55 protein-coding genes and 3 pseudogenes (1 of these 58 running past the window's edge) are annotated in these 57,671 nt (G+C 46.3%); 22 read left to right on the forward strand and 36 right to left on the reverse strand.

The genetic code is table 11. The annotated features are described in order from the left end of the window. Positions 1-1,997: pseudogene (gene carB / locus HUF13_RS04850) on the reverse strand (carbamoyl-phosphate synthase large subunit); the annotation flags it as partial. Further along, positions 1,990-3,120, reverse strand: coding sequence for a glutamine-hydrolyzing carbamoyl-phosphate synthase small subunit (gene carA, locus HUF13_RS04855; protein WP_173474075.1), 1,131 nt, complete (start codon positions 3,118-3,120; stop codon positions 1,990-1,992). The pseudogene carB and the gene carA, both read right to left, overlap by 8 nt. A 653-nt stretch (positions 3,121-3,773) precedes the next feature. Between carA and HUF13_RS04860 the strand changes: the two genes are divergently transcribed. Next, positions 3,774-5,420, forward strand: a complete 1,647-nt coding sequence (locus tag HUF13_RS04860; protein ID WP_173474076.1) for a hypothetical protein — start codon at positions 3,774-3,776, stop codon at positions 5,418-5,420. Beyond that, a complete protein-coding gene (locus HUF13_RS04865) occupies positions 5,417-5,554 on the forward strand; it encodes a hypothetical protein (protein ID WP_173474077.1) in 138 nt (45 codons plus the stop codon). The genes HUF13_RS04860 and HUF13_RS04865 overlap by 4 nt, the downstream gene beginning before the upstream one ends. Before the next feature lie 202 nt (positions 5,555-5,756). Here HUF13_RS04865 and HUF13_RS04870 read toward each other — a convergent pair whose 3' ends face one another. Beyond that, on the reverse strand, positions 5,757-7,373 hold the full coding sequence (locus tag HUF13_RS04870; RefSeq protein ID WP_173474078.1) for a glycosyl hydrolase family 8: 1,617 nt from the start codon (positions 7,371-7,373) through the stop codon (positions 5,757-5,759). Between the two features lie 206 nt (positions 7,374-7,579). Here HUF13_RS04870 and HUF13_RS04875 point away from each other — a divergent pair, with 206 nt between their 5' ends. The 3 genes from HUF13_RS04875 to HUF13_RS04885 all read left to right on the forward strand — a co-directional run bounded on the left by HUF13_RS04875 (position 7,580) and on the right by HUF13_RS04885 (position 11,814). After that, entirely contained in the window at positions 7,580-8,941 is a 1,362-nt protein-coding gene (locus HUF13_RS04875) for a putative DNA modification/repair radical SAM protein (RefSeq protein ID WP_304038826.1), read from the forward strand. A 253-nt stretch (positions 8,942-9,194) separates the two neighbouring features. Next, complete coding sequence (locus tag HUF13_RS04880; RefSeq protein WP_173474079.1) at positions 9,195-10,052, forward strand: TIGR03915 family putative DNA repair protein; 858 nt, start codon at positions 9,195-9,197, stop codon at positions 10,050-10,052. Between the two features lie 124 nt (positions 10,053-10,176). Next, positions 10,177-11,814 carry a cellulase family glycosylhydrolase gene (locus HUF13_RS04885; protein WP_173474080.1) on the forward strand — a complete coding sequence of 546 codons (1,638 nt, stop codon included), beginning with the start codon at positions 10,177-10,179 and terminating at the stop codon, positions 11,812-11,814. A 126-nt stretch (positions 11,815-11,940) separates the two neighbouring features. On the opposite strand, the gene HUF13_RS04890 is transcribed toward HUF13_RS04885, so the two are convergent. From HUF13_RS04890 to HUF13_RS04900, 3 genes are read right to left on the reverse strand one after another with little or no spacing between them, the layout of a single operon-like run. After that, positions 11,941-12,954, reverse strand: a complete 1,014-nt coding sequence (locus tag HUF13_RS04890) for a hypothetical protein (protein WP_173474081.1) — start codon at positions 12,952-12,954, stop codon at positions 11,941-11,943. A 24-nt stretch (positions 12,955-12,978) separates the two neighbouring features. Next, positions 12,979-13,554, reverse strand: coding sequence for a flavin reductase family protein (locus HUF13_RS04895; protein WP_173474082.1), 576 nt, complete (start codon positions 13,552-13,554; stop codon positions 12,979-12,981). A 9-nt stretch (positions 13,555-13,563) separates the two neighbouring features. Next, on the reverse strand, positions 13,564-13,983 hold the full coding sequence (locus HUF13_RS04900) for a hypothetical protein (RefSeq protein WP_173474083.1): 420 nt from the start codon (positions 13,981-13,983) through the stop codon (positions 13,564-13,566). Positions 13,984-14,136: 153 nt separating this feature from the next. Here HUF13_RS04900 and HUF13_RS04905 point away from each other — a divergent pair, with 153 nt between their 5' ends. The 4 genes and pseudogenes from HUF13_RS04905 to HUF13_RS17565 form a co-directional block, all read left to right on the forward strand. Then, positions 14,137-14,757: a hypothetical protein gene (locus tag HUF13_RS04905; RefSeq protein WP_173474084.1), complete on the forward strand. Its 621-nt coding sequence runs from the start codon at positions 14,137-14,139 to the stop codon at positions 14,755-14,757. A 210-nt stretch (positions 14,758-14,967) separates the two neighbouring features. After that, on the forward strand, positions 14,968-15,678 hold the full coding sequence (gene grpE, locus HUF13_RS04910) for a nucleotide exchange factor GrpE (RefSeq protein WP_173474085.1): 711 nt from the start codon (positions 14,968-14,970) through the stop codon (positions 15,676-15,678). A 231-nt stretch (positions 15,679-15,909) separates the two neighbouring features. Further along, a pseudogene (locus HUF13_RS17560) lies at positions 15,910-17,208 on the forward strand (glycoside hydrolase family 43 protein); the annotation flags it as partial. Between the two features lie 207 nt (positions 17,209-17,415). Next, positions 17,416-18,018: pseudogene (locus HUF13_RS17565) on the forward strand (carbohydrate-binding protein); the annotation flags it as partial. A gap of 95 nt (positions 18,019-18,113) precedes the next feature. On the opposite strand, the gene HUF13_RS04920 reads toward HUF13_RS17565, so the two are convergent. Continuing rightward, the gene (locus HUF13_RS04920) at positions 18,114-18,524 is read right to left on the reverse strand and encodes a putative toxin-antitoxin system toxin component, PIN family (protein ID WP_173474087.1); all 411 of its coding nucleotides are present in this window, start codon (positions 18,522-18,524) and stop codon (positions 18,114-18,116) included. After that, positions 18,521-18,853: a type II toxin-antitoxin system RelB/DinJ family antitoxin gene (locus HUF13_RS04925; protein ID WP_173474088.1), complete on the reverse strand. Its 333-nt coding sequence runs from the start codon at positions 18,851-18,853 to the stop codon at positions 18,521-18,523. Before HUF13_RS04925 ends, HUF13_RS04920 begins: the two co-directional genes overlap by 4 nt. 163 nt (positions 18,854-19,016) lie before the next feature. On the opposite strand from HUF13_RS04925, the gene HUF13_RS04930 reads away from it, so the two are divergent. Together HUF13_RS04930 and HUF13_RS04935 are read left to right on the forward strand one after the other, a co-directional pair. Next, positions 19,017-19,262 carry a type II toxin-antitoxin system prevent-host-death family antitoxin gene (locus tag HUF13_RS04930; protein ID WP_173474089.1) on the forward strand — a complete coding sequence of 82 codons (246 nt, stop codon included), beginning with the start codon at positions 19,017-19,019 and terminating at the stop codon, positions 19,260-19,262. After that, complete coding sequence (locus HUF13_RS04935; protein ID WP_173474090.1) at positions 19,263-19,526, forward strand: type II toxin-antitoxin system RelE/ParE family toxin; 264 nt, start codon at positions 19,263-19,265, stop codon at positions 19,524-19,526. Between the two features lie 13 nt (positions 19,527-19,539). Here HUF13_RS04935 and HUF13_RS04940 read toward each other — a convergent pair whose 3' ends face one another. The 6 genes from HUF13_RS04940 to HUF13_RS04965 all read right to left on the reverse strand — a co-directional run bounded on the left by HUF13_RS04940 (position 19,540) and on the right by HUF13_RS04965 (position 22,714). Further along, the gene (locus HUF13_RS04940; protein WP_173474091.1) at positions 19,540-19,935 is read right to left on the reverse strand and encodes a hypothetical protein; all 396 of its coding nucleotides are present in this window, start codon (positions 19,933-19,935) and stop codon (positions 19,540-19,542) included. Continuing rightward, positions 19,932-20,177, reverse strand: a complete 246-nt coding sequence (locus HUF13_RS04945; protein WP_173474092.1) for a hypothetical protein — start codon at positions 20,175-20,177, stop codon at positions 19,932-19,934. The genes HUF13_RS04940 and HUF13_RS04945 overlap by 4 nt, the downstream gene beginning before the upstream one ends. A 6-nt stretch (positions 20,178-20,183) precedes the next feature. Beyond that, entirely contained in the window at positions 20,184-20,882 is a 699-nt protein-coding gene (locus tag HUF13_RS04950) for a hypothetical protein (protein ID WP_173474093.1), read from the reverse strand. Between the two features lie 11 nt (positions 20,883-20,893). Beyond that, on the reverse strand, positions 20,894-21,904 hold the full coding sequence (locus HUF13_RS04955) for a hypothetical protein (protein ID WP_173474094.1): 1,011 nt from the start codon (positions 21,902-21,904) through the stop codon (positions 20,894-20,896). Between the two features lie 208 nt (positions 21,905-22,112). Then, entirely contained in the window at positions 22,113-22,415 is a 303-nt protein-coding gene (locus tag HUF13_RS04960) for a type II toxin-antitoxin system RelE/ParE family toxin (protein ID WP_173474095.1), read from the reverse strand. Then, entirely contained in the window at positions 22,412-22,714 is a 303-nt protein-coding gene (locus HUF13_RS04965) for a type II toxin-antitoxin system RelB/DinJ family antitoxin (RefSeq protein WP_173474096.1), read from the reverse strand. Before HUF13_RS04965 ends, HUF13_RS04960 begins: the two co-directional genes overlap by 4 nt. A 488-nt stretch (positions 22,715-23,202) precedes the next feature. On the opposite strand from HUF13_RS04965, the gene dnaK reads away from it, so the two are divergent. Both dnaK and dnaJ read left to right on the forward strand, forming a co-directional pair. Then, entirely contained in the window at positions 23,203-25,062 is a 1,860-nt protein-coding gene (gene dnaK, locus HUF13_RS04970; RefSeq protein ID WP_173474097.1) for a molecular chaperone DnaK, read from the forward strand. 366 nt (positions 25,063-25,428) lie between these two features. Then, the gene (gene dnaJ, locus HUF13_RS04975) at positions 25,429-26,574 is read left to right on the forward strand and encodes a molecular chaperone DnaJ (protein WP_173474098.1); all 1,146 of its coding nucleotides are present in this window, start codon (positions 25,429-25,431) and stop codon (positions 26,572-26,574) included. A 135-nt stretch (positions 26,575-26,709) separates the two neighbouring features. Here dnaJ and HUF13_RS04980 read toward each other — a convergent pair whose 3' ends face one another. Both HUF13_RS04980 and HUF13_RS04985 read right to left on the reverse strand, forming a co-directional pair. Next, a complete protein-coding gene (locus tag HUF13_RS04980; protein ID WP_173474099.1) occupies positions 26,710-27,189 on the reverse strand; it encodes a hypothetical protein in 480 nt (159 codons plus the stop codon). 116 nt (positions 27,190-27,305) lie between these two features. Beyond that, positions 27,306-28,349: a DUF2156 domain-containing protein gene (locus HUF13_RS04985; RefSeq protein WP_173474100.1), complete on the reverse strand. Its 1,044-nt coding sequence runs from the start codon at positions 28,347-28,349 to the stop codon at positions 27,306-27,308. A 167-nt stretch (positions 28,350-28,516) separates the two neighbouring features. On the opposite strand from HUF13_RS04985, the gene HUF13_RS04990 reads away from it, so the two are divergent. After that, positions 28,517-29,104 (forward strand): flavodoxin family protein, encoded by a 588-nt coding sequence (locus HUF13_RS04990; protein ID WP_173474101.1) that lies wholly within the window; start codon positions 28,517-28,519, stop codon positions 29,102-29,104. Between the two features lie 99 nt (positions 29,105-29,203). Here the strand turns inward: HUF13_RS04990 and HUF13_RS04995 are convergent, their stop codons facing one another. Next, a complete protein-coding gene (locus tag HUF13_RS04995; protein ID WP_304038828.1) occupies positions 29,204-31,183 on the reverse strand; it encodes a glycoside hydrolase in 1,980 nt (659 codons plus the stop codon). Positions 31,184-31,338: 155 nt separating this feature from the next. Here HUF13_RS04995 and HUF13_RS05000 point away from each other — a divergent pair, with 155 nt between their 5' ends. Next, positions 31,339-32,223, forward strand: a complete 885-nt coding sequence (locus HUF13_RS05000) for a TIGR01212 family radical SAM protein (RefSeq protein WP_173474102.1) — start codon at positions 31,339-31,341, stop codon at positions 32,221-32,223. A gap of 41 nt (positions 32,224-32,264) precedes the next feature. Here the strand turns inward: HUF13_RS05000 and HUF13_RS05005 are convergent, their stop codons facing one another. From HUF13_RS05005 to HUF13_RS05060, 12 genes are all read right to left on the reverse strand, one after another. Beyond that, positions 32,265-33,494, reverse strand: a complete 1,230-nt coding sequence (locus HUF13_RS05005; protein ID WP_173474103.1) for a beta-ketoacyl-ACP synthase — start codon at positions 33,492-33,494, stop codon at positions 32,265-32,267. Next, positions 33,491-34,219 (reverse strand): 3-oxoacyl-ACP reductase FabG, encoded by a 729-nt coding sequence (gene fabG, locus HUF13_RS05010; RefSeq protein ID WP_173474104.1) that lies wholly within the window; start codon positions 34,217-34,219, stop codon positions 33,491-33,493. Before fabG ends, HUF13_RS05005 begins: the two co-directional genes overlap by 4 nt. Positions 34,220-34,238: 19 nt before the next feature. After that, entirely contained in the window at positions 34,239-34,688 is a 450-nt protein-coding gene (locus HUF13_RS05015) for a thioester dehydrase (RefSeq protein ID WP_173474105.1), read from the reverse strand. Further along, complete coding sequence (locus HUF13_RS05020; protein ID WP_173474106.1) at positions 34,685-35,902, reverse strand: beta-ketoacyl synthase N-terminal-like domain-containing protein; 1,218 nt, start codon at positions 35,900-35,902, stop codon at positions 34,685-34,687. The genes HUF13_RS05015 and HUF13_RS05020 overlap by 4 nt, the downstream gene beginning before the upstream one ends. Positions 35,903-35,911: 9 nt before the next feature. After that, positions 35,912-38,359 (reverse strand): MMPL family transporter, encoded by a 2,448-nt coding sequence (locus HUF13_RS05025; RefSeq protein ID WP_173474107.1) that lies wholly within the window; start codon positions 38,357-38,359, stop codon positions 35,912-35,914. A 12-nt stretch (positions 38,360-38,371) separates the two neighbouring features. Beyond that, complete coding sequence (locus HUF13_RS05030) at positions 38,372-38,956, reverse strand: outer membrane lipoprotein carrier protein LolA (RefSeq protein ID WP_304038830.1); 585 nt, start codon at positions 38,954-38,956, stop codon at positions 38,372-38,374. A gap of 73 nt (positions 38,957-39,029) precedes the next feature. After that, positions 39,030-39,503 (reverse strand): thioesterase family protein, encoded by a 474-nt coding sequence (locus HUF13_RS05035; protein WP_173474108.1) that lies wholly within the window; start codon positions 39,501-39,503, stop codon positions 39,030-39,032. Between the two features lie 14 nt (positions 39,504-39,517). Continuing rightward, complete coding sequence (locus tag HUF13_RS05040; protein ID WP_173474109.1) at positions 39,518-40,471, reverse strand: lipid A biosynthesis acyltransferase; 954 nt, start codon at positions 40,469-40,471, stop codon at positions 39,518-39,520. Then, positions 40,468-41,217, reverse strand: a complete 750-nt coding sequence (locus HUF13_RS05045; protein ID WP_304038832.1) for a glycosyltransferase family 2 protein — start codon at positions 41,215-41,217, stop codon at positions 40,468-40,470. The genes HUF13_RS05040 and HUF13_RS05045 overlap by 4 nt, the downstream gene beginning before the upstream one ends. Then, a complete protein-coding gene (locus HUF13_RS05050) occupies positions 41,210-43,699 on the reverse strand; it encodes an AMP-binding protein (RefSeq protein WP_304038834.1) in 2,490 nt (829 codons plus the stop codon). The genes HUF13_RS05045 and HUF13_RS05050 overlap by 8 nt, the downstream gene beginning before the upstream one ends. 8 nt (positions 43,700-43,707) lie before the next feature. Next, the gene (locus HUF13_RS05055; RefSeq protein ID WP_173474112.1) at positions 43,708-43,965 is read right to left on the reverse strand and encodes an acyl carrier protein; all 258 of its coding nucleotides are present in this window, start codon (positions 43,963-43,965) and stop codon (positions 43,708-43,710) included. A 3-nt stretch (positions 43,966-43,968) separates the two neighbouring features. Continuing rightward, positions 43,969-44,262, reverse strand: coding sequence for a phosphopantetheine-binding protein (locus HUF13_RS05060; protein WP_369697076.1), 294 nt, complete (start codon positions 44,260-44,262; stop codon positions 43,969-43,971). Positions 44,263-44,363: 101 nt separating this feature from the next. Here HUF13_RS05060 and HUF13_RS05065 point away from each other — a divergent pair, with 101 nt between their 5' ends. The 7 genes from HUF13_RS05065 (at position 44,364) to argH (ending at position 51,226) form a co-directional block, all read left to right on the forward strand. Further along, a complete protein-coding gene (locus tag HUF13_RS05065) occupies positions 44,364-45,467 on the forward strand; it encodes a methyltransferase (protein WP_173474114.1) in 1,104 nt (367 codons plus the stop codon). A gap of 1 nt (position 45,468) precedes the next feature. Further along, entirely contained in the window at positions 45,469-46,146 is a 678-nt protein-coding gene (locus HUF13_RS05070) for a beta-ketoacyl synthase chain length factor (RefSeq protein ID WP_173474115.1), read from the forward strand. A gap of 108 nt (positions 46,147-46,254) precedes the next feature. Next, a complete protein-coding gene (locus tag HUF13_RS05075; protein WP_304038844.1) occupies positions 46,255-46,923 on the forward strand; it encodes a 1-acyl-sn-glycerol-3-phosphate acyltransferase in 669 nt (222 codons plus the stop codon). Positions 46,924-47,138: 215 nt separating this feature from the next. Next, positions 47,139-48,167 (forward strand): hypothetical protein, encoded by a 1,029-nt coding sequence (locus tag HUF13_RS05080; protein ID WP_173474117.1) that lies wholly within the window; start codon positions 47,139-47,141, stop codon positions 48,165-48,167. A gap of 19 nt (positions 48,168-48,186) precedes the next feature. Beyond that, complete coding sequence (locus HUF13_RS05085; RefSeq protein WP_173474118.1) at positions 48,187-48,747, forward strand: hypothetical protein; 561 nt, start codon at positions 48,187-48,189, stop codon at positions 48,745-48,747. A 14-nt stretch (positions 48,748-48,761) separates the two neighbouring features. Then, positions 48,762-49,760, forward strand: a complete 999-nt coding sequence (locus HUF13_RS05090; protein WP_173474119.1) for a hypothetical protein — start codon at positions 48,762-48,764, stop codon at positions 49,758-49,760. 62 nt (positions 49,761-49,822) lie between these two features. Further along, positions 49,823-51,226: an argininosuccinate lyase gene (argH, locus tag HUF13_RS05095; RefSeq protein WP_173474120.1), complete on the forward strand. Its 1,404-nt coding sequence runs from the start codon at positions 49,823-49,825 to the stop codon at positions 51,224-51,226. 182 nt (positions 51,227-51,408) lie between these two features. Here the strand turns inward: argH and HUF13_RS05100 are convergent, their stop codons facing one another. The 7 genes in view from HUF13_RS05100 to HUF13_RS05130 are tightly spaced (at most 37 nt apart) and all read right to left on the reverse strand, a layout consistent with a single transcriptional unit that may run on beyond the window. Then, complete coding sequence (locus HUF13_RS05100) at positions 51,409-52,650, reverse strand: FISUMP domain-containing protein (protein ID WP_173474121.1); 1,242 nt, start codon at positions 52,648-52,650, stop codon at positions 51,409-51,411. 37 nt (positions 52,651-52,687) lie between these two features. Beyond that, positions 52,688-53,356: a hypothetical protein gene (locus HUF13_RS05105; protein WP_173474122.1), complete on the reverse strand. Its 669-nt coding sequence runs from the start codon at positions 53,354-53,356 to the stop codon at positions 52,688-52,690. Next, entirely contained in the window at positions 53,356-54,021 is a 666-nt protein-coding gene (locus HUF13_RS05110) for an OmpA family protein (RefSeq protein ID WP_173387426.1), read from the reverse strand. The genes HUF13_RS05105 and HUF13_RS05110 overlap by 1 nt, the downstream gene beginning before the upstream one ends. A 2-nt stretch (positions 54,022-54,023) precedes the next feature. Beyond that, positions 54,024-55,922 (reverse strand): fimbrial protein, encoded by a 1,899-nt coding sequence (locus HUF13_RS05115; RefSeq protein ID WP_173474123.1) that lies wholly within the window; start codon positions 55,920-55,922, stop codon positions 54,024-54,026. A 7-nt stretch (positions 55,923-55,929) separates the two neighbouring features. Next, positions 55,930-56,847 (reverse strand): hypothetical protein, encoded by a 918-nt coding sequence (locus tag HUF13_RS05120; RefSeq protein WP_173474124.1) that lies wholly within the window; start codon positions 56,845-56,847, stop codon positions 55,930-55,932. Positions 56,848-56,856: 9 nt separating this feature from the next. Beyond that, positions 56,857-57,573: a NosD domain-containing protein gene (locus HUF13_RS05125; RefSeq protein ID WP_290925569.1), complete on the reverse strand. Its 717-nt coding sequence runs from the start codon at positions 57,571-57,573 to the stop codon at positions 56,857-56,859. Next, positions 57,570-57,671, reverse strand: the final stretch of a protein-coding gene (locus HUF13_RS05130) for a hypothetical protein (RefSeq protein ID WP_173474125.1). Its footprint extends 738 nt past the window's final position; only the last 102 of its 840 coding nucleotides appear in the window; its start codon lies beyond the right edge, outside the window — the gene reads right to left on this strand; its stop codon occupies positions 57,570-57,572. The genes HUF13_RS05125 and HUF13_RS05130 overlap by 4 nt, the downstream gene beginning before the upstream one ends.

Raw genomic sequence — 57,671 nt, forward strand, 5'->3', positions numbered from 1 at the left:
GCCGACCTTGTCAACCAGCTGCTTGAAGAAGTCGCGGTCTTCGGCGAGGTCGATGTCTTCGGGGCTTGTGCCGACCACATTTGCACCGGCCTTCTTGAGACGCATGGCGAGGTTCAGCGGAGTCTGACCGCCGAATTGCACGATGACGCCCGCGCACTTTTCGCGTTCGTAAATGCCCATCACGTCTTCGAGCGTGAGCGGTTCAAAGTAGAGTTTGTCGGATGTATCGTAGTCGGTGGAAACCGTTTCGGGGTTGGAGTTCACCATGATGACTTCGTAGCCTTCGCGACGCAGCGTAAAGGCGGCATGGCAGCAGCAGTAGTCGAATTCGATACCCTGACCGATTCTGTTCGGGCCGCCGCCGAGCACCATGATGCGCTTCTTGCTTTCATGACCCGGGATTTCGCGGACCGGTTCGGTATTGTCGGCGTAGCAGCTATAGTAATACGGCGTGATGGCTTCGAATTCGCCGGCGCAAGTATCTACGGAGTAGTAGCTCGGAATGAGACCGATCTGCTTACGCACTGCCATGACTTCTTCGGGTGTCTTGTGGAACAGGTAACCGATCTGGATATCGCTGAAGCCGAATTCCTTGGCCTGGCGGAAGAGCGGCTTGTCCTTGGCGAGGTTTTCGAGAGAACCTGCAGCCGTGATTTCGTCTTCGAAGCAGGCGAGTTCTTCGAGGTGGCGGAGGAAGTAGCGATCAATCCTGGTGACTTCGTAAAGCTTTTCGATGTCCCAACCGCGACGGAAGGCTTCGTACACCACGAAGATGCGTTCTGCACTCGGGCGGGCGACTTCATTGGCGAGCGTTTCGTCGTCGTATTCCTTGAACTTTTCACACTTGGCGCAGGCACCGAATCCGCCGAATCCCGTTTCGAGGGAGCGGAGAGCCTTCTGCATGGCCTGCTTGAAGTTCGTACCGATGGCCATCGCTTCGCCCACAGACTTCATTTGGGTGCCGAGCGTGGAATCTGCCTTCGGGAACTTTTCGAACGTGAAGCGCGGAACCTTCACGACAACGTAGTCGAGAGCAGGTTCAAAGCAGCTCGGAGTCGATTGCGTAATGTCGTTGCGGAGTTCGTCAAGCGTGTAGCCCACGGCGAGGAGCGCCGCAATCTTTGCGATGGGGAAGCCCGTTGCCTTAGAAGCAAGAGCAGAAGAACGGGACACGCGCGGATTCATTTCGATGATGATGCGGCGGCCGGTCTTCGGTTCGATAGCCCACTGCACGTTGGATCCACCGGTTTCCACGCCGATAGCTTCCATGACCTTCAAGGAATCATCACGCATGGCCTGGTAGGCGCGGTCATCAAGGCTCTGGATCGGAGCAACCGTGATGGAGTCACCCGTGTGAACACCCATCGGGTCGAGGTTTTCAATGGAGCAGACGATAACGGCGTTGCCCTTCTTGTCGCGCATGACTTCCATTTCGAATTCTTTCCAGCCGAGGAGAGATCGCCCGTACCGCCGAGGGTAAAGCCCGGACGGATGATCAGCGGCCAGCTGCCGATGGTGTTCGCGATGGCGTTCGCTTCGCTCATGGAGTGTGCGGAACCGGAGCGGGGGAGGTCAAGCCCAATCTTGAGCATGGCTTCCTTGAACAGGTGACGGTCTTCGGCGCGCTGGATGGATTCGGCCTTGGCACCGATGAGTTCCACCTGGTAGCGGTCGAGAATGCCGCGTTCGTTGAGTTCCATCGCGAGGTTCAAGGCGGTCTGGCCACCGAGTGTGGGGAGTAAGGCGTCCGGGCGTTCGCGACGGATGATTTCGTGCAGAATATCGACGCTCAGCGGTTCGATGTAGGTGCGGTCGGCCATTTCCGGGTCGGTCATGATGGTTGCCGGGTTGGAGTTCACGAGCACCACTTCGTAACCTTCGCGGCGGAGCACCTTGCAGGCCTGCACGCCAGAATAGTCGAATTCGCAGCCCTGGCCAATCACAATCGGGCCTGAACCGATGAGCATAATCTTCTTGATGTCGGTACGCTTAGGCATTCTTGCCTCCCTTGAAATCTTCAATCATCTTCTTAAATTCTTCAAACAAGTACATGGAATCGTTCGGACCCGGGGCAGATTCCGGATGGTACTGTACGCTGAATGCCGGGAACTTTTTGTGGCGGATGCCTTCGACCGTGTTGTCGTTCAGGTTGATGTGCGTGACTTCGACATCGGCGGGGAGAGATTTTTCGTCAATGGCGTAGTTGTGGTTCTGCGACGTGATTTCGACAGCGCCCGTCAAGAGGTTCTTGACCGGATGGTTGCAGCCGTGGTGGCCGAACTTGAGCTTGGATACCTTAGCACCGAGAGCGAGGCCGAGGAGCTGGTTACCCAGGCAAATCCCCATGAGAGGAATCTTGCCGAGGAGCTGCTTGACCATGTTGTAAACCTGCGGAAGGCTGTTCGGGTCGGCAGGGCCGTTGGAGAGGAACACGCCATCCGGCTTCTGTTCCATAATCTTTTCGTAGCTCGTACCAATCGGCATGACCGTGATGCGCATGTCCTGGGCGGCGAGGTTTCTCAAAATGTTCGTCTTGATACCGAAATCGAGAGCAACGATGTGGTACTTGCCTTCGTTGTTGAATTCGTAGCCGTTCGGGTCGCTCACCTTGCTCGCGTAGTCCTGACCGTCGAGGCCTTCCCAAGCCTTAGCCTTTGCGATGGCTTCGGCTTCGGTCATTTCCGAGTCTTCGACGTGGAGGTAAGCCTTCTGGGCACCGTGGGTGCGGAGGTGGAGCGTGAGGGCGCGAGTATCAACGCCTGCAATGCCGGCCTTGTGCTGGGCGAGCATGTAATCATGGAGCGAAACTTCGTTGAGTTCCTTGGAAACCCAGTCGAGGGAATTCACGACAATGCCGTTCAAGAAAACCTGGCGGGATTCGGACTTTTCAAAGTTCGTAGCGTAAGCGCCAACTTCGGCCGTGGTGAAAACCACGAACTGACCAGCGTAAGACGGGTCGGTCAAAATCTGCTTGTAGCCAGCCATACCGGTGTTGAACACGGCTTCGCCTACGGTATCTTTCTTTTCGCCAAAGGCGTAACCGTGGAATACGGCTCCGTCAGCCAAGGCTATAAAAGCCTTGCGCTCGCGCTTTGCTTTCCATTGAAATTTTTCGTTCATGATTTACTCGTTGCTAGAATGTAAAAAGCGGTTGTTTCCACGCCATCATCCTGAGTGAAGTGCGTAGCACAAAAACGAAGGATCCAGGGCTGAATATAACTGGATTCTTCGCTTCGCTCAGAAAGACGATGCAGTGTACAATAAAAAAGGCAAAAGCTAAATGCCTTTGCCTTAAAATTAAAACTCTTAAAAAAATGAATAGTCTTGTTGAAAACCGAAACCCAACCGACCTTTTTGTGGGCCGAGACTGCTTGCTTGAAGGCGAGCTCGAAGTCAACAAGTTCCATTCTTTTCATCGGGGTGAAATTATAGTAAAATGACAGGCCCGCGACAATCCATTATTTTTGAAAAATTTCAAGGGATTATACAATTTTTGTAAAACACTTTTGAGGTTTGGAAAAGAAATGTAAAAGACGAAAATCAATCAGTCTAATTCAACTCTATTGACTAGTTTCAAAAAATGATTTAAAAGTCTTTATCGACTTTTCTTATTCAAATTTTTAGCATACGTTCCTTTGATTTGTAATGTTTTTATATAATTTTAGTAATTTTAATAAAAAGAGAGGGGGCGTCTACAATTTTGTTTTTGCGACTCGATTGATTCCAGACGTTTTTCTATAGACGAATTTTCAAATTTAAAGGAAGAAGGGAAAATGAAATTGCAAAGACAAATTGCAAAAGCTCATGTAGCACTGGCTTTGCCTGTTGCACTGTGTATGGCAGCAAACGGGTGGAGTGCAAAGAAGGATACCGACTATATTGATGAAAATGGTGTATCCGCAAAAATGAACTGTACATTGATAGATGCTAGTCTTCTTAGCACAGCAACACTTAATAATAGCGCATCTTGCTTTGTCGTTGAAGATACATTAGAGTACAATGGACACCTTCGCCTTATAAACGACAACGTTACGTTTATTATTGCAGATAAAGCAAAATTCACTATTAATTATAATAGTAGTGATAAAAACACTCATGCCATGGATGTATTGCACAATCTTAAAATTTTCGGACAGAAAAATCAGGCCGGTTCTCTAATTGTGAATGAAACGGGTACTAGTTATAGTAGAGGGTTAAGTGCGGGTGGTACGCTCCAAATTTACGGAGGTCATGTCATAGCCACCTCCAATGCCAGAGACGCTATCTGGGCCAACAATAATATTGATATCTATGGAGGCAGTGTTTCTGCAATTTATAACGGGACCGGCAACTATGACGGTATCGAATCAGAATCTGGAAATATCAACATCAACTGGGTCAATAGCTTGTATGCAAGCTCCTACTCCGGTAACCTGAAGATCGCCGATGGGCTTACACTCAAGGACGAAGGTACCGGCGAATATTCAAACAGCACCACAGGCATTAATGCAGCCATCAAAGGCAAAACACTCACGCCAACAGATTACCTTGTGCAATTTGTTACAAACGCCGATAATTCCAAGCGAGCAATCATCGATGGAGAATCCTCTAGTACACTCAATATACCTTCAGCAACCGATGTCGTTTCCATCGACTTCAACCGAACTTTTACAGCGGGAAAACCATCCACAATCGTATTGCCGTTCAGCCTACCACCAAATACAACAACCAATGCAAAGTTCTTTTATTTAAAAGAAGTCGTTCAAGTGGAAAATACTTGCGCATGGAACGCAACAGTTACAAACATCACTATCGATGACAAAGTCCCCGATATTCCGCAGGCAAATACGCCTTATGTGGTCGTACTGAACGATGGTGGCAAATTGACTTTCGATTTGGGTGGAGAAACAGCAACATTTGCAACAACGACTAATCTAGTAACAAATCCTACAACGACAGTTTCTGACGGGAAATGGAGCTTTATCGGAGTCTATTCTTTCAAGGAATGGAAAGAAAACGATGAAGATCTCGGTTTAGCTTATGCTTTTGCAGGTAGTAACGAAAACAATATTAAGCAAGGTAAATTCGGGAAAATTGCGATTGCCGAAGATGCCGAAACAACAGGTTATCCCTTTGCTAATCCCTTCCGCGCCTACCTTAAAAAAAGAGATAGCAACGTAAAGCTTCAATGCCCACAGGCTGTTTTAGGACGAAATTCAGCTCAGTATAGCATAGGCCACACATCCGAATCAATCGACGTTCTGTTTGAGAACGAAACCGAAAATGGCGAAAAAACAACGTTCATGGCGCGCATGAACACCCGCACAGGTGAATTCACAATGCTACCGAACTACGATGCCAAAGGGCGTAAAATAGCGGCGCCCAAAGTTCGTGGTGCTTATTACGGCAAAAAAGTTTTAAAAAGCAAGGATGTACAATGAGTAAAATCGAACGAAAAAAAGAGTATGCTAAACCGCAGATGTCTGTGCTCGAATTTGAACAAGAAGATCCTTTGTTATGCTGTTCCGGCAATGATGATGAAATAGGAGTCACATTTGAAGACCAAAATCCATAAAGCGTATACAGCTCCAAAAATGAATCTGATTGTTTTAAAGCAACAATCTATATTGCTGTATAGTAGCGACTCAACACCCCAAATTAATCATGGAATAGGAATGCTTCCGGTCGAAAAACCGTATTGCGGATAACCATTCTAAAACAAATAAAAAACAGGGCGAACAATGTTCGTCCTGTTTTTAAATACGCAGTTGTAATTACTACTTCACAACTTTATAGGTCTTGTCGCCAACGATGACGAGGAAGTTGCCTCTGCTGCCAAAGCGGATTTCTTGCATTGCAGAAGTAGTCTTCGAAGCCTTGAGCACGCGGCCGTTGAGGTCGGTGACTGCAAACTTGCTACCCATCGGAGCGTTTTCGATAACGATAGAGCTGTTCGTGGACCAAACTCTTACAGCGTTGTTCAACTGAACCTTCGCAGAAATAGCGTTTGTTTTCGGCTTTGCATTCACCTTGTAGAGCTTGCAAGATTCAAATGCATAGAACGTGGTATCATTGTCGATTTTCACGCCGCAGTATTCGTTTGCTTCAACAGATTTTTCTTCAACATCCGGCTTCGGCTTCCAAATCTTGAACGTTCCACTCAAGTGGAGCATGGCGAGGTAGTGCACCAAGCCATCGTAATAGCGGTACTGACCCGTCATGAGGTTTCCATCCCAAGCCATCTTGAGATTCTTCTTGACGGCGTCATTATACTTTGGATTGTTGATCAAAGCCATAGCAGCAACGGCATTTGCGCCGGTTTCGCCAAGCGTGTACTGTTCCTGCGGATTGGAGCCGTCCCAGTTGAAACGAGCGTGCTTGTAGCCATCCTTTTCAAAGAAATCGATGATGCGGCGGGCCATTTCTTCTTGGCGTGCAGAATCAGCACCAAAAAGGTAGTAGTCCATACCGAAGTTCATAGCGCAACGCATGGCATCGTACATGTACTTTTCGGCATTGCCGTTGTAGCTTACGCCGTGCGGAGTACCGTCGAAGTTGTTGTAATCCGAGAACAAGCCGGACTTCGTGTTGGAGGATTTGTACAAGTGATCGCGCGTTGCCTTTGCAGCCTTGGTCCACTTATCCTGGTTGGTGGTGGACCAGCGAGCGAAAAGATCAACGTAAGCCGGCAAGTCATAAGACGGGTCGGAGAAGTTGTTTTCGTTGCCCTGCGGCTGGAATGTAATCACGTAATGTTGCGGGTTGAAAAGGCTGTGCTGGCCGTTGTCCCACATTTTCTTCAAAATATACTGGGCGTCGTCCATGTACTTGCTGTCGTTCCAGCGGTTCGCTGCAAAGAGGAGCGACATCATAAAATACATTTCGCCATCCGGTGCGCAGTTGTCGTCACCGCCGGAACCGCTTTCATTGCGCTGCCAAGCGAAGTAGCCATCCCAGCCACCGCTCTTGTGCCACATGTGGTTCTTAGCCCAGTTCCAGAGTTTGTCGAATTCCTCTTTGTGGCCGGTCTGCACGGCAATCATCATACCGTAAGACATACCTTCGGAACGGACGTCTCTGTTGTTCACGTCGAGAATGTAAGCTTCGTTGCCCTTGTCGTAATAGACCTTGGAGTTGTTGTCGCCCTTAAAATAGTGGTTCCACAACTTATCCATTTTTTCCTGGATTTCTTCGTCGGTCTTGCCCAAGATGGTCTTGAACGGGCTTTCGTAATTACCGGTATAGTAAGCGCCGGAATAGTTTTTTTCTTTATCGCAGTCCGGGCCGTAATAAGCGCCCTTATCGTCAAAGAAGTTGCCAGTAAAGTCTGCTGCATTGATCACAGATGGACCGAGTAGCAAAGCGAGAGAGAGAGAGAAGATTGTTTTTTTCATATTCATGTTCCAAAATTACCCATTTTACGAGGATTTTTAACACTTTTTGGAAAAATATTAGTGTAATTGATTACAACAAAAACTTTGTAAAATATATTTGCTTTTTTGTGCAGTTATTGTTATATTTAGTGAACAGAAAAGCAAGTAAACAAGTGTATCGTTAAAATAAGGAATCTTTGTTTTCGCGGTTGTGAAAAGGCTAAGATATGGATTTACGGGAAAAGCTGGACATTCTAGGCGATGCCGCCAAGTATGACGTTTCGTGTTCGTCGAGCGGCTCCAAGCGCAACTCGCCCAAAGGCGGAATGGGCTGCGGGCACAGTTCAGGCATTTGCCACACATGGAGCGCCGATGGCCGCTGCATTTCGCTATTGAAAGTGCTTTTCAGCAATGCGTGCAAATACGATTGCGCCTATTGCGTCAACCGGCGGAGTAACGATATCCCGCGAGCGACTTTTACACCCAAGGAACTCATCAATCTCACTTTGGAATTTTACCGACGCAATTACATCGAAGGGCTATTCTTGAGTTCGGCGGTTATCGGTACGCCCGATTACACGATGGAACTTTTGATTAAGGTCGCAAAAGAATTGCGGCTGGTGCACCATTTTGGCGGATACATTCACTTGAAAGCGATTCCCGGAGCAAGTTCCAAGCTTTTGTTCGAGGCAGGGCTTTATGCCGACCGCAGTAGCGTGAACATCGAAATTCCATCCGACAAGCAATTGCAATACCTTGCGCCCGAAAAGAATTTTGCATCCATTTACCGCCCCATGAATTTTTTGGCAGAACGCAAATTGGAATATAAAGCGGATAAATCCAAGTATTCTCCCAAATTTTTGCCAGCAGGGCAAAGCACGCAAATGATTGTCGGAGCATCGGGGGAGACTGATTTCCAGATTCTCACGCTGTCGGCAGGCTTCTACAAGCAACAGCAAATGAAGCGTGTTTATTTTTCGGGCTATGTTCCCATCAACGCCGACAAGCGCTTGCCTGTGATTACAACAAAGCCACCGCTTTTGCGCGAACACAGGCTGTACCAAGCGGATTGGCTTATGCGTTTTTACAAGTTCGAATACAACGAAATCTTGGACGAAAAAAATCCATTCCTGGATCCGGATCTAGACCCGAAAGTGATGTGGGCACTCAGGCATCCGGAATGTTTCCCGGTCGATTTGCAAACCGCCGATTACGAAATGATTTTGCGCGTGCCGGGAATCGGAGTGAGGTCTGCCCAGCTCATTGTAAGCGGCAGGCGTTACAATAAAATCAGGCTGGAACATTTAAAGAAAATGGGAGTGGTTCTCAAGCGCGCGAAGTACTTCATTTACAACAATGAAGTTCCTCGTGAGCTCCATAAGCTTTACCCGGAAATGATTCGTCCGCTGCTCATTGCAGGCAAGCCCAAATCCGATCAACTGGATTTGTTCGATTCTATGCCCGCCGCATTACCATCACCGGCAACCAATCAGCCAATAACTCAACCAACAGCAAACTATCAGCCAATCGCGATGCCACCACCAAGAGCCGCGCAATCACCCCAAACATTGTCAATCGCAAGCAACTAACGCTCACATCGTCATCCTGAACGCGAATGCGTCAAGTCTCGCAACGTTCAAACAAATCCTATCAACCAACAACTAGCAACTAACAACTTCTAAGTTCTAAGCTCTAAGTTCCGCCAACTTCCTACTTCCCACTTCCTACTGCCTAGAAATTACTGGATCCTTCAGCCCTACAGGCTTCAGGATGACGTCCCTAAGTTCCGCCAACTTCCTACCGCCTACTTCCTACTTCCTACTTCCTACTTCCAACACCCCCATGTCCATCGCCATTCATTACGATTCTACTTTCGACGGTTTCCTGAGCGCGGTCTTCGAGATTTACCGCCAGCATCTCGACGTCACGAGCTTTGTAGCCGAGCGCTCTTACGAGGCTGAACACGAGGTTTCGTCTGACCTTTTTGCACAGCCGTTTCATATCGAAACATCCGAAGAATCAGCAAGGCGTCTCAAGCGTGCCATCACAAATGCCGCCAGCAAAGACGTTCTGAACCTGCTCGAAACATGCTTCCGCTCCGAAGACACGGGCATCGAGATGAACATTCTGGCATACTTGCGTAAGCTTTTTGCTGGCCTCGACCCGAATTACGGTCGCAATCCTTCGAGCCTCGAAATGATTCCGCTTATCACAATCGCGCGTTCTGTGCGTCGCGAAATGGACAACATGTACGGGATGGTGCGTTTCAACAAGGCCCCCGATGGAATGTACATCGCCGAGATCGAACCCAAGTACGACATTCTCGAAATGATTATCGGGCATTTCCGGTGCCGTTACCCCAACGGCACATGGGCGATTATCGATGTCAAACGAGGCTTTGGCGTGTACTACGAAAACTACAAAACACATTTTGTAACTGTACCCGATCCAAGTTACATTTCCGCGCATGCGCCTCCAGACGAATTTACACGCATGTGGAAGTCTTACTACGATACGATGGCAATCAAGGAGCGGCTCAACCCGCGCCTCCTTCGACGTTGCTTGCCCGTTCGCTACTGGAAGCATCTTCCGGAGCGTTCACTCCCGAATCCATCGCTTGGAACCATGGGGGAGGCGAGATTACGGCTTCCGTCTGCAGTCGCCAAGTCCAACTCCGTAGCTTCATTGATGCTGAAATAGCTGTTGTGGCATAAAAATTGCTTAATCCACACAGAATCGAGCGCTGAATTTTTTATATATGCGAAAAAAAAATTGGCTCTAAAAAAACATTTAGTTATATATTTATAATGGAATTAATGACTTTATGGAGAAAATAAAAGATATGAACGGCTCTTCTGTTAAACCGGGCTTTTTCGTTCAAGATTCTTTTCTGTATAGCAAGGACAACGAAAAGGTTGTTCTCCGTGGTGTTAACCACATGTTTATTTGGACTGATCGCGAAGGCAAGACAATCCCCGAAATTGCAAAAACTGGTGCAAACTGTGTAAGAATTGTTTGGAACACCCGCGGTCGAATCAGCGACCTCGACAATATCATTTCGCTTTGTATTGCAAACGGCATGATTCCAATTCCAGAAATCCACGACACGACTGGTAACTGGGACCGTTTGAGCGACGCTCTCGAATTTTGGCTCCGCGAAGAGACTCTCCAGATGATTTACAATCATCAGGAATACTTGATTTTGAACATCGGCAACGAACCTGGAGACAAGGCTCAGAGCGCCGATGAATTTTTCAATGCCTACAACATCATCGTGACCAAGCTCCGCGCCTCCGGTGTGCGAGTTCCAATCATGATTGATGCCGATGAATGGGGCCAGAACGAAAAGAACCTTTTGAACGTCGGTCCGAAACTTTTGCAAGCGGATCCCGAACACAATTTGATTTTCTCGATTCACATGTGGTGGCCTACCGAACGCCACAACCCAGTCGCTAGCGGCTACGAAACAGTCAAGGACCGCATCAAGGGTACGCTCGAAGAATCTATTAAGCGCAAAATTCCGCTGATTGTCGGTGAATTTGCACCGGTCGCTGCAGGTGGCGTCAGAGAAATTCCGTACAAGTATATCATGGCGGAATGCGAACGCTTGAACATTGGCTGGCTCGCCTGGAGCTGGGGACCGGGTAACTTCGACAGCCCCGAAATGGACATGACGGTGCACGGCTCCTACAATACGCTTGTGGGCTGGGGCAAGGAAATTGCAGTCGATAGCTCTCTTGGCATCCAGAATACCAGTGTCATCCCGAATTTCATCCAGAACAAGGACTTTACGACCGGCTCTCAGGGATCCGGTACGAACATCATTGAAAATGGCGACTTTATCGCCGAGGATCCTCTCAGCGGTTGGACAACCGACTTCTGGGGAGGCAAGGGCGAAGTCACCGTCAAGGATGGAGTTGTTCATTTCGACATTAAAAAGAGCGGCAAGGATTCCTGGAATCTCCAGTTCAAGCAACATTTTGCGCTCCACAAAGGCGTTACATACATTTTCAGCATGCGCGCCAAGGCCGACAAACCACGTACGCTCAACGTGAACATCAAGAAGGATTGCGAAAACTACACGCCGTATGCTAATGGTCGTATCCTCGACTTGAGCACTAGCTGGCAGAACTTCAGCTGGAAATTCACGATGAAGGAAGAAACCGATGTCGATGCAGTACTCATCTTCGACATGGGTGGCGTGCCGACATCCTGGAGTCTCGCCGATGTTTCGCTAGTTCATGCCCGCAGCGTTGCCGACCGCCTCAACAGAACGTTCCAGCGCAACGTGCAAAAGAATTCCGGCTACTTCAACGCCCCGAACGGTCCGTGGGAATTGCACCTATACTCGACCAACGGCACCTTGCTCGACATTCTCGACAAGGGCAAGGGTGGGGAAGGCATGCGCCAGTACCCCAAGATTGAACGCAGCGGAATCATGGTCATTAAGGACCTTGGCTAAACGCGTAACGTGTTTAGCTGCGCATCGCGCGCATTTCATAAACGTGCTTTTACGCATGAATTTTTCCAAAAATAAAAACGCGCAATCCTCTGGACTGCGCGTTTTTTAATCTTTTAAAAGAACGAATTATTCTTCATCGTCTTCCGGAATTACACCCGTTTCCTGAATCTTTTCGCATTCCATAACAAGCGTTGGAGCGAGTAACGGGATTGCGTTTGTCGTAGACGTGGTAGAAAAATTCTCCGTAATCACATTTCCGTTACAAGTCACAACAGCTCCATCGAAATCTTCGGTTGCTTCTGCTTTCGTTTTTGCGCATTCCTGGTCAATTATACTTTGTGGAACTTTGGGATCAAATTCAGCAATGGCCGACAATGAGAACACTTTGTTTTTATATGTTGCATCAATAGTCATTTTGACAGAATCTGGAGCAACAATAACCATGTTGAAAGCTTCATCCGTGTCTTTCGGAATCTCGCATGTAGCCTTGCCTTTTTCTGTATTTGATGGGGGCAATGCAGAACTAGAACTTTTGGGGAGAACGATTGCGGAACTTGACGAAACCTGCATAGAACTAGATGACATCATGTCCGCGGTCATTTTCATCACTTCGCAGAGCCTATTACTTGACTCGACAACATCATCTATTTTTTGACCATTTGCAGAATCTTTATACTTGACAGAAATGGTATTGCCTTCACAAGTGACGGTTGCATTTAAAGTTATCGAACCTTCCTTGCTTTCTTCGCACATATCTTCAATTACAGATTTTGGCGTATTTGAAGGATAGGTGGTTATGCTCTCCATTTCGACATCCGTCCCAACGAGGGTTATCTTCATTTTTATGTTTTCCGAGAGTGCGTTGGTAAAATCCAAAATGACAGCATTGTCCGAAACTTTTTGAACAGAACATGTAATGTCTGTAGGTAGAGTTACGTCTCCCCGTTCAATGGTCGAAGAACTAACAGCATTAACTTGGGATGATGAGCTGTTGCCTTGAACGATTTCAGCGCTAGAGAGACCTTGGCTTGATGAGGACTCAGCAATTGGACTAGGGATAGGAGCTGTGGAATTGTCTGTCGTGCAAGCCCAAAATACCAAAGATACGGCCGCTGACATCGATAAAATCTTTTTATTCATGAGAGTTCTTTTTTGGAAATTTGATTATGCTTTTGCGATTTTGAGGCCGTCGCTGAAAGCCTTGCCAACCTTTTCGCCAACAACGCGGTAGGCATGCGCCGCGGAGTCATAGGAAATCGGCTCGACTTTCCCAAGATCCACCTTGCCGTCATCGCCAAGAACGTTTTCATCAGCGCTGGTGTTCACGACTCTACCCACAATGTAGGTACTTCCGTCAAAATCCGGGCTGCATTCCTTGAGTTCGCATTCAAGCGTCAGCGGAAATTCTTCGAACATCGGCGCATCGACATGGGCGCTCTTGATCACATGCACACCTGCCTTTTCGACCTTGTTGGGCATTTTCTTGCCGCTCACCACACCGAAAAAGTCAGAAACCGTTGCGGTTTTGCGCGTGCCAAAACTTACCGTAAACGCCTTGCGGGCCTTAATATTCTCGGTCGTCTTGTGGTCTGAGCCAAGGCAAATCGAAATCTCGTCTTCTTCGCGCTGGCCGCCCCAAGCCGCATTCATGGCATTGGGAGTTCCGTCTTCGTTGTAAGTCGCGATAATAAGAACGGGTAGGGGAGTGATGATTGCTTTTTTGCCAAAATCTTTACGCATAAAAACCTCTTAACGAATAGCTTCTCGACATTCATTTTTGGCGCTCTCTAGAGCGGCTTCAAAACTGATATTGGTAGGTGCAACTTCTTTAATGTTTATAGAATGATCGCTGCAAACAATCTGGGCATTTTTTTCCTGAGCTTCTCGCTTGTTTTCATCACATTTCTGTTGAACGTATGCCGCAGGCACTTGAGGAGCATAAGAGAGGTCGTATTCGATATTCGCTAAATTACCAGCAATTGTCGTTGTTGTAGTCATTGTAACGTTTTCAGTCACAATCTCCATAATAAACGTATCATCCGAAATGGCATTGGCAGAACAACTAAGCACTTGCGGCCCCGAACCCGAAGCCGACGTGGAATTATCAGAACCACAACCGGAAAATACAAGAGCTGCCGCAGCAGAAATCAAGAAAGCCTTTTTGAGCATAAAACTCCTTCTTAAAAATAATCTTCCATAAAATATAAATCTTGTCAAGAAATAATTTCTATCACCAAAATTAATATTGCAATAATTTACAACAGAAATAAACTCAGAATATCATATAAATGGAATTTTTTGTACATTGTTCTTAACGAATTTATGAAACTCCTTAAAATTTTACCCATAATCGCCATTGCACTTCTCGCGGCGTGCAAATCAACCGTGCCACAGTCCGAAAGCCTGCTCGAAGAACGCGTTTCGACAGCACAAGAAAATAGTTCGAGTTCTTTAGAATTGCCTGTAAAAAGCGATAAAGATTCTACAGTTATTTTTGAACGTATAAAAAGCTACGTCTTTGATTCCGTTATGACGGACATGACTACAAACTTTACCGTTATGGAACATATTTGTTGTGGCGAAGTTCCATCTGATCTCTTATCATGGTGCGAAGTTAAATATGACAGTACGCAAATCCATTTAAACATGACAAGTCGTGATGAAACATATCAATTTAACTTGAAAATTGAAAATGGAATAGCGTTTGCCCAAAAAACATACAGCAATCTCGATCAGGAAAAAATAAAAGATTTATGCACCCAACACAAAAGCGACTCAACAAAGAAAAACGTTGCTTGCGAAAATAATGCTATAACATTCGCATTCAAAGATGACTTTAGTGGTTATGACTTACGTCAACTTGGTAAACAAGATTTTGAACTTAGATGTTTCTTAAAGACTATTGGAGAACGTTATAGCTGCGATATATGTAATTACGAATGAGATTAAAAAGTAAAACAGAACCAATGGTTCGCTTCTTTATCTTAGTTTACATAATCCGCATTATCGGAAATAATAATTTAGAAAGGGGAGTCAGGCTTGTTTCACATTAAAACACTTTTTTACGCTTTTAATTGGCACAGTATTTGCTAAATTTAGGTCGAAAATGTAAAACACCCGCCCGACGGGCGAATTTAAAGGAATTTTATTATCATGGCTGAAGAAAAGAATCCGGAACAGAATGTTGAACCGAACGATACTGAACGTGCTCAATTTGAACAGGATGTGCTGAAAGCCGCCCAGGATGCAATGAATCTCGAAGCCGAAGCCAATGCTTCGGCTAATTCCGCAACCGGCAACGACAACGCAAGCGCATCCCAGGAGTCCACCGAAAAAACTGCTGACGTCGAAGGTCAAAATGCTGAAGCGCCAAAGTCCGAAGAAAAAGCTGAAGAACAGCCGGCCGCACCTTCTGCCGAAGAAGTTTTAAAACAGCAACTTGCCGAAGCCAACGACCGCACCCTTCGCTTGATGGCTGAATTCGACAACTTCCGCCGCCGTAGCGCCAAGGAACAGCTCGAACTCATCGAAACCGCGAACGGCAAGCTTCTCGAAAAGCTCTCCGAAGTCCAGGATAATTTCGAACGCGCTTTCGCCAGCGAAAACAAGGCCAAGGACCTCGAAGCCTTCGAAAAAGGCATGCAGATGATTTACAATCAGTTCTCCAAGGTCCTCACGGATGCAGGCCTCGAACAAATCGACCCGACCGGCAAGGAATTCGACCCGAACCTCCACGAAGCACTGATGCAGCAGCCCAGCGAAACTATCCCGGAAGGTCACGTCGTCACCGTATTCCAGAAGGGTTACAAGCTCAAGAACAAAATCTTGAAGACCGCCAAGGTCATCGTCTCCTCCGGAAAGTAATGCTCATTCGACGAGCTCAGGGCAGGCTTCGGCCATCCTGAGTGAAGGGCTAAGCCCGAATTCGAAGGAACTCCCCCGTTTTTCTGCCTGCCACTCCCCCGTGCGCGGGCTTTTCTTATCCCCCCCCTTTGATAAAATGACAATAGAGATTTGAACGAGCGATTATCCGCAAACATTTTCCGTTATATCTTTATCCTTGGGTGTAGAAATTAACGAGGAATGGAGATCAAGATGTTTGGTAAAATCTTAACCGTTTCAGCTGTATTGGCGTGTGCTGCTTTTGCGCAGCATCCTATAATCACTACAAAATACACGGCGGACCCTGCCCCCTATGTGCACGGCGACACGGTGTACCTTTACACGACCCACGACGACGACAACGCCGACGGGTTCATGATGTACGATTGGTTGCTGTACACTTCCACCGACATGGTGAACTGGACCGATCACGGCGCGGTCGCATCGCTCGGCGATTTCAAGTGGTACAATTCCAATAACGGCGCATGGGCGGAACAGGTCATCGAGCGCGACGGCAAATGGTACATGTACTGCCCCATCCACGGTCACGGCATCTCGGTGCTCGTATCGGACAGCCCTTACGGCCCCTTCAAGGACCCGCTGAACGGCCAACTCGTGTGGCAACGCGAACACTGGAACGATATCGACCCTACCGTTTGGATTGACGACGACGGCCAAGCTTACATGTACTGGGGCAACCCGGAACTCTACATGATCAAGCTGAAAAAGGACATGATCCACACGGAAGGTTCCATCGTGACCTACCCCAAAATCAAGGACTACCAAGAAGGTCCGTGGTTCTACAAACATGGCAAGTATTATTATATGGCGTTCGCCTCCACTTGCTGCTCCGAGGGCATCGGGTACGCCATGAGCGACTCCCCCACTGGTCCGTGGAATTACAAGGGCGATATCATGCCGCATTCCCCGAAAAGCCGCGGCAACCACCCGGGCATCATCGACTACAAGGGAAAATCTTACGTTTTCGGCCTGAATTACCTGCTGTGGGCGGAATACCAAGCAAAAATCGGACAGGCCTACAAGCATGCGGAACGCCGCTCGGTCTCCGTGGCCGAGATGCACTACAATGCCGACGGGACTATCCAGAAAATTGACTTCTGGCCCGAAAATGGTGTAGCGCAAGTGGAAGATTTTGACCCGTACAAGCGCGTCGAAGCTGAAACAATGTCTTGGAGCGAAGGTGTCAAGAGCCGTAACGCCAAGGACGTGGGCAACGTCATCCTCACCAACATAGGTAACGGCGACTACACCAAGATTAGTGGCGTGGAATTCGGCGACGCAGGCGCAGAAAGTTTTTCTGCATCGGTGCTAAATGTCAAGAAGGCATCAAGTATCACGGTTCGCCTGGACAAGGTGGACGGCGAAATCATCGGCAAGGCGGAATTCTCCGCAGACGGTCTCGTGACGGTTTCGCTTACGGGCGCTGTCGGCAAGCACGACGTGTTCTTCGTGTTCACGGGCGATTTCGAGGCGGACTACTGGGAATTCGAGGACAGCAAAACGGCCATTCCGCAGAGCCCCTTCTGCAAGGCTAAACTTACCGACCCCGAAGCTAAATGCGACATTCCGGTTATAGGCGCAAGCGTCGAAGGCCCCGCCAACTTCATTGACTTCGAAAACTACGACGTGGGCGGTGCCGGCAAGGCCTACTACGACATGGATACCGAAAACCAAGGTAAAGAATACCGCGAAGACCGCGTGGATATCGTCGCCATGAAAGACAAATGCGGTGACGGCTTTGCCGTGGGCTACACCCAGAAAGGCGAATGGCTGGAATACACCGTCAATGTGGAAACAAGCGGAACCCTCCCCTTCGAACTCAGCTACGCCAGCGGCATGGACAACACGAGCATTCGCCTCTTCATGGACAATGAACCCATCACCGATACACTCTCGCTTTCTGGAACCGATGACTTCGATACATACGCTACGTACAAAGGCAAAACAACCAAGGAACTCACCAAGGGCGAACACGTGTTCAAAGTCTTAATTACAAGCGACTACGTGAACCTCGACTGGATTGCCTTTGGTAAAATTGAAGGCGATATTATGGACAAACGCAATGGCACCACGGGCATCTTGCCGAAATTTGCTTCGGATGCTGCAAACGCTTTCGCAAAAAACGCAGGTGTTTACAAGGTCTTTGACTTGATGGGCAATATGCTCGGCAAAGTCCGTCTAAACGCCGGAGCTTCGCAGACAGATATCAAGAACGGACTCAAAACCGCCGGCTTCGGGAGCGGAGTCTATGCCGTCCGGAATCCTGCTGGAAAGGCCCTGAAATTGCAAGTCGGGGAATAAACCCAACCTCCCCCGCATTTAAAAGCCCCGACCTCTCGTAACGATGGCCGGGGTTTTTAGTGTCAAAGTTTAATGCAATTTCTGTGGCGAATTAACTACATGCACAGAATGTCCAACATCTGTCGCGGCGTGACGACAATCGGATTTGCAGGAAAATGCTTGACGTTCCCCGTTACAAGATGCGTTTCGGCTGTTTTACCATGAGAAAGCGCAATGGAATAAAAGACAATGTCCTTGGGATCGGGCTTGGCTTCTGCAACAGTTTCCAAAGCATTTTCCATAACACCCAAGGATTCTATCTGGGATATGGTTTCTGAAATCAGCTCCGAAGAAAAACCGAATTTCGGCCTATTCAAAACATTGCGATACTCATTCAGAATTTCATCATTATATACAGGAACAACAAATCCATTGAAAACTGCCTGCAATACGACTCCAGGAACAGAGTTCCATTTCAGCAAAGCGGAAACAATGACATTCGTGTCAATGACCGCATAGTACTTCATCGACCGCTCCTGGCTGCATCAATTTCAGCATTGATCTCGTCTAGAGTCATATCGGCGGCCCCTGCTCTTTCAGCCTCGGCAGAAAGCTGGCGCATTACCATCGACATGCGACTTGCAACTGGATTTGCATTGTAGAAAGCGCGTCTGTCGGCGGCATAGGCGGGAGCCTTTGAGGACGCAACCTCGAAGGGAATCCTCTTCTCGCGCACAACGGCACGAGCAAAGACATTTATCGCCGTGGTCATCGACATGCCAAACTCTTCGCAAAGCTTGTCAAAGTCCTTTTTCAGGTTGTCATCCATTCGAATGCTAAAGGTAGTTTGTGACATAAAAGCAACCTTTTTTCTCTAAATATATATTAAAACACACCGAAATGCAACCTAAATAATGAGCTCAAAGGATCCTCCCTCGTGAGGATTTTTAATCAATTTATCTTAATTTTTTACTTGTAATTTTACTTAAAATTATATATTATTAAAATGGAGGTTGTTTATGCCCTGCATTTTACCAGTGTCTGATTTACGAAATTACAATGAAGTTCTTCAGAACGTGTCCGAAGAATCTCCCGTGTTCCTGACCAAAAACGGTCGGGGTTGCTATGTTGTCATAGACATCAAAGAATACGAACGGATGGTAGCGGCATTGAAATTCCAAAAGGCTCTTGCCGAGGGAGAACGATCTGCCGAACAGGGTGGCTGGCTTTCCGCTGCGGATGTGCGAAAGAAATACGAGGTGTAGATGCCCGTCATCATTTTTTCGCCAAAGGTCTCCGAGGATTTGGATTCAATCAAAGCGTATATAGAATCTGAATTGGGCAGTCCTCAAGCGGCAAATGAAAAGGTTCTTGAAATCCTTGATGCCATCGACAACCTTGCCATTTTTCCTGAAATAGGTCCATCCTTAAAAGGCAAAGTAGATTCATTGAGTCGATATCGATGTTTATCAGTATCGAACTGTATTGTTTTTTATCGAATTGAACTCGACAAGGTGCTTCACTCATAATCATCGACTCCGGTTATTTACAAAGATTACGCTCCGAAAGATCTGGGTCGACAACAATACAACCACCGGAAATGTCCGTATCAAAAATAATCTTTTCTCCTGCACGATGGTGCGGCAATCCCTTAAGCGGGGAATCAAATTCTATCCAATCATAAAAATTCAAGCGATTGGCATAGTACCTTTTTCCTCTCGGTACATATTTCCAGGTGCCCCGATTCGAATCCAAGCCATTGCCGTCCGCATAGACCTGCAAAAATGTAGAATCTGGGTAAAGCGTCACCGATTCAAAGCCATGCTCATGCGTTCGCTTATACGTTCCAACAAAATCTTCATCTTGGAAGCACTGGAATAATACAAAAATAACCAAAAGCGCCCCAAGGGAAATTTTCATGAATGCAGGCTTTTTCATTTTCTTGTAATATACTTTATAAAGAAAACAAGTGCGAATATCGCCGAACAAAAAACAGCACTACCAACAAACCAAGACACAAAAACAGTCGCTATTTCACCCCAAACAACACCTGATTCCGTATAAAATTCTCCCTGCGGATTGTTGGTAATGGCCGCATGCACCATAAAAATTCCAACCACAATAGATTGAATAAGGGTATAAAGCCCCGCGATAAATATGTACTCTTTCTTCGAATTCATAAAGAATTAATGCTTACAGTTCCAAGAACCTTCTGTATTCTTCGGCATCGGTGTTTTAATCACTACGGAAGAATCTAAAGGAAATATAAATACAACAGTATCATCACAAACACGTTCTTCTGGCGGTCCCTCGCAACTATATCGAGCCTTCATGTCCCTAAACTTTATTTTAAAAATAACCGTTTCACAAGAATCAGAGTCCGTCTCACAATAACGCTTGTAATCATTCCTATGCAAACGGCACATTGCACACTTACATGAATTGTCATCACAACATATTGTATCACGACCGTTCAAACGTTCCGCATAAATAACGGTCGAGTCTTTTGCCTTTATGTTTCTGTATTTAACTTGAAATACAATTTCGTTCGTATCAATTCCACACCACGTGTCAACATTAACTTTATCGAATCCTATACATTTTTCCGCCGTGCTCCTTGAAAACACAATGTAAGGCAGCAAATCATATCCGAGAAAGAAGTAATAATTTAAATCATCCTGAGCATAAATCCACCAGTCGCCAGAGCCGTTGTTCATTTGGTTCACTTCAAACCTGCACAAGCTGGATTCGTTCGGAATTATATATACCGGTTCAATCTTTGTCATATAGTAGTTGCCCACACAATTGAATCGAACAATCAAGAGAACGAACAATAGCACCGCAAGGGCGCCAAGGGAAATTATTATGGCTACAGTTTTTTTCATCTTCTATAAGATTATTTTTTCGGTATCGGCATCGTGAGAATGGTGACCTTTCCTTTTTTTTCATTATAAGAATAGTTTACCCCAAGAACAATAATATTATTTTTTATAACGGCCAAACGTTCTTTATCAAAAGATGGAATTTTTTCATTTTGCCAATTTTTTCCGCCATCAACACTATAGTACAAATACCTAAACCAAGCATCTGCCCCCATCCAAAATTTAAAAAGTCCCACCATTAGACTATCCTTTACATAAAAATCCAATGGTTTCACATGATTCAAACGCCATAAATGCCATTTATCAGGAAATGACGTGTATATACCATACTTTTCATTAGTTCGATGCAATATACGAACTTCATGCGTTGATGATTTTTTTTCGTCAAATCCGCAAGCAATCCAATCTTTATCGTTTTGAGCATATCGCTCAATACCATTACAAAGATTTCCTAAATTTATAGCTGGAATATTATCTCTCTCTAGAATAATAGAGTAGGGTTTCTCCCCCCTATTTTTATTTACGTGTATTTTTCCAATTTGTTCACATTCAGCGTCACCAATATATTCCCATTTTTTGAAGTCCTCGTTTGACACGTAAACAGGACGATTTACCGAATCATTGTCATCAACAAAACCAACTATGTAAACACGCTCGCCGATACGATCAAAAGATGCAGATTGAACATCTATATCAATTTCCCTCTTCTCCCAACTCTCGCCGCCATCAGTTGTTCGCAGTACTACGGGCTTATTATTTTCACTTTTGAATTCATTTTTTGTTCCAAATAGAGTAATTTTTTTTTCATTTTCTACTACAATTTCTTCTACAAAAGGCAATATCATCAAATCAAACGATGATTTTCTTTTTTCAAAAGAAAGGGAACTTCCGCAAGTTCTCCATTTATCATCAATTTCAATTACAAGAATAAATAAAACAACAAGAGTTACAATACTTATAGGTATTAAACAACCTATAGCAAATAGAATCTTCCCAAATGTTGTAAATTTATTATAAAAAAACACAATTATTCTCCATTTCAAAATAGCAATAAAAAGTTTTAACGTTTTAGTTGTTGTAAAATAGAGTTTTGCAGAAAAACATCATCCTCGAAAACATGGTCCGTCTAATTTCAAAGAATTCCATCATATTATCTACACCTTGGCCAAAACAGCCGCCACTTATAAATATAACCTATTCCGCCCGGAAAATTTTTTCAAATATGCTTTATGACTATTTCGCTTCTTGTCTGCAATAGAAGACGCGCAATATAACGACTTTCTGCATGTCATGATTGACATGATAAAATAGGCGGTAATTCCCGACTGGTATTGTGCGTACTTCACGCAAAATCCAAGGATCATCTTGGCATAAGGCAAAGGCGTCGGGAAAATCGGACAACGTGTTTACCGATTCCTGAAATTTTGCCATTAGATTCTTGGCAGCGACAGGCGAACAAAGCGCTATGCTGATATAGTCAAAGATTTGATCGATGTCTGCCTGCGCAGCGGAAGAAAAATGGACTTCAAAATTCATACCTTATATTTCTTCTTGACGTCGGAAAGAACCATCGCGGCAGGGCGAGTGCGGCCTTTCAGCATATCGTTGTAACCCTTCTCGAGTTCCGCATCGAAACGTTCCTTTGACCATTTGGCGGAGTTTTCGGGCGCCTTGGGCAGTTTTACGTCGAAGGGAATTCCCTGTTGCAGAATAATCTGCTTATAGAACATGTTGATGGCACTGGAAACGGATATGCCGAGGGTTTCCAGGACGCTTTCGGCCTGTTCCTTGACATCGGGCTCAATGCGAGCGTATAAATTTGCAGTCTTGTTCATATTTTTAATATATATAATTGTCCGCACAAATGCAATACATTTGAAACTTGATGACAAAACAGAAACGGACTATTTAAAGTTTTGAAATTATCGGGGTTTTTAAGGGGCTGAGCCCCTTAGGCGAAGGGGTGACGGAAGACCCGGCTATGGATTGCTTCGTCACTACGTTCCTCGCAATGACGTGCTAGGCAAGGGGAGCCTGATTGCTTAGACATTGCCGGGGCTGCAATCAGGGGGATTCTTCCCCCTCCCCTATTCAAGACATCATTGGCTCCTTCCTCCCAGCGGTCGTCAGGATGACGTCGTGGGGCGTTTTTTTTTGAAACATCCTTTTTTCGCCCCGATTTTGGGGCTTTTCTTGTTTCAGAACGAAACAAAAAGGACGCTTTTCGGGGTTGGCACGGCTTTTGCTAATGTATCGGCGTAAAAAACTCCCCACTCAAACAAAAACACTGGGGATCAAGAATTTAAAATAGGAGATTAAAATCATGGGTAAGATTATTGGTATTGACTTGGGTACGACAAACAGCTGCGTTGCCGTGATGGAAGGTGGCAAGCCGGTCGTCATCGCCAATGCAGAAGGTTTCCGCACTACGCCGTCTATTGTCGCATTTGGCAAGAACGGTGAACGTCTTGTGGGCCATGTTGCAAAGCGTCAGGCAATCACGAACCCGGAAAAGACGATTTATTCTATCAAGCGTTTCATGGGCCGTACGGCTGGCGAATGCTCCACTGCCGAAAAGAACATGCCTTACAAGCTCGTAGGCACGGGTTCTGATCCGGTCCGCGTGCAGATTGACGACAAGCAGTTTGCTCCTCCTGAGATTTCTGCAGCCGTTCTCCAGACCATGAAGAAGATTGCCGAAGATTACCTCGGCCAGTCCGTTTCTCAGGCTGTGATTACGGTCCCGGCTTACTTTAACGACTCTCAGCGTCAGGCTACAAAGGACGCTGGTAAGATTGCAGGCCTCGAAGTTCTCCGTATCGTGAACGAACCGACGGCTGCTGCTCTTGCTTACGGTCTTGACTCCAAGAAGAGCGAAAAGGTTGCCGTGTATGACCTCGGTGGCGGTACCTTCGATATCTCCATCCTCGAAATCGACGACGGTATGTTCAGCGTGAAGGCCACGAACGGTGATACGATGCTTGGCGGTGACAACTTCGACGAAGTCATCATCGACTGGATCAACGACGAATTCAAGAAGGACAATCCGGGCATCGACCTGAAGAAGGACAAGATGGCCCTGCAGCGTTTGAAGGACGCCGCCATCAACCTTCCGTTCATCACTGCTGACGCTTCTGGTCCGAAACACCTCGACCTCACCCTCAGCCGTGCAAAGTTTGACCAGCTCACCGCTCACCTCGTGGAACGTTCTATGGAACCGTGCCGCAAGGCTATCAAGGACTCCGGTCTTTCCTTGAGCGAAATTGACGAAGTCATCTTGGTTGGTGGTTCTACTCGTATTCCGGCCGTTCAGGAAGCTGTGAAGAAGTTCTTCGGTAAGGAACCGAACAAGACTGTGAACCCGGACGAAGTTGTGGCAATCGGTGCTGCAGTTCAGGGCGCTGTGCTTAGCGGTGACTCCTCTGTGAAGGACGTGTTGCTCCTCGACGTGACACCGCTTTCTTTGGGTATCGAAACTCTCGGTGGCGTGATGACCAAGCTCATCGACCGTAACACCACGATTCCGACCAAGAAGAGCCAGGTGTTCTCCACTGCCGAAGACAACCAGCCGGCTGTGACGATTCACGTGCTCCAGGGCGAACGCGAATTTGCTCGCGACAACCGTACGCTCGGCAAGTTCGACTTGACCGACCTTCCGAAGAAGCCGCGTGGCGTGCCGCAGATCGAAGTGACCTTCGATATCGATGCTAACGGCATTGTGCACGTGTCTGCTAAGGACAAGGAAACCGGTAAGGAACAGTCCATCAAGATTACTTCTTCTAGCGGTTTGTCTGAAGACGAAATCAACAAGATGGTGAAGGATGCCGAAGCTAACGCAGCCAAGGACAAGGAACAGCGCGAACTTGTCGATATCAAGAACCAGGCCGAACAGATGGCTTACCAGGCTGAAGGCCAGCTCAAGGAATTTGGCAACAAGCTCCCGGCTGACACCAAGAGCCAGCTCCAGGCTGCTATCGACGACATCAAGGCCAAGAAGGACAACGGCACCAAGGAAGAAATCAAGGCCGCTATGGACAAGCTCCAGGGCATGATTAGCTCCATGGCTCAGGCTGCTGGCGCAAACCAGGCTCAGCCGGGTCCGCAGCCGGGTGCTTCCGAACAGCCGAAGAACGACAAGAAGGGTGACGGCCCGGAAGTCGTCGACGCTGAAGTGGTTGACTAATTAGTAGGAAGTAGACGGTAGGAAGTAGGAAGTGTCATCCTGAGCTATACGAAACTTAGAACTTTAGTTCTGTAGTTGAGTTATGCCCTTTGGGTAGAAGCGCGAAGCGCAAAGTCTCTTTTGACACTTGGGCTTCAACCCTTAGTGATCCATGGTCCCCCTTGCGGGGAGAAGGATCCAAGCCAGCCGTCTAAATAGAAAGGATTCGCTCTCTTTTAGGGAGCAATCCTTTTTGTGTAAATAAGAGTATGTTTTGTGAACGATTTTTAGTATGAAATAGGACGTTAGCGGTTGTTAAAAGACAGCAAAAGAACTTTTCCTGTCTACTGTTTACTTCCTACTGTCTACTAATGCCGAAGGCATATTATGGCTGAAAAAAGAGATTATTACGAAGTTTTGGGCGTCGGCAAGGACGCAAGTGCTGATGAAATCAAGCACGCTTATAAGAAGCTTGCTATCAAGTACCATCCGGACAAGAATCCGGGCGACAAGGAAGCTGAAGAAAAGTTCAAGGAAGCTGCCGAAGCTTACGACGTGCTCTCTAATCCTGAAAAGCGCAAGAACTACGACCAGTTCGGCTTTAACGCTCCTGGTGGCGGTTTTGGCGGTGGCGGATTCGGCGGCGCAGGCTTCGACCTCAACGATATTTTCAGCCAGTTTGGCGATATCTTTGGTGGCGGGTTCGGCTTTGGCGGCGGTGGACGTCGTGGTGGCGGTCGCAAGGCAGGACCTCCGCGTGGTAACGACTTGCAGATCAAGGTGGCACTCAGCTACAAGGAAATTTTCGAAGGCTGCACCAAGAAGGTTCGCTTAAAACGCTATACACCGTGTACGGAATGTAACGGCAAGGGCGGTACGAACGTCAAGACTTGCGATACCTGCCATGGCACGGGTCGTGTACGTCGTGTGTCCGGCGGATTTTTCCAGATGGTTTCCGAAAGCGTCTGCCCCACTTGCGGTGGCATGGGCGAAGTAATCGCTAATCCCTGCTCTCATTGCCACGGTGAAGGTCGTGTGCAAGAAAGCGAAGAAATCTCCATCAAGATTCCGGCAGGCGTGAGCGAAGGCCAGTACCTGAACCTCCGTGGCGAAGGCAACTGCGGTCCACGCGGTGGCGCTTGCGGCGACTTGCTTGTGGTGATTGCCGAAAAGCCGGATGATTTCTTCAGCCGCGAAGGCGACGATTTGCATTGCGAAGTCAAGGTGCCGGTACATAAGCTTGTTCTTGGCGGTACACAGCGCATCCCGACCATCAACGGTGACGAAATCCAGATCAAGATTGCCGCCGGCACTCAAGCTGGTAGCGTTCTCCGTCTGCGCGATCAGGGTTTGTGGCCGCTCAAAAAACAGGGCGACCGCGGAAGCCTCTACGTGCAAATTGGCGTTGACATCCCGAAGGACATCTCCCGCGAAGAGAAGGAGCTTTACCAGAAGCTTGCCGAACTCCGCAAGGACAAGGAAACCGCCCAGGAAGAAAGTTTCCTTGAGAAGATGAAGAATCTGTTCAAGTAAGACGAAAGAACGGCCCTATGGGCCTACAGACGAAAGACGAGAGAAACGCGGCACTTCGTGCCTTTCAGCGGGAATCTCTTTTTTTAAGAACTCCCGGACAGCGATGCCCGGGAGTTCTTGTTTTATAACGTTTCGTTAAAGAATAATCGGAAATCCTTCCTTATATTCCTTGATAATATACGGGTGCGTTTTGGCGTACTCGAAAATTTTTTTACCGAGACCATTCTTTACAAGTTCTATCAGCTCGGGCCGAGGCGTTGCGCCGATAGTCGGGCACGTAGGCGTAAGCGCGATAACAAGCTCGCCATCTTTATTCATAATGCGTAGCGGCCAGATTGAGCAATCAAAGGGTTTGTCTTCTACTTTTAAAATGCAGCCTTTGTGCGGATCCAGGAAAGTGCAAGGCACTTCTTCTTCGGGGGCATCGGTGCGATAACCGCCAAGGACGATTTGACCATCGCGGAACTCCCCCACCACGCCGTATTCGTTAGGCTTGCTCAGTTTTTCCACGACTTCGGGCGGGAAAAGCGGCGTTTCCCAGAGGCTCTGCCTGCGGAAAGAGCAGCAGAACTTGCATGCGGCACAGGATTCGCGGGAGAGAATTTTAGAAAGCATCACAGTCCTTTACGCTTTATGGATCGTTAGGTTTAAACAATATGGATTCCGTTGCCTTCGGCTCCAGAATGGCTGCAAAAAAAGTTCAGAAAGACACATTAACAATCCTTTAATCTTTATGAAATTCTATAGTTTGCGGCTCCGTGACGCCATTGCGGAGAGTTTTCTACAACAATACAGTGCGATTTGTCCAAAATAATCGTCGGGTTGTACGAGAGTTTCGCCTTACGCAGCCCTTCGATTCCAATATCTTCCTCGCGGTTGATTAGTTTCGCGCCGGCAGTCACTAGGCGCTCGGCAAACAGCTTGTTAATAACGGCATAGCCGCCATTGATTGCATATTCGTCGATGACTTTTTCAAAATGAATATCCCAAACGCCGGGCGTAATTTCTGAAGCCATTGTCATGCCGACGGGTTTGCCTTCGACATATAGGACAGCGCCACGCATCTGGAGAGCATCGAAGTTTTCCTGCGCTTCCTTGATGGCACAGTATTCTGCCATGCGCGATTTTTCGTCTTCGGAGCGTTCGGCCCAGGCAGCCTCACGGCAATCACAAACGCATTCACAATCGTTTTCGTTTGAGCGGGCCAGCGTTTCAAAATTAAGCCATTTCTTTTCGACTTCATGCGCTTCAGCAATATTTTCAGCCGTAATAGCGCGCAATTCGTAATTCGAATAAGTTCGATTAAATCTTGAAATATGATTGCGCTTTTTCTTGTACTGATTTCCTGGGAGTGTTGCAAGATTTTCGGCCGAATAGATATAGTCGCTATCGTTTCGGTTATTTTCGAAATGGAGTACAGGTTCGGCGCGGTTCGGCACTGCTTTCTCAAAATACTCCCGCAAAATCTGCGCACGCGGCTCGTCAACAAGGCAAAATTCCAACGGACGCCCCGATGCATGTGCATCTTGGATAATCAGCTCCAACGCTTTCTGCAGATCGCCGACTCCGAGTGGGAACGCATAGCCCCGACGGCTCCCCTGTCCGTTATAATAGCGAAAAAGGAACCCCTCTTGCAACGCCAACAAGGTATTGTATTTTTTACGCAAAAGGTAAATGTTCGCAAAGCCAGCATCGCTCCCGATGTACCCTGAATCGGCGACCGCACGCATCGCGGCAAACATATCCGAAAGTTCCGGCGTCTTAAAATTTATCAAGGTTTCCCTCCAAGTATATCCCTAATTCCATACTCTTTTAGTCGGAGGCTTTTTGAATAATATATACTTAATTAGCTCTTTTTTGCAAATATGAGTTTCTAAAAAGTGACACTTTTTCATTCTTAGGTGTTTAATAAATAAAAGAACATTATGGACCTGGAGACCCCATGAAAAAATTTGTCATTTTAAACGCTAGCCCCCGCCCCAATAGCAATATCAACCAAATGTTGAATATCATACGCAATGAACTGCTGGCGAATGGCGACATAGTAAATTATGTGGATGTTTGCAAATTGCAATTCCGCCCTTGCGTAGGCTGCATGAAATGCCGCAACGCACACGACTGCGTGATGCCCGACGACGATGCCAAAACGATTCTGCGCCTCGTTCAGCAATGCGATGGCTTGATTGTCGGTTCTCCATGCTATTGGGGGAACATGACCGGCCAACTGAAAATGTTATTCGACAGATGGGTTTACGGCTTTATGGACCATAGCGAACAAGGCATTCCTCGTGCGCTTTTGAGCGGCAAAAAAGCAGTTCTTGTCACGACATGTTCCACACGATGGCCATTCAACTTGATTTTCAAACAATCACTAGGAACAGTACGCGCCCTCAAGGAAGTTCTTTGTTGGAGCGGTTTTAAAATTAGCGGTGTGATTCAAAAAAGCGGCACGCTCAATGGCGAAGGCATTTCATCACGAGAAAATGCGAAATGCAGGAAGATAGCGAGCAAACTGCATTGCGCCGCTTAAGTGCGAGTTACCTGAATACATCAAAAATGCTCGACTTGATCGAGCATGACTATGTATTTACATTTTGTCACCCTCGCGAAGGCGAGGGTCTTCTAGCATTTATCTGAAAATTTTCTGATAAACATTTTTCCCGGCGCTGTTGATTTTCACGACATAAGGCTTCTGCGCAACATGCGCGACGGGCACAATCGCAAATCCATCGATTTGCCTACGCATCAACAGTTCGCCCTGCAAATCATAAATCGTAAGCATCATGGGTGCGCGTACAGAGTTCGTTGAAATCAGCAAATCACCCCCGATTTTCGAGACCGCCACCTTCCCCGCTGCAATTCGCGGCATAAGAGCAACCTTGCCTGTATCCGGTTTTTCAGGCTCTACATACGGGTGCTCCGGATCATCAACGATAACCTTCACATCAACAGTACTTTCGCAGCCGTACGGATTCACATATGTTCCCGTGTAGACGCCGCTGCTTTGCCATTGCATATTCTTGAATCGCACTTCACGGCCCAAGTAATAAAAGTCATTCGGGCCCTTCCAAGTCCAGCGTCCACCATCCCACGGATGCGGGCCAATTACAAGCGAATCACCGGGGTTTACTTTGACATCAGTTGTTTCGTTCCAGCCGCCATTATGAATTTTGACATAGGGAATAATTTCGCTAGCTTCGCAAACGCCACCTTTAGCATTTTCGATGACCATCGTTACGATAGACTGAGCTTTTGCGGTCACCGTAAGGGTTTTGCCCGAAACGTTAATATCCGAGTCCGCTTTGAGCGCTGCGGGGAGCGTAAAACGGTGGACCTTGGCTTTATTGCCGATGGATTCAAACTTGCTCAAATCGAATGTGTATTTTACATCGCTAGAGCCTGTATTCAAAGCAACGAGCACAAGCGAACTGTCTTCTCGGATGGCGGCGAGCGTATTGCTGTTGTCGCTGTCAATAAAGCGAGAACCCGGTCGAATCGCACGGCTAAACGCAGCATGCATGTAAAAGCGAGGTGCGTATGAGAACGTCTGTTTTTTGTGGTCAGCTACAATGGTGCGCCAGTTTTCAGCGGGGTCCGAAAGTTGCCAATCGACCCAAGCGCTCGCATGCATATCGCGGAGGTCATGCAAAATAACATCCGCCATCCAGAGCGTAATGTCGAGGTTGCCACTGCGGTGGAGCGGCCCCGATTCGGACTGCCATACACGTTTATCGGCTGCAAAGGCTGCGTTGTAAAGCTTTCCGCGAGAATCGTAGCCCGAATAGCTATGCGTGTTGACCTGGAACATGTACGAGCGCGCTTCGGAGCTGTAGCTGTTAAAGCGGTTCAACGCATCGCCGATGTTCGATTCATCAGCAGCGCTGACGGAAGTCTCTGGGAACAGTCCCTTTTTCTTGAGTGCCTTACCGAGTTCCACAATCATTTCGGATTGCTTGTTCTTAAAACCGCAGCCTTCTTGGTCGCCATTCGCAGTCCACCAGCCAGCACTGGGTTCGTTAAACGGTTCAATTGTGCGGAACGTGATGCCCCATTCTTGCTTAAAATGCTTGGCCACTTCGGAGAGGTAATCAGCAAAGTCATCGAAGTAATCGGACTTGAGGTTGTCCGCGCCATTCACGCCACCCGAAACGCAACCGCTATTTGTCATCCACCACGGCGGAGAGTTCGAGAACGCTTCGAAAATAGGATTCTTGACTTTTTTCGCGAGCCAGAACAGCACATTGCGCTGGTTAGGGTCGGCAGTCCAATCGTAATCGCCTTTTTCCGTTGGCTTGTAACCGGGAACAGCCGCGCCTCCATCGCCCTTGGTCAAATGTTTGTGCCCCGGCTGGTCGCCACCACCGATGTTGTAGCGGAAAATATTGTAGCCCAAACCGGTATCAGGATCGACAACAGATCCTAACATTTTTGCGTAATTCGATTCGTTCCAAGCACCAACGAGCTCGGCCCACCAGCAAAGGCTTGTGCCCCAACCCTCAAATAGCTGGTATCTTTTGCCAGGATCAACAACAACCTTCGTCTGCGCATGAGCGGCACCACAAGCCATGCCCATCGCGATCATCCAAATCAATTTACTTTTCACGTTCACAACCTCACTCCCATAAAAATCGTTTATTTTTTTGAAAAGCGGACACTTTCTGTTTGTAAAGTTATAGACTTTTTGTCAAAAAAAAGACGAGGTCTGCGGTTCAAAATAAAGTTTAAGTAATAAGTTTGCACTCCATTTATTTATATCTTTAAAAAATGCATTACAAACCATATCGCGATTTACTTTTAGAACTTTTCCCGAATTACCTCAAAGTGCGCAAACTCCCGCTCAACGGCGGCATGAGTTGCCCTAACCTCGATGGAACCAAGGGATTTTCGGGCTGCAGTTACTGCAACAACCGCAGTTTCAGCCCTGTTTTTGACCAGGCGAAAGTTTCTATTCAGGAACAGCTTGAAAAGTTCGTTCCGAAGCTTCGCGACAAGTATCCGAATGCAGGCATCCTCGCCTACTTGCAGCCATACACGAATACGCACGCCCCGCTAGAGCACTTGCGTGAAATTATCAATCCGATTATCAAGCACAAGGAAATTGCAGGGCTTGCGATTGGCACACGCCCGGATTGCCTCGAAGACGATAAAATAGAATATCTCGCCGAGCTCAATCGCAAAAAGCCGATTATCGTTGAAATTGGTTTGCAAACAGCAAATGATTTAACACTTGCCGGCATTAATCGCCGCCATACGCTTGCTGAATTCGAAGACGCTGTAAAGCGTTGCCAAGCAGCCGGCCTCACGGTCACGACACACGTCATTGTTGGCCTCCCCGGCGAAAAGATGGAAGATTTCAAGCATACGGCGCAAGTGATTCATGATTTGAAACTTGCCGCTGTGAAAATCCATCCGCTGCACATTGTTGTCGGAACAGTAATGGCTCAAGATTTTGCCAACGGCGAAGTCAAGTTGCTCTCGTTCGAAGAATACTGCGACGCCGTTGCCGAGATGATTAAAATTATCGGTAAGGACATTGCAATTGAACGTTTCAGCGGCGAAAGTCCTAGCGAAATGTTAATTGCGCCCAACTGGTGCGGAGAACGCGATAGGATCATTGCGACTGTGGAAAAATTGCTGGGCTGTGAATAAAAAAGCCGATCCTGGCACAAGGCCGGGATGACGTTGCAGTGCTAAATTCGCTTGAAAATGAGCGATGTGTTGATGCCGCCAAACGAAAAGTTGTTCGACATGAAATACTCCGTATCAATTTCACGGCCTGAACCAGTGATGTAATCAAGCGGAGCGCATTCCGGATCGACATTTTTCAAATTCAAGTTAGGGCTAAACCAACAGCGGTTCATCATATTGATTCCAAGCCAAGCTTCAATAGCTCCGCATGCACCAAGCGTATGGCCGATGTAACTTTTGAGGCTAGATATGGCAACCGCACGTTGTTTAAACGCGTTAAACGTTGCCCAACTTTCTGCGATATCGCCATAATGTGTTGCGGTTCCGTGACCATTCACATAGCCAATCGCATCAGGCGAAATTTGTGCATCACCAAGAGCGAGTTCAAGAGATTTTTGCATGGTCTCTTTCTTGGGCTGCGTGATGTGTTCGCCATCGGTATTATGACCAAAGCCAACGAGTTCTGCATAAATGTGCGCGCCACGAACTTTCGCATGCTCGTATTCTTCGAGCACAAGTGTTCCCGCACCCTCGCCGATAACAAGGCCGTCTCGGTCGCGGTCGTATGGAGCTGGCGTAATTTCAGGAGTATCGTTCTTAACGCTTGTTGCAAAAAGCGAATCGAATACAGCGGTTTCTGTTGCTGCCAATTCTTCGGCACCGCCTGCAATCATCACATCTTGCATGCCGTATTTAATAGCTTCGTAAGCATAACCAATCGAAAGGCTTCCACTTGTGCATGCGGTGTTCGTTGTGATGAGTCGGCCTGTCAAGCCAAAGAACAAACTCACATTGACCGCCGTCGTTTGCGGCATTGATTGCACATACGTTGTTACAGAAACGTTCGAGCAATTATAAGGCGGATTTTGCATGGAAACAAAATCGAGAAGCGGACGTACGCTACCCATAGAAGAACCATACGCGACACCAACTCGCCCCGACTTCAGGAGTTCTTTTTCACCCGCAAGCCCAGCCATTTGCATTGCCTTGTCCGCAGATGTTATCGCGAGCAAACCCACACGCCCAGCGCAACGGATTTTTTTGCGCGGATACTCCGGCAAATTATAGAGAATCGGGCCTGCCAAACGCGTATTCATTTGTGCGTACTTGTCCCAATCATTCAAGCGGACAATTCGATTTTTCAGAGTCTTGAGTTGCGTAAAAATTTCATCCAGCTCCATCCCTAAAGATGAAACGCAACTGCCTCCGGTAACAACAACTCTGCGACTCACGCCAATCCTCCATTCACAGAGATAACCTGGCGAGTGATGTAAGCGGCTCCTTCGGAAAGCAAGAATACAACCGTCGCGGCGACTTCTTCGGGCTTGCCAACGCGTTTCATGGGAATGGTCGGAAGAATCATGTCGAGCGGAGCATCCTTAATCATTTCGGTTTCAATCACACCAGGAGCCACGCTATTTACGGTGATGTTGCGGCTTGCAAGTTCCGTGGCAAGCGCTTTTGTAGCGCCTATGAGCCCCGCTTTGGAAGCGCTATAGTTGACTTGTCCGCGGTTCCCGATTACGCCAGAAACAGAAGAAATCGTGATAATGCGGCCTTTGCGTTTGCGGCACATCGGGAGGACTAGCGGATGAACGACATTGTAAAATCCGTTTAAATTCGTATTTAAAACCTTATCCCAAAATTCATCAGTCATGGCAGGGAAAGCGGCATCGGCGCAAACTCCAGCATTAGTGACAACGCCGTAGTACACGCCATTTTCGGCAATGTCTTTTTCGAGAATTTCACGACATTGCTCGCGATCGCAAATATTGAATTGGAGTGTACGAATGTTTCCGCCATTGGCACGGATGCGTTCGGCGAGAGCATCAATCGAAGCGGAGTTCTTATTGTAATGAGCAACAACCGTGTAGCCTTCTTTAGCAACAGCCTCGGCAATAGCAAGCCCAATGCCGCCACTTGCCCCCGTAATCAAAACAGATTTTGCATCTTCCATAATCTAACCTCAAAAAAATTTAAGGGTTGTCCACTTCGATGGTGTTTAGTTTCGCCGTTACAGCAAGAGTTCCATTGACCATTGCACAGCCTTCAAACGTAACCATATTATCAATACGGATGAGTTCATTTACATTTACAACAACAGTTTCACCCACCTTAAAAACAGGAACCTCCGCCTTGAAACTTGATACGCTCATGATAAAACCAACTTTTATTTTTTTACCTCTAGCGCGTTCAAAAATTCCAGACAATGCAGAAACACTTTGTGCCATAAACTCAAAAGCAACCCAAACAGGGACACCGCCGAGATCTTCTTCGTAAAACATATTGTTGCGAGTAATGTCAATTTCGGTCGTGATGGTATGTTTTTTCAAATCATAATCGCGAACACGATCCAGCAAAAACATTTTGCCTTTGTGCGGAACGAGTTCACAGACCGATTCTTTTGTATCAAATACTTCTGTCATACCGCACCATTTTCAACAATTAAGGACACGTTGCAGCCGCCAAAAGCAAAAGAATTGCTCATACAATATTTAAGATTTTGCGCAGTCTCGCCTGCTTTTACCAAATGCAACGGAGGAAAATCCGGATCGACATTGCCATCAAAATGATGCGCAGGGAGAACGCCTTCCTTAAGAGTCATGCAACAGAACGCAAGTTCCAACGCACCAGCGGCACCAAGCGTATGCCCTGTAAGTGCCTTTGTGGAGCTAACCGGGACGTCAACGTTTGCAGCGCCAATATCGGCTGCAAAAATTCGATGAACGGCGCGGCTTTCCATGGCATCATTCAATTCCGTTCCGGTTCCATGCAAATTCACATAACCAATTTGCGCAGCATTAAGGCCAGCATCTTCAAGCGCAGCCTTCATTGCTTGATAAGCGCCTTCCCCATCGGCACGCGGAGCCGTGATATGGTCAGCATCGGCACTTTCGCCAAAGCCAATTACTTTAAGACTTTCGCAATCAACCGCACAAATATCAGCATCTGGGTTGCGCGTTACCACGAAGAATACCGCAGCATCGCCAAGCGTAAGGCCCGAGCGATTTGCGCAAAACGGATTTGTCGGTTTATCACTCATCGCCTCAAGCGATGCAAACCCGAGAATCACCGAAAGCGATGCGATATCGACACCGCCCACAATCGCCACATCACAGTTGCCGGCATAGAGATTATTTCGCGCCGAGACAAAAGCACTAGCGCTAGACGCACAAGCGGTCGAATGTACCGAAAGCATTCCCGTGATTCCAAAACGCTCAGCGATAAACTGAGCTGGGAAATCAGCTCGTTGGAAATCGAGAACATAGCCTTCCGGGAATGCACCTGTTTCCTTAAAGCACTTGAGTGCAGCCATCGATGCTTCGGAACCGTTGTCGCAAGAACCGATAAAAATTCCAACACGGTTTGCCCCGTATTTTTCAACCGCTTTCTGGATAGTCTTTTCAATGCCGACTAAAGCCGCTTGCGACAAGCGATTCACGCGGTTATCAAATTTTTTCTCAAGGACAGGCGCAAGCGTTTCGGGATCAATCGTTGCTGCAGGGCGCTGAACGCCAGCCACATCGTACGTGGTAAAAGTTCCACGTTTGCCATTCTTGAGAGCATCAAGAACTTGAGCTTTATCGCCACCTAAAATGCAATAAAGGCCAAAATCATTGATGTACACAGGTTGATTCATACTTTAATATTAATCATTTCTGCTAAATGGTGAAAGAAGAAAACAACAAGAAATGCCTAATAATACAACAAAACCGAATGTTTTGATAGGCACAAAGGCGCTGCAAGCAAGGCTACCAAAAGAAATAATAGTTGTCATTGCCGAAAGCATAATCGCAAGTGACGTTGTCAAGTTTTGGCGGCAGCCTTCCTTAAAGAACAAGGCATAATCAATCCCGATTCCAAGCGTAAGAATCACACCGACAATCGCAAAGAAATTGAAATCGATTCCAATGTAACCAAAGATTGAAGCAGCAAAAAGGCTTGCCAAGACCGGAGCTCGGATAATCCGAACCGCATCTTTAAATTTATACACAATTATAAGAATAAAGAAAACAACCACATAGGCAAAGCCTACAAGTTTAAGCGAGACTTGCGAAATTTTTGTGAGAGCGTTATTGATATTTTGTTTTTTATTGACGACATGAACGCCCGACAAACCTTCTGCAATTTTTTGAGCATCGAATTTGTCGGATACGTGAAGCGGAAGGACGGCGCTATAATATTTGTCCCCGATATGGCCAATCCAAAGCATTTGGAGAAGAAAACTCAATGATTGTGGAAAATCATTCTTTAAATCAACATCAACAAATCTATCGTTTTTGTCAATCTTTTCGAAATCAATAAAATCATGTGATAAAAGTAAACTTTTAACAAAAATAGAATGGTTCTCCACGCCTATTTCCGTTAAATAATTCCTGACATTAGGTGCAAGCATTTGCGGCAATTCATTATTAATTAAAATCTCTGTCCATCGTTTTTTTATTCCAAAAACCAGCTTTTCTAAATCCAAAATAGAACCAGCTTGAAACCTTCCTGACGGGATGATATTCGATACCGCTAAATACGCTTTTACCAAACCCTCTTTTTCAGCATTTGCAAGGCGTTCTGTAAGTTGTTCTTCATTTTCCAAAACGTCATTTTCACCATTCCCTTCAACAATAAAATAAGACGGTGCAACACCCAAATTATTCAGTTTCGAAGTCAACGCTTCAGATGCTTTAATTTCTTCATTCATCGTGTAAAAATTTCCGATATCCGTATGGACATTAAGCAACTTTAGCCCTGGAAGAAGCGCAATAACAAACATCGCCAAAATCAATCGAACACCCCACTTGGGGAACTTTGAATAAGCATCTAGAAAAACTTTCGGGAATTGAGTCGGAAGATTTGTTGACTCCGATTTTGCGGCGGTCTTAAAGACACTCGCATTTTCAAACACCGCATGAAACAAAAGCGTAATCGTCAAGAACGCACTTAGCAACCCCACAATCGAAAACACAGCCATCTGGCGTAACAGCGAAAATTCGGCAAACGAAAGCGCGATATAGCTGAGTTCTGTCGTCAAGAATCCAAGCAAAAGACCTTTAATAATGCTGGAGCGCACATTCTGCACACCCGCCTTCCAATGGACAAAGAAATGCACCGCGTAATCAATACTCACACCAATGATGCTTGTGCCAAAAACAAGCGTAAAGACATGAATATTCCCGAACACGTACCACGTAAAAGCAAGCGCCGTAAAAATGGCAATCGCAATTGTCGAAAGCGTAGCAACAATCGGAAGCGACGAGCGGAAAACATAAAGCAGCAATAGCAAAATCAGCACAATCGACACGCCCGAAATCCACGCAATTTCAGACATTGCTCGGTCAGAACTTTCGTAGCTATGGAAAGGCACGCCCGATTTTGCCACAATAAGCCCCGGCTTCGCTAATTTCAACGAATCCAACACACGATTCATTTTCGCAATAACATGACCATCAGAAGCCATTGAAGGAACGTTTTCGGAGAGTTTCGCATTCCACATCACGTAAGTCACGCCAGAATCAACCGCATAGAGGACGCTATCGCGAATGCTAAAACGGCTCATCGTCATCGGAGAATATTGTACAAAGTTTTCAAACGCAGCATCACCCAGCAAAAACGGATCTTCATCAAGGCGGTTCAAATTCGCCATAGAAAACGAGCCATAAATTTTCTGTAGCGCTCTATTTTTTAACGCTTCGAAATCGCCTTTCGCAAGAATTTCACGAACATTCCTCCCCTGCAACGTATAACGATGATTAAAGAAAAACTCACGAATTTCGTCCATCGATTTTTCGTTCACGAACAGTCGAGTTTCTTCGAATGATGAATCATCTTTAAACACGCTATCCAGTGCAACCGCCGCAGAGCGCGCCACTTCAAAATTGTCATGCCCTACAAGCACCGTAATATTTCGTACCGTACGCGCACTAAGTGCTTTTTCAGCAGCGCTCACATTCTTCAATTCATCGGAATCCGGCAGAATCGAATACAAGTCGGAATCCATCTTCCACGGAACAGAAATGCCAAGAAACATCAAGATGGCATGAATTACCACCCACAGGATAATTCCCGTTTTTGCATCCAAGTGTTTTCCGTTAAAGAACTTCATAGAGAACTCGTCTTATGGCGCAGAACTCATGCGTTTCGGCGCTGCCTTTCCAACTATTTTGTAATTCAAAAATTCAAGCGTTACAGGAGATTCTTCGGCATCTGTAATAATCACTTTATCAATATTTTTGCAAGCCTCAATTACAACATTTGCAATAACCATGCGTACCATCGTTTCTCGCGGCACAAGCCCCATTCTAAAGCCGCATGATTGCTTTTCATAATACACGTTAAAGTTCTTTTCTAATTGAGCAATTTTTCCTGAAAATAACGCTTGGATATTGCTTGAAAAATCAGCGAACATAGGATTTTCTTTCGTTAAAAGCATTTGCGATTGACCGTTAGAATCGCGTTCAAAGACACCTGCATTATTCAGTGCTAGTTCAGAAAAAATAGGTTTTAGCGTTTTCCAAACAATGCCATTTTTTTTAGAAATCATGAATGTTCCGGTCGAAATAAATTTCCGGTTGCGTTTTTTGATAGATTTAGTTTGCTTGAAATTACCCGATGCAACTTCGTAATTCATGACCTTCGCTAATGATTTTTCCAATTCCGGCTTTGACTTTTTATTCACCGGATGGCTAAAAACATCGGCCATTGCAAAACCACAGCCGCAAAACAAGCACAAAATCAAAACACAAATGTTTCGTTTAAACAACATAATAACAACCTTATTTCTTTGCAGACTCCGATTTGTCGGAAGGCTTTTCAGGAGAATTTTCCTTCGCCAAAAAGGCCTTCACTTTATCGACAAAACAAGGCGGGCATGCCCATAGCGATTCTTTCGTTTTCATATCAACGGCCATTTGCGTGCTTTCTGCTTTTGTGAGCACAACACCAGTTTCTGCATCCATAAACTTGTACGAGAGTTTCATGCAGACTTCGTATTCCATCAGTGTCACTTCGGCACGAATTTTCTGCATAAAAATCATCGGACGGACATATTTAATATGCAAATCAACAACAGGCCAAATGTAACCGCTCCGTCTCATCTCATTGTAATCATAGCCAATCTTGCTAAGCAACGCACACCGAGCAACTTCCATATACTTTACGTAATTGCCATGCCATGCAATCTGCATAGAATCGACATCATAAAATTCGATTTGAAATTCAACACTTTCTTTAATTTTTTTCACAGCCATAAGATTTGAACCATTTATTTTTCGGCACTTTCCCAGAAATTGTAGAAATTATACCATTGGTAAGGATGAGCTTTGCAAAGTTGTTCTAAAATTTCCGTATATTCACGCAATAGTATTTTTAAGCGCTCGGGACGTTCTTTGCGCGAACAATCTAAAGATGTTTTTGCACGAACCACATGCATTTCATAAGGCGAACGAATATTGAAATCGTGCTTGCGAATGCCAAAGACAAAATAAACGGGCGCATTCAAAATGCAAGCCAGTGAAAAAGCACCTTCTGGAAAACTAGCCTTTTCGCCAAGGAACATCGTTTCAATCACGCGGTTTCTTGTATTTGCCGAAGTTCGGTCTCCTGTAATGACGACAAGATTTCCTTCCGCTATTTTTTCTTTCATCCAAATAGCAGAACTAACATCAATGGAATTAGCATCGATCATATTTGCCATCAATTCGGGATTTAATTCTCGAAGGAGCGCGCTAAACTTTTTAGAACCCGAAAAATCTTCAACAGGAAAAACTTGAAAACGTTTTGCGGTATGGAACTCACCATAGCCAGTCAGTGAACGCAAAATTTCCATATTCCCCAAATGCGAGCACAACAAAAAAGCGCCACACCCTTGATTCAGTTGATCCACCAACATTTGCAAATCATCGTTTTGCATTTCAATGTGATTCAGCTTTATCGCACCTTTCCAACCCAGCAATTTTTCCATCATCGAAAGAGCAAAAGAAAGAATATGCTTATATGTTCCAAATACGCCAACATGCACTCCCATTTTGCGCAAATGTTTCAAATAAACCTTAGAGCACGCTCGTACCGGAGCGGCTCCAAGCCAAAAGAAAAAGCAAATAATCGCAGTACAAAATTCAACTAAGAAAAGAGGCAAATGGCACGCCACCCAAAGCATAAAACGAAAATGCCATGGGCTCCCGCCAACTTCTTCAATTTCGGACCAGTGCTCACTCATAAGCAACGCCTCAATTTACGACCTAGAATTAAAGGAAGCCGAAACACCATGCCAATGCAAAGCATCGTATGCGTTATTGAAATCGCAACGTTATCATGGAACATTCTAAAATTTGAAAAACCATCTTTGGGGTAATGCACCTTTACCGGGAAAAAGCGCATTCTCACACCAGCCCACGAAAGTTTTACAATCATTTCAATATCAAAACCCATGCGTTTATTGCACAAGCGCTTCATCACAGGCCATGATGTAGCTAGCGGATACAACCGGAAACCGCACATGGCATCAGGAATCTTGAGCGAAACAGTTTCTATCGCCACCCAGAAATTCGTAATCTTGCGCCCTTGCTCACGAGCTTTCGGCACAGATTCATCGTACTTGGGATAACCGCAAATCAACTCTTCGGGATGCTCTTTGGCTTCGTTGACAAAGAACGGTATCGAATCCATATCATGCTGACCGTCTGCATCGACTTGCAACGCATGCGTAAAACCTGCGGCAACCGCAGCATCCATCCCCGAGCGCATAGCAGCCCCTTTCCCGAGATTACATTTATGCGTTACAAGTTCCACATTCGCAAATTCTTTTGCAATTTCAAAAAGAACGTGATGCCCTTCGGGCGTATTGCCATCATCCACAAGAATCACGGGGATACTCAAAGAAGCCAGCGATTTCACGACATTTCGTGATGTATTTTCGTGGCGATACACAGGCACTATGGCACAAATTTTCACCGCGTCACTCACGATTTTCCCCCTCATTCGCTACATTTGTATTCATTATAAGCAAACCATTTGAATACGCGCTTTTTCCATCAACACTTGTAAATGCAAAATTCACCAGGCCCGCACCGGCGTTGTAGTTTATTTCCACCATCACCGGAACATCCGGCAAAATAGGATTTGTAAAGCGAGTACGATTCATCTTCGAAAGTTCCTTTGGAATTTCCAAAAAATTTCGTGCAAGCCGCAAAACCAAATCCACCTGCACAACGGCAGGCAGCAATTTGAAATTTGGAAAATGTCCATCAAAGTATTCGCTTGTCGCAGGGAATAAAAGCTTTGCCGTCAACATGCCTGGTTCTCTGCGGAATTTTAAAATTTTGAAGTTCGGGCTTTCCGCAAGGCTAAACAACGCTTGAATATCGCGCATGCGAATCTTGCCTTCGGTATTCTGCGGAAGTTCCTCAAGATAACGCCATTTTTTAGGCGAGACTGTATTTTCAATAAATTTCAACAAATAATCATGAAAGAAATTATTGATGGCAAGTTTTGTCGAACCTGCAAACTTTTCACGGCCAGCACCATTTAACACAATCGCAGCCGCTAAATATTGGCGTTTGCCCACCATTGGAACCACGCGGACATCTTGCACCAAGCCCGTCTGCTTCAAGCGCATTTCCACTTCTGGGAGCGAAATGCGTTTTTCTTCAATTTTCACAATCGAATCCGAACGCCCCTTGAGCAAAAAACGACCATCATCATAAAGTTCCACCAAATCGCCTGTTGTAAAGCCTTCCGCTTCGAGAATGTAACTTGACTTGATGTTCAAACAACCGTTTTCAGCAAGGCTCATCTTGCAGACTTCAAACGGAGTCCATACGGGGCCATTCTTGGATTGCCTATACGCAATGCCGCCTGTTTCGGTACTGCCATAAATTTCCATCGGCCAATAGCTCGTAAGTTCACATGCCTTGCGCGCCACCTCTTCGGGAAGCGGACCACCGGATGAATAAATAATTGGCGGACACTTAAATTCAATCGCTTTATCCGCTTCTGCAGATAAACGCTTTAGGAACGCAGGACTTGATGCAATGACAGCGGCTTCGCCTGCAACATTCGCAAGCTCAGAAGGAAAATCAATACGATGCCTACGGAACGGGAGTCCAGCTGCAATCGGTAGCAACGCAGTAAACAACAAACCGTAAATATGATGATGATTGACCGTACTATAAACTTTGCGGTTCAACCAATCATTTCCAAAGACTTTCACAAGTTCAAAAAGTTCATTTTCAAATTGCAAAAATTGCTTGTACACAGCTTTCGGTTCACCCGTTGTGCCAGATGTGTACATTACCATTTCGGCTTTGGACTTATCGAATTTGCCGAACTTGAGCGGGGTACATTTACCTTCCGCGCATTTTCCCGCATCATCAACCGCCACGCATTCCCCACTTGCGTTATCAACAGCCGCGCACTCCACAGCGCATTCCTCGTTCACTGAACCGCTAAGCACGTTCTGGATCATCGTCGCAGAAACATCACCAGCAAACGGTTCATCCGTCAAGAATCCGTATTCCGGTTTCTTGATTTCCTTGATAAAAGCTTCTTGGCGGTTCGCCGTTATAAGCGCTTTGCGCCCACTCTGAAGCATCGCTAAAAGAGCTACCGTAAAGTAATACGAATCCTCGCAATGCAAAATCCACGGCGTATTTTCACGCGCTTCCAAGAAATAACGTACCTTAGAAACATCACTTACAAAATCGCCCCAAGTCTTATTTCCGGCAGCAATCCCACCTGCGTTCGCAGCATTTCCGACTGCATTCGCGGTATTCCCACCTGCGTTCGCAGCATCCACACCAGAGTCAAAACTTACAAGCACCCCGTTCGGGCGTGAATCTAGATCTAAATCACATACCGGAATATACGATTGCATTTTGCTCTGCATTTTTTTTCGAACCCCTAATTCCACAACAAAAAATAAACCAATTAAAATGTAAGAAATAAGTCCATTGTATAGCGACCAAATTTTATCGGAGCCTACAAAAACTGTCAGTGCGGCAATAGAGCCATTCACAACAAAAAAAACACACCAAGCGATCGTCACTTTTTGGCAATAACGTTCTACGGCATTAAACGAAGGCGAGGTTTCAAGCGATTTGTCATGAAGGCAAGCCATTCGGAATGCAAAACTAGGTGGCCTCCACAGCGTAAATCCAAAGAACGAGAGAAAACTCAAGTTCACAAGCACTGGATAAAACTTGACGAATAAAATGTTATCAGCCAAAAACGCTACAAGCGCACACACGAGAATCAGCACGACAAAGATGCCTGTCCGTCCTCGCTCCACTTGCGATTTGCTTCGCGTAAAATTCAAAAAATGGTAAAAAGCAAGCGCCAAAAGCATCAAACTCAAGCGCCTTGGAGAAAGCCCCCAATACCTATATCCGCAATAGACTATTACCGGATACAAAACCGAAACCGCGGTAAAGAAAATCTTCCCCGCCATAGGTTTCATTACTTAGATTCCGAATTTAGAACAAGATTATATATTCCATCAACCACATTTTGAAGAGTACGCATTTTCTTAAACGACTCCGGGTCAATGTTTCTCGGCAAAAACGACTTCAATTTCACAATCAAATCTACAGCATCAATGCTGTCAAGTTCCAGATCTTCATAAAGCTTGGCATCGGGAACAATTCGCCCCTCTTCCAAGTCGAAATCTTCGATAAGGGCAGCCTTAATCTTTTCAAAAATTTCTTTTTTTTCCATGGATTAGCCCTTGGAATTTGCAGAAATGTAATCTGCCAGCGCATTCACCGAAGCAAAATGCTTCTTGGTTTCTTCCTTCACTGTCGAAAATGTCACGCCAAAATTTTCCTTAATGGCAATACCCAATTCCAAAGCATCAATTGAATCAAGGCCAAGACCTTCTCCAGCAGCATTTTTTCCAAAAATCGGGGCGGAATCCACAATATCAGCAGGTGTAATATCTTCCAGCTCCAGAGATTCGATAATGACTTCCTTAATGCGGGTATTCAAATCGGACATATTTTTCGCAGCCTTAATCAAAATTTGTTCGTTCTTTTCAAGTAATATAGAAAAATAAACTTATATTATTACTACAACATTAAGAATTTTGTCATTCAAGATTTCGCGACAGAAACAACATGTTCGATTTTTATAAAAACGATTCCATCGATGCCGTAAGCGCCAAGTTCGAAGCGCAAAAAATCGCTTTTGCACCGTTAAGCTTCCAAGCGGCACGAGCTCTCAGAAACATGGGCATTTTGGACGAAATCAGCAACGCCCGTAAAAAAGGCATCACGATTTCGGAACTATCGCAAAAGCTAAACATTTCGCATTACGGTGTAAGCGTTCTCGTTGAGATGGGACTTGGCATGGGAGCCCTCAAAATCCACAAAGATTCTGACGAAGAGGATCTGCGGCTCACTCTCGGGAAAATCGGATTTTTCCTCATGAAAGATGAAATGACACAAGTGAACATGGATTTTTCCGAAGACATTTGCTACCGAGGGGCCGAAAATCTCGAAGAATCCATTCGCACTGGTAAACCCGCTGGGCTCCCCCACCTGGGCCCCTGGAAAACCGTTTACGAAGGACTTTCTGAGCTTACTGAACAGCAGAAAAAAAGTTGGTTTGGCTTTGACCATTTTTACTCGGACTTGGCTTTCCCCGAAGCACTCCCCATTGTTTTCGAAACTCTCGCCGAAAGGAAATCTCCACACCTTTTTGACATCGGTGGAAACACTGCCAAATGGGCCATCGCTTGTTGTAAATACAATGCAAATGTCAATGTTTCCATCATCGATTTGCCAGGGCAAACAGCAGTTGCCGAGAAAAACGCCGCAGACGCAGGCTTTGCAAATCGCATCGACACAATCGCATGCAACGTCTTGGACGACACGACAAAATTCCCTATAGGCGCAGACGCCATCTGGATGAGCCAATTCCTGGATTGTTTTTCGCTCAAGCAAGTCACAAAAATCTTAACGAAAATCCATAGCGCAGCAACATCGGAAACAGACATTTACGTACTAGAACCGCTTTGGGACAAGCAACGCTTTGAAGCGGGCGCTTACTCGTTACAGGCGACCTCGCTTTACTTCACCTGCATCGCAAACGGCAACAGCAAAATGTACCGCTACGCAGAGCTCAAACGCGCCATCGAAACCGCCGGATTCGAACTAAAAGAAGCTCACCACAATGTAGGGCCAAACTCCTATTCACTACTCCGTTTCCGAAAAAAATAAAATGGCTCGTCAAGTTTTTATCGAAAGAATATCAAGCTTTATCCCGACCGAAGCGCACCCCAAGCCGGATGTGTCCTTTGTCCCGATGCTTACGCGCCGCCGCTTGAGTTACATTTCGCGCATGGTCGTTCTCGTGAGCGATCAGGTTTCTCACGATGCCAAAGGCAACAAGTTTGCACCTTGCAAGGTTACATTTGCATCTCAATTTGGCGAAATAAACCAACAGTTAAAAATTTCGCAAACGCTCCTTGAAACGGGAATGGTTTCGCCCGCACATTTTAGCCTTTCGGTCTTTAACGCCTCTGTCGCAAACGCATCGATTCTCGAAACCAACACCGCCGGATATTCAGCCATTTTTTCCGGGAAAGATGCATTCACCACAGGACTCACGGATTGCCTTGCCGCACTCGAAGTTGAAAATGCAGACTCGCGCACATTTATTTTTGCCGATGAACTTATCCCCGAAGTTTACGCTCCCGTGGCGGGGGTTCCGTACCCCAATGTCGTTTGCGCCATGGCATTAAGGCTCACCACCGACGAATCGAAAGCGGACCCAACACTGAAAAACGTCAACGTTTTAAGCCAACTTTCATACCTTAAAATGTTACACAACAACTTCGATACCGCCGCAGAACAAGCACTAGCTTTCCTCTGCGCCATCGATATGCAACGGGCGTAAAAACTCATGGCAAAATTCCGCTACGTCAAAAGAGTTATCGCGAAACTTTTTTGTTTTGCTTTTTTCGGTTTCAGTAGCTTGATTCTTGCATTTGTGTTGTTCCCCATAATGCATTGCCTTTCTGGATTTTCAGAACAGAAATTCAAAAAAATAGCCCGCAAATTCAACCACCTGTATTTTAAAATTTTCGTCAAAATTTCAATCATTTTGGGCGCAGTCCGTGTCACTGTACAAAATAAAGAAGCGCTCGAAAACCTCCAATCCAAAGTCGTCATTGCAAATCATCCATCTCTTTTCGATGTGGTTATTCTCTTTTCGCTTATCCCGAACGCCGATTGCATTGTAAAAGGTGAGCTTATACAGAATAGATTCATTTCCATTATTATAAAAAATCTCTATATTCCAAACAACATTCCTTTTGACGAGCAATTGGAACGCGCTAAGAAATCCATGGACGAAGGCAACAACCTTATTATATTCCCCGAAGGGACACGTTCTAAACCCGGTGAGCCGTGGGAGTTCAAGAAAGGCGCTGCACGGTTTGCCCTTTATTCAAAAAAAGATGTTATTCCAATTTTTTTTGGCGGTAACGAAAAAATTGGGCTCCGAAAACACGATAAATTATTGCAATTTCACCCAACAGAACGATATTTATACAAATTGAAAGTTCTTGCGCCAATTTCTACAAAAGAATATGCGGACATGCCCATGACCAAGAGTGCCACCAAACTTACGCATAAAATGAAAGAAATTCTCGAAAAAGAATTGCCTAATTAAGCACTTTTGTCATCAAAATTTGCATATTAGCGCAAAAAAATACCCTTTTATCAACAAATATTTAAATTCGTGACAAAAATTACTTTTCTTTTTACTTTCTATTTACTAGATTATGTCTAAATAAAGACTCATTTTTACTGAAAATTTGCCTTTTCATTACATTTTATGACAAATGGGAATTTTCAGCAAAATGAACAAACAAGAAGGACATGAGTATGAATTGCTTCAAGACTTTTTTTGTAGCGGCGCTTGCATTTGCAGCCTCTATTTACGCAGCAGAACGTGTTTATTTGGCACCGTTCAGCATGGTTGGCTTAAATGAGGATTTTGGCATCGCCGCCGAAAAACTCATGAATGCTTATATCGACGACAACGGGCGCTATGTTTTAGTCAACTACACCGAAGAAGATTCCGTGAAAGCCGGTGACCGCGAAACAGCCAACAAGATTGCAAAGGATAAAAATTGCACCAAGTTCATCTTGGCTGAATTTACTCGCCTTGGCGAAAACGTCATCACAGCCTTCAAGCTTTACGATGTCAATAACGAAACCCCAGTTTGGAGCGACCGCCTCAAGGCAAAGAACCCCGATGATTTCGACCCGATTATTCAGCGTGTTGCAAAAAACATCGGTACAAACAAAAAAGCAACAAACGATAATGATATCTACACTGTCACCGAACAAGAAACAAAGAACCCGAAGAAAAAAGGCGTAACCTCTTACTGGGGTGGCAAGATCGTGGGATCTCTCCCGCTCAATCCGTCCGAAGCCAAGATGGATGCCGGCCTTGGTGCATTTGTCTTGTACGATGCAAAGGACCTCATCTTTGGTTTTGACTGGACGATGAGCAACTTGGGCGATAACGATGATAGACCCACTCTTATCGACTTGACTCTGTCTGTATTCTATGCCTTCACGACAACGAACATTTCTCCGTTTGCTGGTGGTGGTCTCTCTTATAGTATGCGCTATACTCATTCTTATCGTTATAGTAGCTACAACAATAACTATTACGATGATGATGATGAACACGAAACCAACGGTCTCTCTTTGCAGCTCGGTGGTGGTTTGTTATTCAACCGTGCAAGCCGCGTCATGTTCATCGCTCAAGTCAACTACTTTATCGACTTCTTTGAAACTCCGTTCTACGAAATCAATGAAACAAAGAGCGGTAAAGAACTCGTAGAATCGAAACACCATATGAACGGCTTCAAGTTTGGCCTGGGCCTCGCTATCGGTTTCTAATTTAATATTGATTCTTTATATGAAGACCAAGGTATTGTCGATTCTGTTGCTAGCATCGCTGTCTTTCAGCCTGACAGGATGCTTTGCTGGGCGAACAAGCATTGTTGCTAGTCAATACGCTTCAACGCCCTATGATATTTATTTCAATGGCAATTTACTCTGCAAAATGAGCGACGATTACGATTGCTCAATTGCGACTCGTGGTATCAGCAATAGTGGCATTCTTGAAGCCTACTTAGATGGTCAAAGAGTCGGCGTTGTAGCAATCCATCGTAGTATTTCTCTCGCTTCGATTTTGTGGATGCCACTTACCTATGGTCTCTCTATATTCGTATATAAAGCCTACCCAGATGAAATCGAGATTCCTATAGATAACTATGTGATGAGGTCGAATTACAACAGCGATACCGGCAAACCCAAAAGTGTTTGGGATCGTCCGTACGATTCATCCAAAAAGAAAACTGAAAAATCTCTAGGATCAGTACCGGCAGATACCGATGAACCCAGAGCGGTCCGCGGTGAAGATGCAGATTATAGCGAAAGCACAGCGCCGGCTCCAAAGACTAGCGTTTGGGATTAACGATTGGTATCGATATGATGAACAAGCTTAAAATGCTTTTTATAGCGGTACTCGCTTTTACGTCATTAATTGATGCTAGTGAGCGAGTTTACTTGGCTCCGTTCAACACTATAGGCATAAACGAGGATCTCGGTATTACAGCCGAGAAACTCATGCACGCTTACATAGACGAAAACGGTCGTTTTGTTTTAATCAATTACGCCGAAAACGATTCGGTTGAAGCCGGAAACTACGAATCCATCAACAAAGTTGCGATTCAGAAAAACTGTTCCAAGTTCATTATTGCGGAATTTACACGTCTTGGTCAGAACGTCATTTCATCATTCAAACTCTATGACGTAAACAACGAAAAACCGGTTTGGAGCGACCGCCTCAAAGCCGCTAATCCAGACGATCTTGACCCGATTATCGAACGCGTCGCCAGAAATATCGGTACAAAGAAACAGGCTTCCGATGATGACGATATTTACACCATCACTGAACAAGAAACAAAACCTCTTAAGAAAATTGGAATTTCCGGCTACTTCGGTATAAATGTTGTTGGAGATCTGGAGATTACGCCCAACACCAATATGCTTGCAGGAATCGGCCTGTTTACGCTCTTGGATGCCAAACGTGTCTTTTTTGGTATAGACTTCACCTTGACCAACATGGGTGAAGAACTAAACAAACCAACATTCTATGATTTATCGCTTTCTGTTTATTATCCATTCGGAATGTCCAACAATACTCCGTTTGTCGGAGGTGGCCTTTCTTATAGTTGGCATATTACATTTGATGATAACGATGAACTTCCGTACACTCCAGAGGAGTTAAGCGCAAACGGACTTACCGGATTTGTGGGCGGAGGAATTTTGCTTAATCGCGCAAGCAGAGTCGCATTCCTCTTGCAGGCCAAATACTTCATCGACTTTTTCAACACACCTTATGTCGAAGAAATAGCTCCAAAGAAATTCAAGAAAACGAATAAACATATCCAAGGTTTAAAATTCAGCATTGGAATCGGATTCTAATTTTTTATCTTTAGCCGTGAAATTTCAGCCGAGTTTCACGGCTTTTTTAATTGAGGTTTATAATGGCTAAGAAGAATGATACCCAGACGAACATGTGGACCGGTCGCTTTGCTAGTGGCATGGCACAAAGCATGGTTGATTTAAGTTTCAGTTTGCAGTTTGATGCAGAACTCATCGAAGAAGATATCGAAGGGAGCATCGGACATGGCAAGGGTCTTGTTGAATCTGGAGTTCTTTCGAAGGCCGACTACAAGAAGATTTGCGATGGCTTAAAGAGCATCCTCGACGACTACCACGCCGGCAAAAACCTCTGGTGCGATAGCGACGAAGACATCCACATGGCCGTGGAACGCGTGCTCACCGAACGCATCGGCGCTCTCGGCAAGAAGATCCACACGGGCCGTAGCCGCAATGACCAGGTCTGCACGGACTTTAAGCTTTACATGCGTCACCGCGCAGCCGAAATCCGCGTTCTCGAAGTGGAACTCATGGAAACGGTTCTGGACCTTGCAAAGAAGTACTTTGGCAAGATGATGCCGGGTTACACGCACTTGCAGCAGGCACAGCCGATTTACTTTAGCCATTACCTCATGAGCATGTTCTTTGCCGTGAGCCGTGACGTGAAGCGTCTCGACAACTTCCTCGAATTGCACAGCCAGCTTCCGCTCGGCAGTGGCGCCATGGCCGGTTCTGCATTCCCCTACCACCGCGCTCTCGTAGCCGAAGCTCTCGGATTCAAGGACGTGAGCCCGAACAGCATTGATGCCGTGAGCCATCGCGACATGATGCTCGAATTCGAAGCTGACCTCGCCATCATCGCAAACACGATGAGCCGCTACGCCGAAGATTTTGTGAACTGGAGCTCTTGCGAATTTGGATTCCTCACATTGCACGATGCATTCTCCAGCGGTTCTTCGATGATGCCGCAGAAGAAGAATCCGGATTCCATGGAACTTATCCGCGGAAAGTCAGGTCGCATGCTCGGCAACTTTACGGCACTTTACACGCTCGTGAAGGGCGCTCCCCTCAGCTACAGCCGCGACTTGCAAGAAGACAAGGAACCGGTCTTTGACAGCGTCCACAACGTGAAGGTGATTCTCCGCGTGATGAAGGAAGCTTTGGAAACGGCACGCTTCAACTTCGAGACAATGCACGCCAAAATGCTCCCGGCGCTCCTTGCTACAGACCTTGCCGACTTGCTCGTGGAAGCAGGCGTTCCGTTCCGCGACGCCCACCACATCGTGGGAAGCCTCGTCGGCGATGCCGCACGAGCCGGTAAGCAGTTCACGGAACTTTCTGACGAGGCTTGGGCCGCCGCAGGCGTCCCGGACGTCGCCAAGATGAAGAAGACGCTTACGTTCGAATACAGCATCAGCAAGCGCAACATTGAAGGCGGTACGGGCCCGAAGTCCGTGAAGCAACAGTTCACGAAGGCCGCCGCCATTCTCAAGAAGATCAAGAAATAATGGATGCCCGCCTGCGCGGGCATGACGATGCGAGAAAAAGGTGACCCCGGCGCTTCGACAGGCTCAGCGACCTTAGCCGGGGTGACAGTGCAAAAAAAGAGACCATGAGAGGTCTCTTTTTGTTTAATGCCAAAGCAATGATTTTCGCCTTCCCCGTCAAGCGAAGACAAGCGCGAGAATGACTATATTTGCTTGTCTTTCACGCAGCGGACAGAGAATTCATTGGTAACATTGCGCTTGACTTCAGTCGGGCTGTTTTCATAGTAACTGATCCAAAATACAGTAGCATCGTTACCAACCTTCTCGTCAACCCAAAAATACGCACTCATCTTCAAGTCGAAATAATCGCCGTTCGTTTTACCGCCAGCGGCTTTCGCATCAAAGCCCCAAAAATTAAGACCTTTTGCAGTCTTGTCCGTCCAACCGGATCTAGAACGTAAATCTCTGCTCGATTGATCGATAAGCAAATTTTGGATATCCACAGACGTGGGTAAATGCCAGCCATCCGGGCAAACTTTTTGAGCGGCTTCAAATGAATAAAGTCGACCAAATTCGTTACATTTTTCCTTTTCGTCATTATAGCAATGGCTCCCCTCCACTTCGTAATTGAGGTTGTCTGCCATCCATTCATTGCCACCAATTTTCACTGTTCTATACGTTTCATTTTTGTATTTTAAAGAACCGTAATTATGAGGAATTTTTTCGATATACGAAGAATCTAAAGAACCGGAGACTTTAATACTTCCTTCCCTAGCAATGCAACGAACCGAGAGACCATGATCTTTGTAATAAAAACCATCCTGGAGAATATCAGCGTCATTGAGCAAACTCCAACCATAAGCAGTTCCTTCATCCTTGTTGTTTGAGCTCCAAAAATAAGTATATTTTCCCTTGCTCATAAAAGTTTCGCCATCGTTATTGCGACGCCCAGCGGCAAGCGCATTAAAACCAAAGCGATTTGTTGGAGATGCAACATCGTTATCCCAACTTTCAAGGGACTTCAAACTTGTTCCAGATTCTTCATTTCCGTTGTATTCATTTATATACGAAAGAAGTAGTTTCCAGTTTTGATTTGTCGGGAGTTCCCAGCCAACAGGGCATGCTTCAATAGCCGCGTTCCAGGAATACAGACGCCCCAACTTTTCACATTCCTTGTTATCATTTTCGTAGCACCAAGTATTTCCTTTGAGAGCTTCGGTGATATTGGTATCGGCATAACGTAAATTTTCAGCCATCCAATAATAGCCCGCAATATAAGCAACATTATACTCTTTGCCATCACGGGAATCAACAAGCTTACCATTTTTTATTTCGCTAACATTATATTCTGTAGATAACACTTTATCTTCACTGGAGCAACCCATAAAGCCGCTTACAGATAAAAGAGTTCCTAGAAGAAAAAATTTTTTAGAATTAAAAATCATAGCTAATCCTTTGTAAATAACGATGAATAAATTTATATTATTTTTTTTCTTGCGGGACAAGACGGTCTACAATTCTGAACAAATCGTTGTAAATTTCGAGGAAGTCTTCGATCCAAATTGGATCGTGTTCGCCAACAATATGGAATGTTTCTTCGAGCGTATGCAGCGAATTGTAAAGGCCGACCATAGAACTTGTCGGTTGCACATAACCGCCACTGTAGACAGACGTAGCAACAACGCGAGCGCGGTAACTGCGGCGGAGGCGCGCAATCAAGGCACTGCGGAGAGCCAAAAGTTCGTCATGCGCCACGAGGAATTCTCCTTTCTGGATCCATTCTTCGACAATGTTCAAGCGACGATTGATTGAATCGCGTTCGGTTGCTGGCACAAGCATTTTCTTTGTCGAAAGCGTCGAACGGATTCGCCCAACGATTGTGTTGAGCAAATCGGCATTCCAGAAAATCATCGGCGGGCGTGCATCCCCAGTATTGGTCACAAGGGCGGGTTCATGCGCCTTGATCCAGCGTTCCAGTTTTTCGGCAACAAGCTTCGCTTCGGGATAGCGGTCCACAGCCACATATTCCTGACCACGTGTGCAAAGTGTATCCGCATAAACCATCCGCCAATGCGAAAGTTTGCCAGTCTTGCGAATGGCATCAATACGCTCCTTGATTTCGGACAGCTTTTCGGAAATCGCTTCTTCCATTAGCGAGTCACCTCAACTTTAGCGGTTTCTTTTTCGATGTTGTTCGACTGGAGCGGAGTGACACCGATTTCCACGCGACGGTTCAAGCGGCGGTGTTCTTCGCTATCGTTCGGGTACTTCGGGCGGTGTTCGCCAAAGCCAGCGGCAAAGAGTCTATCGGGCGGAAAACCCATTTTGATAAGCATCTTGACCACGTTCACGGCTCGTTCCGTTGACAGATTCCAGTTGGTATAAGTCTTGGATTTCACCGGCGTATCGTCCGTAAATCCGCTCACCATGATGACATCCGTAGAATCAAGAGCATCCAAAAGGCCCTTGCTAATCCCGCGAATCACGCCTTCGCCTTCCTTGGTGAGGTTGGCTCCGTTAATCGGGAAAAGGAAACTGGCCTGGATCTGGATTTTACCGTCTTCGAGCGCGATAAGGCCTGCTTCGATGGAAGTCTGCAAACTCTTGGACAAAAGCGCATTGCGTTCAGCCGCAATTTTGCGCATTTCTTCTTGGCACGAGAGAACTTCTTCTTCGGTACGCGTCAAGTCTTCCGCTTTTTGTTCCTTGAGGGTCGCCATCGCCACAAACGCAAGGATAAAGAGCGAAACGAGGGCCACGCCCAAGTCCGTGTACGCCATCCATGGATTGCTATTTTCGTCTCTATTGCGACGCATGATTAACCTTCAGCTTTAGGTTGAGCGGGAATTGCAGAACGCTGTGTCTGTTCGAGCACTTCGAGCAAGATTTCCTGAGTCTTGACCGCATTTTCCATGAGCACTTCGCTTGCGCGTTCGTGGAAGGCTTCGAGAGACTGGTTGAGGTGTTCGACAAAGTTGTCTTCTTCTTCGTGTTCAGCGGTATCGCCGGAGAGTTTTTCGAGAATCGTTTCGAGGCCGCTACGCAACATTTCGAGGTTGGCGCTGAGTTCGGACTGGTTCACGCGCATAAGTTCTGCGGTTTCCACGATGTTTCCGCCAAGAGCATCCGTAGCTTCTTTTTCCTTGACAACGCGATTGTCGATGCTTTCGGTAAGCGCCTTTTGAGCATCCAAGAGTACAGCAGATGTCTCGGAAAGCTTCTGGAATGCACCGAGAATATCGGAGGAAAGTGCACCGAGCTTTTCGGAAACGGACTGAGAAAGTTCCGCAGATCCGGCCTGAGCCTTTTCGGCAACTTGCAAGGCAACGTTCTTGAGCGTTTCCAAGCCTTCGCGCTGGGAATCCACGTTTGCAGTGGTTTCAGATTCGAGACGTTGCATAAAGTTTGTCCACTGTTCGCTGGACTGCTTAACTTGTTCTGCAACGGAATCACCAATGCTCTTAGAAGCTTCATCCATTGCATCTTTAGTAAGGTATGCCACGTCCATGGTGCCTTTCGCCACATCTTTAAGTCCATCCTTAACATCAGCGGCAACGCCATCAAGGCCTGCTTTAACTTCAGAGGCGACCTTCGAAAGTGCGGTTTCCACATTGCCAGAAACGCCTTCGAGCGAAGATTTAACGCCAGAAGAAATTCCATCGAGGCCTGCGTTCAATGCTGCAGAAATACCATTGAGCTTTTCGTCGAGCTTTGCGGGAATCGCCTCGACCGACTTGGAGAGGGCTCCAATATTTTCATTAATCGGGTTAAACGCATTCGTAACCGATGCACCCACAAGTTCACCAAACTTCTGGGAAGATTCGTTCATGTTGGCAACAGCACCCGCGAGAGAATCGTTGACCGTCTTAATCGATGAAGTCATTTCTGTAGAAACTTTCTGAACCGATTCCACCACATCTTGGTTGAGTTTCGAAGTCATGGAGGAGAGTTCCTCGCCCACCATAGAAACAACGCCTGCCAAACCTTCCTTGACCGAAGAGGCTATCACAGACAAATTCTTTTCAACAGAATCAAAGAGACGTTCAAGTTCATTCTTATCTTTTTCGATAGCGCCCTTTTCGCTTACGGAGTCTTGCATGTCGAGCGTAAAGGCATCGAGGTGAGCCATGAATTCATCGCGCTTGGAGCTGAGCACCGTGCGGCTCGCGCCCAAAATCAAGGCCGCGAACAAACCGCAAAGGCTTGTACCGAAAATGCCCTTCATGTTCTGGAAAAGCACCTGGATGGTATCGAGCGTTCCCTGCGTGGTAGAATTGTCGATAGCGCCGCCGGCCGTTGCCACGGACTGCATAAGACCGAAGAACGTACCCATAAGGCCAAGGAGAATCACCGTAGAACCCACGCTGCGGTTCAAGGGAATCGAAGAACCGGCCGAAAGCACTTCAAAAGCAATCGGCGAATCAAGGCGAATGTCCTTTTTCAAAAGTCGCTTAGCCATTTCAATGCGCTTGCCCACGACACCCTCATCCAATTCAGGATAAACGTGTTCGTTTTCGCAGGCGTCAATGATATCGTTCTCGGCCATAATCTGCTTCATCTTGCGGATTGCAGAAAGCTGTTCGACCAAATAAACGGCCATTATGGCGATCATGATTATCCAACCGAATGCAGGTGCGCCAAAGTAAAGAGCACCAGCGATAAGGGTTGCAAAACCCACCACCGTTAAAACAAGAATCGTATTGAATGCATTTTTCATTTTTTACCTACACATTCTGCGCCTGATAAGGAGCGACTGTTTCAAACAAGTTTAACTGACCGCGAGAGAACCCGCGAAGGAAAAGGGACCATTTACTCTGGTACCATTCGATAATTTGCGTTGTAAGGCCTTGCGCGTAATCACAAAAGTCATCCGTAAACGCCAAGAAGCAATTTTCGTATGCGTAATGCGGATTCCAGAAACGCCCGACATTCCTTGCACAAGACATCGCGGACGAGTAATAGCGCACCGGACCTTTCGAAGAGAACGCTGCCGCAAAACGTTTTTTCGCAAGCGAATTGAGCGAAGTACGGAGCGAGACGACCATTGCGTTTTCTTTTTCGCGCAAGGAAGCTTCCAAGCACGGCAAAAGTTTAGACACCGGATCTACCGCACTTTCAGAAAGCCAATACTTGCAGAGTTTTTCTTGCAACTGCATCACGCGGCCGTGCATACGCACAAACAACGGCTCAGCATCACTCACCAACAAATGAATCGTCGCTGAATAAAAGTTGTTGATGTCCTGCTTATTGTTCTTGACGGTAAGCGCCCAGCCCTTCTCTTCGTCATGGACCAAAAAATCACCACCTTCAAGCAACAGGCGAAGCACCTCGTCGGTCGAGAATCGCTGGATCCACTTGGCGCGGAATTCGCTGTAAAGTTTTTCGCAATCCTTGAAAATTTGCGGAAATCCGGATTCGCAAAGTTTCCATGCGGATTCGCTGAACGAAATCAATTCGGAACTACCAACATTGGCGCTCGGATTGTTTAGCATGGCATCGAGATGTTCAAAGAGCGCGATGGACCAGGTGACCATCATGGATTGAGAAAGTGTCGCAACAATAGCCGAGCGATTCGGACGAACGGCCAAGCGAACGCTTGCCCCTGTCATCTTACGTATGGCTCTACGAAAAGCTTCTTCCACGACTACCCCTTAAAAACGCGACTCGATATTGTGCCACACATTGCGGCGGACTCGCTTTTTGGAAAGCTTGAGGTCGGCAGCCTCGCTGCGGATATCGGATTCTTGGTTGTTGCGGATCAAGTCCGTATCGCCATCGAGCTTGCCACCCGATTCGAGATAAAGTCCATAGACGTTTTCGGAAACGCTAGTGCCATTCGAAACAATGTGGCCAGCCCTCACGGAAATCGCATAGCGGTTGTGCGCAAAAGTGCAATGCGACAAAGTGACATCCGGACTTTCATCGACCCAAAGACCGTAGTAGTTATTGAAGAAGCTCACATTTTCAAGCGTACCGCTGGAACGGAAAATCGTATTGCGGAACGCATTTTCCACAGTCAGGTTCTTGATTTCAAAAGGACGAGCGCTCGACATAATGTGGAAACCATTCCAGTTTGCCACAGAATCCGCACCGCTAAAAACAACAGGCTTGTCGTTCGTGCCAGCAATTTTAATGGCCCCTTGGATCATGAGTTTGGCAAACTCGCCCATGAGAACAGTCACACCCGGTTCAATGATCAAAGAATCTTTTTCGCCGACAACCACACCCTGTTCGAGCACATAAGGGCTATCCTTTTCTTTCAAAAGGACCTTGCCGTTTTCGGCAACTGGGAACGGCATACCTGAAGCAAACAAAGCACTAGCGGCAAGAACAGTCAAAATAGAGGAACGCATAAAGCTACGGATCATTGCTGGCTCCTCAATGTGATTTTCTGATTGACATTCAAGCTCGGGAGCGTGTCGCCCGCAACGAGGTCGCGCACATCAAGAACGGCGACAATATTCAT

Origin of the sequence: Fibrobacter succinogenes (assembly GCF_902779965.1) — a bacterium.
Taxonomy (GTDB): Bacteria; Fibrobacterota; Fibrobacteria; order Fibrobacterales; family Fibrobacteraceae; genus Fibrobacter; species Fibrobacter succinogenes_F.

What these genes read in the sequence shown, in the direction of transcription:
- HUF13_RS05110 (WP_173387426.1), bottom strand. Translation starts at nt 54,021, where the DNA reads ATGCGTCGCAATAGAGACGAAAATAGCAATCCATGGATGGCGTACACG.
- carA (WP_173474075.1), bottom strand. Translation starts at nt 3,120, where the DNA reads ATGAACGAAAAATTTCAATGGAAAGCAAAGCGCGAGCGCAAGGCTTTT.
- HUF13_RS04950 (WP_173474093.1), bottom strand. Translation starts at nt 20,882, where the DNA reads ATGAAAAAAACTGTAGCCATAATAATTTCCCTTGGCGCCCTTGCGGTG.
- HUF13_RS04885 (WP_173474080.1), top strand. Translation starts at nt 10,177, where the DNA reads ATGGAGAAAATAAAAGATATGAACGGCTCTTCTGTTAAACCGGGCTTT.
- HUF13_RS04930 (WP_173474089.1), top strand. Translation starts at nt 19,017, where the DNA reads ATGCCCTGCATTTTACCAGTGTCTGATTTACGAAATTACAATGAAGTT.
- HUF13_RS05100 (WP_173474121.1), bottom strand. Translation starts at nt 52,650, where the DNA reads ATGATTTTTAATTCTAAAAAATTTTTTCTTCTAGGAACTCTTTTATCT.
- HUF13_RS04960 (WP_173474095.1), bottom strand. Translation starts at nt 22,415, where the DNA reads ATGAATTTTGAAGTCCATTTTTCTTCCGCTGCGCAGGCAGACATCGAT.
- HUF13_RS04895 (WP_173474082.1), bottom strand. Translation starts at nt 13,554, where the DNA reads ATGCGTAAAGATTTTGGCAAAAAAGCAATCATCACTCCCCTACCCGTT.
- HUF13_RS04875 (WP_304038826.1), top strand. Translation starts at nt 7,580, where the DNA reads ATGGATTTACGGGAAAAGCTGGACATTCTAGGCGATGCCGCCAAGTAT.
- HUF13_RS05035 (WP_173474108.1), bottom strand. Translation starts at nt 39,503, where the DNA reads ATGGCTGTGAAAAAAATTAAAGAAAGTGTTGAATTTCAAATCGAATTT.
- dnaK (WP_173474097.1), top strand. Translation starts at nt 23,203, where the DNA reads ATGGGTAAGATTATTGGTATTGACTTGGGTACGACAAACAGCTGCGTT.
- HUF13_RS05065 (WP_173474114.1), top strand. Translation starts at nt 44,364, where the DNA reads ATGTTCGATTTTTATAAAAACGATTCCATCGATGCCGTAAGCGCCAAG.
- HUF13_RS05090 (WP_173474119.1), top strand. Translation starts at nt 48,762, where the DNA reads ATGATGAACAAGCTTAAAATGCTTTTTATAGCGGTACTCGCTTTTACG.
- HUF13_RS04945 (WP_173474092.1), bottom strand. Translation starts at nt 20,177, where the DNA reads ATGAATTCGAAGAAAGAGTACATATTTATCGCGGGGCTTTATACCCTT.
- HUF13_RS04870 (WP_173474078.1), bottom strand. Translation starts at nt 7,373, where the DNA reads ATGAAAAAAACAATCTTCTCTCTCTCTCTCGCTTTGCTACTCGGTCCA.
- HUF13_RS05080 (WP_173474117.1), top strand. Translation starts at nt 47,139, where the DNA reads ATGAATTGCTTCAAGACTTTTTTTGTAGCGGCGCTTGCATTTGCAGCC.
- HUF13_RS05025 (WP_173474107.1), bottom strand. Translation starts at nt 38,359, where the DNA reads ATGAAGTTCTTTAACGGAAAACACTTGGATGCAAAAACGGGAATTATC.
- HUF13_RS04860 (WP_173474076.1), top strand. Translation starts at nt 3,774, where the DNA reads ATGAAATTGCAAAGACAAATTGCAAAAGCTCATGTAGCACTGGCTTTG.
- grpE (WP_173474085.1), top strand. Translation starts at nt 14,968, where the DNA reads ATGGCTGAAGAAAAGAATCCGGAACAGAATGTTGAACCGAACGATACT.
- HUF13_RS05020 (WP_173474106.1), bottom strand. Translation starts at nt 35,902, where the DNA reads ATGAATCAACCTGTGTACATCAATGATTTTGGCCTTTATTGCATTTTA.
- HUF13_RS04990 (WP_173474101.1), top strand. Translation starts at nt 28,517, where the DNA reads ATGAAAAAATTTGTCATTTTAAACGCTAGCCCCCGCCCCAATAGCAAT.
- HUF13_RS04900 (WP_173474083.1), bottom strand. Translation starts at nt 13,983, where the DNA reads ATGCTCAAAAAGGCTTTCTTGATTTCTGCTGCGGCAGCTCTTGTATTT.
- HUF13_RS05015 (WP_173474105.1), bottom strand. Translation starts at nt 34,688, where the DNA reads ATGACAGAAGTATTTGATACAAAAGAATCGGTCTGTGAACTCGTTCCG.
- HUF13_RS04905 (WP_173474084.1), top strand. Translation starts at nt 14,137, where the DNA reads ATGAAACTCCTTAAAATTTTACCCATAATCGCCATTGCACTTCTCGCG.
- dnaJ (WP_173474098.1), top strand. Translation starts at nt 25,429, where the DNA reads ATGGCTGAAAAAAGAGATTATTACGAAGTTTTGGGCGTCGGCAAGGAC.
- HUF13_RS05040 (WP_173474109.1), bottom strand. Translation starts at nt 40,471, where the DNA reads ATGAGTGAGCACTGGTCCGAAATTGAAGAAGTTGGCGGGAGCCCATGG.
- HUF13_RS04920 (WP_173474087.1), bottom strand. Translation starts at nt 18,524, where the DNA reads ATGAAGTACTATGCGGTCATTGACACGAATGTCATTGTTTCCGCTTTG.
- HUF13_RS04880 (WP_173474079.1), top strand. Translation starts at nt 9,195, where the DNA reads ATGTCCATCGCCATTCATTACGATTCTACTTTCGACGGTTTCCTGAGC.
- HUF13_RS05055 (WP_173474112.1), bottom strand. Translation starts at nt 43,965, where the DNA reads ATGGAAAAAAAAGAAATTTTTGAAAAGATTAAGGCTGCCCTTATCGAA.
- HUF13_RS04935 (WP_173474090.1), top strand. Translation starts at nt 19,263, where the DNA reads ATGCCCGTCATCATTTTTTCGCCAAAGGTCTCCGAGGATTTGGATTCA.
- HUF13_RS05070 (WP_173474115.1), top strand. Translation starts at nt 45,469, where the DNA reads ATGGCTCGTCAAGTTTTTATCGAAAGAATATCAAGCTTTATCCCGACC.
- HUF13_RS05000 (WP_173474102.1), top strand. Translation starts at nt 31,339, where the DNA reads ATGCATTACAAACCATATCGCGATTTACTTTTAGAACTTTTCCCGAAT.
- HUF13_RS04890 (WP_173474081.1), bottom strand. Translation starts at nt 12,954, where the DNA reads ATGAATAAAAAGATTTTATCGATGTCAGCGGCCGTATCTTTGGTATTT.
- HUF13_RS04865 (WP_173474077.1), top strand. Translation starts at nt 5,417, where the DNA reads ATGAGTAAAATCGAACGAAAAAAAGAGTATGCTAAACCGCAGATGTCT.
- HUF13_RS04925 (WP_173474088.1), bottom strand. Translation starts at nt 18,853, where the DNA reads ATGTCACAAACTACCTTTAGCATTCGAATGGATGACAACCTGAAAAAG.
- HUF13_RS05030 (WP_304038830.1), bottom strand. Translation starts at nt 38,956, where the DNA reads ATGGCCGATGTTTTTAGCCATCCGGTGAATAAAAAGTCAAAGCCGGAA.
- fabG (WP_173474104.1), bottom strand. Translation starts at nt 34,219, where the DNA reads ATGGAAGATGCAAAATCTGTTTTGATTACGGGGGCAAGTGGCGGCATT.
- HUF13_RS05085 (WP_173474118.1), top strand. Translation starts at nt 48,187, where the DNA reads ATGAAGACCAAGGTATTGTCGATTCTGTTGCTAGCATCGCTGTCTTTC.
- HUF13_RS04980 (WP_173474099.1), bottom strand. Translation starts at nt 27,189, where the DNA reads ATGCTTTCTAAAATTCTCTCCCGCGAATCCTGTGCCGCATGCAAGTTC.
- HUF13_RS05125 (WP_290925569.1), bottom strand. Translation starts at nt 57,573, where the DNA reads ATGATCCGTAGCTTTATGCGTTCCTCTATTTTGACTGTTCTTGCCGCT.
- argH (WP_173474120.1), top strand. Translation starts at nt 49,823, where the DNA reads ATGGCTAAGAAGAATGATACCCAGACGAACATGTGGACCGGTCGCTTT.
- HUF13_RS05105 (WP_173474122.1), bottom strand. Translation starts at nt 53,356, where the DNA reads ATGGAAGAAGCGATTTCCGAAAAGCTGTCCGAAATCAAGGAGCGTATT.
- HUF13_RS04965 (WP_173474096.1), bottom strand. Translation starts at nt 22,714, where the DNA reads ATGAACAAGACTGCAAATTTATACGCTCGCATTGAGCCCGATGTCAAG.
- HUF13_RS05050 (WP_304038834.1), bottom strand. Translation starts at nt 43,699, where the DNA reads ATGGCGGGGAAGATTTTCTTTACCGCGGTTTCGGTTTTGTATCCGGTA.
- HUF13_RS05115 (WP_173474123.1), bottom strand. Translation starts at nt 55,922, where the DNA reads ATGAAAAATGCATTCAATACGATTCTTGTTTTAACGGTGGTGGGTTTT.
- HUF13_RS04940 (WP_173474091.1), bottom strand. Translation starts at nt 19,935, where the DNA reads ATGAAAAAGCCTGCATTCATGAAAATTTCCCTTGGGGCGCTTTTGGTT.
- HUF13_RS05075 (WP_304038844.1), top strand. Translation starts at nt 46,255, where the DNA reads ATGCATTGCCTTTCTGGATTTTCAGAACAGAAATTCAAAAAAATAGCC.